This window comes from Halomonas sp. AOP12-B1-6, assembly GCF_052379225.1.
GTDB lineage: Bacteria > Pseudomonadota > Gammaproteobacteria > Pseudomonadales > Halomonadaceae > Vreelandella > Vreelandella casei.
On the sequence record NZ_JBQSYK010000002.1, the window covers coordinates 1 to 57,671 of the forward strand.

Below are 57,671 nucleotides of genomic sequence, written 5' to 3' on the forward strand. Positions count from 1 at the left end.
GTTCAAACGAATTCATTCAAAACGGATTAAAAAGGCAATGCCTTTAAAACCTTATTGCTTGAGTCGCTTGCCTTGATATTGGGTGATTTGTCACCAACATCAGCAAGCGCCCACATGAATTACCTGATCAAATTGTTAAAGAGCGTTTCGCTGTGACTATCGTGTTGTGATAGCGGGCCAACCGTTGAACTGTCTGGCCTCAGCGAGGAAGGCGTATTCTACGCACTTCCGAGCGTTTGTCAATCGGCAATTTCTGGGGCCGATTCGGAAAACATTTTTCGATGACCTGAAAATGCTAACCTGCTGACAAACCGAAGATTTTCACCTTCATCCACCGCTGGTAACGCTAGGCGTCCCCGGCAGCGGATGCGTACTTTACGGACTCGCTACCGGGTTGGCAAGGGCTCTGGTGAAAATAAGTATAAAAACTGACTGACCGGTTTAGCTCTTGGATTTTGCTTTGCGCATAATGGCTAAAACAGGCCCTGATGCCACGTAGGTACCAAACAGCAATAGCAGCATTACTGACGGCTCGACCGAGATCAGCACAAAGGCTAATACGATGGCTAACAGCACCACAAAAGGCACCGGCTTACGTACATCAAACTCTTTAAAGCTGTAATAGCGAATATTGCTTACCATTAATACGCCGGCGGCGGCCACAACGACCAGCATCAGCAGCTTGAAACCAAACGCATCGGCGTCAAAGCTATGGAAGGTCCAGACACTAGCGGCGACTAACGCTGCGGCGGACGGGCTTGGCAAACCGATAAACCATTTTTTATCGACACTACCAATTTGGACATTAAAGCGCGCAAGGCGCAGCGCAGCGCAGGCAACGTAAAGGAAAGCGACCACCCAGCCGGTTTTACCAATGTCTTGCAGAATCCAAGTAAACGCGACCAATGCAGGCGCCATGCCGAACGAGATCATATCTGCCAGGCTATCGTACTCAGCCCCAAATTCGCTCTGCGTATTGGTCATACGTGCAACACGGCCATCCAAACCATCTAGCACCATCGCAATAAAAATCGCCACGGCTGCCGAGGCAAATTCACCATTAATGCCAGCAACCACGGCAAAGAAACCAGCAAACAGTGCCGATGTGGTAAATAGGTTGGGTAGTAGATAGATACCTTTACGGCGAATCTTCTTGCCGTCTTCTACCGCCTCTTCGACCACTTCGGTTTCACGCAGAAAAGCAGCCGCCAGATCTTCATTGCCACCGCCCTCTGAATGTTCGTCAGCGCCAGGCTGTGCCGGGCTGGACTGATCCAGATCTGAACTCTCCTTGCCTAGTCCTGCGGCTGGCTCACTCGAGCCTGGGTGCTGTTGATCGCGAGCGTCCTGTGTCATAGGTTTCATCCATTAAAAGTGAAATCACGGGAACAGTGTTGGCTTTCATTCTACACGGTGAATGGCACTCAGCCAGCCAATTGCAACTAGGCACCGGCAAACAGAAGCGCAAAAGCCGCCCATAAAAAAACGCCGCCCCAGTCAAATCATGGAAGCGGCGTTCTTTGCTTACTTATCGCGCTACTGGCGCTTAGAGCGATAAAACCTTGTCACCGCGGGCGATGCCCGAAACGCCGGTACGCGCAACTTCGAGAATACCCACGGGTGCCATTGCCTGCAGGAACGCATCAAGCTTGCCCGCATCGCCCGTAATCTGCACGGTATACAGGCTGGGCGTAACGTCGACGATCTGCGCGCGAAAAATATCCACTGTACGCTTTACCTCATCGCGTGCTGCTCCCAGCGCTTTCACTTTCACCAGCATCAGCTCACGCTCAATGTGGTTGCCTTCAGTAAGGTCCACCAACTTCACCACATCAATCAGCTTATTAAGATGCTTAGTGATCTGTTCAACCACACGGTCATCGCCTATGGTCGTAACCGTTAAGCGCGAAAGCGAGGGATCTTCCGTCGGCGCTACGTTAAGCGTTTCAATGTTGAAATTACGCTGAGAGAACAGCCCGACCACACGTGACAGCGCACCCGGCTCGTTCTCCATCAGAATCGAGATGATATGACGCATCAGGTACGCTCCGTTTTAGACAGCAGCATGTCGCGCATAGCGCCTAACGGCACCTGCATCGGATAGACGTGCTCAAAAGGGTCGACCTTCACGTCAAGGAACACCAGCTCATGCTTGTCAGCAAACGCACGCTCTAGCGCGGGCTCAAGCTCTGCAATCGTGGTCACCGTAATCGCCGTAAACCCATACGCTTCAATCAGCATATGAAAATCGGGGAGCGATTCCATATAGGAGTGTGCGTGGCGAGATTTGTAGTTCAAATCCTGCCATTGGCGCACCATGCCAAGCGACGCATTATTCAGATTGACGATTTTAACGCCTACACCATACTGCTTACAGGTGGAGAGCTCCTGCATCATCATCTGAAAACTGCCTTCACCGGTCACGCAGACAACGTCGCTTTCCGGAAAATTCTGTTTGACCCCCATCGCGGCAGGAAAACCAAAGCCCATAGTGCCTAACCCACCCGAGGTAATGAGCCGGTTAGGTTTATCAAACTTGTAATACTGGGCTGCAAACATCTGGTGCTGACCAACGTCCGTCGTCACATAAGCCTCGCCTCGCGTAACGCGGCAGAGGGCCTCAACGACTTCCTGCGGCTTAAGTGCCTCGCCGGGCTTTGAAGGCTCATAAAGTTTGCCGACACGATCGGCACGCCAGCCATCAATTTTTTGCCACCAATCGGTGAGCGCCTCTGGGTGAGCAATTTTCTGCCCTTGCACCAGGCTAATCATCTCATTGATAACACTAAGCGCAGGCCCAACGATGGGCACATCGGCACGCACCGTTTTAGAGATAGAGCTTGGATCAACGTCAACGTGAATAATTTTGGCTGTCGGGCAGAACTTTGATGTGCTGTTGGTCACGCGGTCATCAAAACGCGCTCCGATGGCAATGATCAGGTCGGCATGGTGCATGGCCATATTGGACTCATACGAACCGTGCATGCCCAGCCAGCCCAAACACTGCTGATCACTCTGGGGGTACGAACCAATGCCCATCAGCGTCGTAGTAATCGGATAACCCAGTTGCTTAACCAGGTCGGTTAGGCCGTCGCTGGCTTTGCCGGCTACCACACCACCGCCGGTATAAAACACCGGGCGCTTGGCCTTGAGCATTAGCTCCACGGCTTTTTTGATCTGCCCAGCATGGCCACGTGTGACGGGGTTGTACGAGCGCATCTTGACCTTTTTAGGATAGATGTACTCGTAGCGCTCGGTCGGCGCGGTCATATCTTTGGGGATATCAACCACGACAGGACCAGGACGGCCAGTGGCGGCTAAATAAAACGCTTTTTTGAGCACTTCTGGAATTTCAGAAGGATGACGAATCGAGAAGCTATGCTTCACGATAGGCCGCGTTACCCCGACAATATCCGTTTCCTGGAAAGCATCTTCACCAATCAGGTGGCTGGCAACCTGGCCGCACAGCACCACCATGGGAATTGAGTCCATATAGGCGGTGGCAATACCGGTCACGGCGTTGGTCGCCCCAGGGCCTGACGTAACCAGCACGCAGCCGGGCTTACCCGAGGCACGAGCGTAGCCATCGGCGGCGTGAGTGGCCGCTTGTTCATGACGCACTAAAATGTGCTTCACTTTGTCCTGACGGAATAGCGCATCATAAATATGCAGCGCTGCACCGCCGGGGTAACCATAAATGTGCTCGATGCCCTCATCTTGCAAGAAGCGGGCGATCATATCTGCGCCGGAAAGCAGTTCCACTGTATTTCTCCCCTAGAGGTCTCGAGTGCGAGCCGTACCCACATGGGCACGGTGTCGAGTGCGGCGGTATGCCGCTGCCGGCCAATGCCGGCACCTGATGCCAAACCCTGGCATGTGGCCCGGTTAGGGCCTGCACTCTCATCGGAAACGCTGCTTAATGGCAACAAAAATCAGCTGTTCCCTTGCACGGCGGTTTGCCGCGCTGGGGCGTTGGCCAGGCTGAGCGGTTAGCTCGAGCCTGGAAGTCCTTCGGCGGGTAAAGGCTTTTGCCTACCCATCGCGCGGGGATGAGGGGTTGCCCGTTAAGTCCGCGCCCGCAAATCAGGAACCGATAAGATTCCATTAGCACCCTCAGCGTGTCAACCTCCGATCAGGTCAAACGCAACAAACGTCGCCGTAAGCCATTAAAAAAGCCCCGCCAGCCATGCCGAAGGGGCTTTTTGCTTATTCAATTGCGCGCCAGTAGCGGCATTTATGGTTAGACAAACACCAGTTTTCCGTCTTCCGCCGCAATATGAATGGTATCGCCCGGCGTAAACTTACCGGCCAGCAGGTCCTGCGCCAGCGGATTTTCAATACGCCGCTGAATTGCCCGCTTAAGCGGCCGCGCGCCATACACAGGGTCAAAACCCACCACCGCTAGCTGAGCCATAGCATCGTCACTGATCTCAAGCTTCAACTCATGTTCGGCAAGGCGCAGCTTCAAGCGCTCTAACTGAATACCGGCAATGGCCTGAATCTGCTCTTGCCCCAGCGCATGAAATACGACCACTTCGTCGATACGATTGATCAACTCAGGCCGGAAGTGATTACCCACCACCTCCATCACCATGTTCTTCATCAACTCATAGCCACTGTCTTCATCAGAACTATTTTTATCAGAACTTTCTGTATCGGCGCCAGTATCACCGCCCATGCGCTGAATAATGTCCGAACCCATATTGGACGTCATGACGATCACGGTATTGCGAAAATCCACTGTGCGACCCTGACCATCGGTTAAACGACCATCTTCCAACACCTGCAGCAATATATTGAAGACATCGGGATGCGCTTTTTCCACCTCATCTAGCAGCAGCACGGAATAAGGCTTACGACGCACGGCTTCGGTTAAGTAGCCGCCTTCTTCATAGCCCACATAGCCCGGAGGCGCACCGATTAAACGAGCCACGGAGTGCTTCTCCATAAACTCTGACATATCGATACGCACCATCGCGTCTTCGGTATCGAACAAGAAGTTCGCCAGGGACTTACACAGCTCGGTTTTACCCACCCCGGTGGGGCCGAGGAATAAAAACGAACCGTTGGGTCGATTGGGGTCCGAAAGCCCGGCTCTAGAGCGACGCACGGCATTAGCCACAGCCTCTACGGCTTCGTCCTGGCCAATGACACGTTCATGCAGCGCATCTTCCATGCGTAGCAGCTTATCGCGCTCACCTTCGAGCATTTTCGAGACAGGAATACCCGTCCAGCGCGACACGACTTCCGCGATTTCTTCTTCGGTGACATTAGAGCGCAACAGCTGATGGCTTGAGGTATCGGCTTCGCCCTCACTGCTTTCAGCAATTTTTTTCTCAAGCTCAGGGATTTTGCCGTACTGAATTTCCGACATACGGCCAAGATCGCCCTGGCGGCGCGCCTGCTCAAGGTCAAGGCGCACTTGCTCCAGCTCAGCCTTGAACTGGGCGGCACCTTGAATACTAGCCTTTTCCGCCTTCCAGATTTCATCCAGATCAGCGTACTCGCGCTCTAACTCATGAATCTGATTATTGAGGGCTTCGAGGCGCTTTTTAGATGCGTCATCGGTCTCTTTCTTCAGCGCCTCACGCTCCATTTTGAGCTGAATCAGGCGCCGATCAAGACGATCCATTGCTTCTGGCTTGGAGTCCAGCTCCATGCGAATACGCGAGGCGGCCTCATCGATCAAGTCGATAGCTTTATCGGGCAGCTGGCGATCAGTGATATAGCGCGTCGATAGCTTAGCCGCCGCAATGATCGCGGAATCGGTAATATCCACCCCGTGGTGAACTTCGTAGCGCTCTTTTAGGCCACGCAAAATCGCCACGGTATCTTCTTCCGAAGGCTCATCGACCAAGACTTTCTGAAAGCGACGCTCCAGCGCGGCATCTTTTTCAATGTACTTACGGTACTCATCAAGCGTGGTCGCGCCGACGCAGTGCAGCTCACCACGCGCCAGTGCGGGCTTAAGCATATTGCCCGCATCCATCGCGCCTTCCGCTTTGCCAGCGCCGACCATGGTGTGCAGCTCATCGATAAACAGAATGACCCGCCCTTCTTCCTGGGAGAGCTCTTTAAGTACGGACTTCAGACGCTCTTCGAATTCACCACGGAATTTGGCTCCGGCTAACAGTGAGCCCATATCCAGCGACAGCACGCGTTTATCTTTTAAGCCTTCAGGCACTTCGCCGTTGACGATACGCTGCGCCAACCCTTCGACAATGGCGGTTTTACCCACGCCCGGCTCACCGATGAGCACAGGATTGTTTTTAGTGCGCCGCTGTAACACTTGGATAGTGCGGCGAATCTCATCGTCGCGGCCAATGACAGGGTCGAGCTTGCCATCCAGCGCCCGCTGAGTAAGGTCCATCGTGTACTTATTGAGCGCTTCACGCTGGTCTTCCGCATTCGGATCATCGACCGTAGCGCCGCCTCGCAGGCTGTTAATCGCCGTCTCAAGAGTTTTACGATTAATCCCAACGTCTTTGAGCAGCTTAGTAAGGGGCGAATTCATTTCTAGCGCCGCAAGCAACACAAGCTCGCTGGCAATAAACTGGTCGCCGCGCTTTTGCGCTTCGCGATCCGTTAAGTTGAAGAGCTTGATGAAATCGCGCGATGGCTGCACTTCGCCGTCGAACTGTCCTACCTTCGGCAAATTATCCAGCTGCTGCACTAAACCGTCGCGCAGACGCGCACTATTGCCTTCGGCTTTCTCAATCAGCGCTTTAATACCGGTGTCTTTGGTGTCGAGCAGGGCAAGCAGCAAATGCGCAGGGTCTAGCTGATTATGGCCGCGGCCAACGGCAAGCGACTGCGCTTGGGCAATAGCGCTTTGGAGCTTGGCGGTAAATTTATCAAAACGCATGGCGTTCCTCCTGGGGTTGCCGTGCGTTTGGACGCACCGCGTAACCCGTTAACGTGTCGTTAGACGTGCTAATAATTTTTAGCTTGACAAGTTAAATGGCGTCATTTCTGCGCTTTTCAAGAGGTAGATTAACAAACCGCTGACTTATTAAATCTTTAATGAACGCTAGTCGATCCAAATCACACTGGCCATGCGACCTGTTTTGCCGCCATCGCGACGATAAGAGTAAAAACGTGACTCGCAGGCGGTACAGAAATGACCGCCGCTGATGTGGGTAATGCCTAATGCCTCTAACCGAAAACGCGCCAGCCGATATAGGTCGGCCATGTAATGACCCAGCCGATAAGGGCTGTGATCAAAGGCTTCAGCCGTATCAGGATGAACAGCGACAAAAGCGCCGTACACCTCAGGCCCCACTTCAAACTGGGCATTAGAAATAGCGGGGCCTAGCCACACCAAAATATCATCAGGGTCGGTATTCATGGCCGCAATGGTCGCTTCTAAAACGCCCCCGGCTAAACCTCGCCATCCTGCGTGAGCAACTGCTACCTGAGTACCCGCACGATTACAAAACATCACCGGCAAGCAGTCAGCTGTCAATACGACACAGGCGTACTCACTGGTGGTCGTGAGCGCCGCGTCTGCATCGGGCGCTTCAACGCCCGGCACTGCCGGTTGATAACCCTGCTGAACGCGCGCGCCATGGGTTTGATTGAGCCATAGCAGCGGCCGCTCATCGCCTATCTCTTTTTGCAACAGCCGGCGACACAGCGCAACGTGGTCGGGGTTGTCGCCAACGTGAGCGGCAGGATTAAAAGCGGCAAAGTCATCTTGACTAGGCCCTGCCTCACGCGTGGTGACAAAAGCACGTACGTTGGCCGGCGCGGGCCAGTCTGGGATTAGCAGCGTGGGCCGTAAATCAATGGCATCGCTCATCTCATGGTCTCGTTATCTTCACGCAGGTAGTCCAGCAACATTAACAAATCATCGGGAAGATCCACCTGAAACGTTAAGGTTTCGCCACTTACCGGGTGCTTGAAAATTAATTTTCGCGCATGCAATGCCTGACGGGGAAACTCGCGCAGGATTTCCTTCAAAGGCTCAGCTGCCCCAGGCGGCAGCTTGGCGCGACCACCGTACATGGGGTCTCCCACTAGGGGGTAGCGGGCGTGCGCCATGTGAACACGAATTTGGTGAGTACGCCCCGTTTCTAACTTGCAGCGAACATGTGTGTGGGCGCGAAACCGCTCAACCACACGAAAATGCGTGATGGCTGGCTTGCCCGCCGTCGTCACCGCCTGGCGCTTGCGATCTTTCGGATGACGTCCAATCGGCGCATCAATGGTGCTGCCTGAAACCGGCTTGCCAATCACCACTGCATCGTACTGGCGTGACACGCTGCGCGCCTGCATCTGCTCAACCAGCGCCGTTTGCGCAGGCAGCGTCTTGGCCACCATCATCAGTCCCGTGGTGTCTTTGTCCAGGCGGTGTACGATGCCTGCACGGGGCACTTGAGCAATGGCCGGATGATGATAAAGCAGCGCATTGAGCAGCGTGCCGTCAGGATTACCCGCCGCTGGGTGTACCACCATGCCGGCGGCTTTATTAATCACCATCATGGTATCGTCTTCATAGACGACATCTAGGGGGATATTCTGGGCTTCAAAGCGCGTATCTTCTTCAATGGTCGCCTGCAGAGCCAGCACTTCATAGCCATGCAGTTTGGCTTTCGGCTTGAGCTGAGCGCCATCTACCGTTAACTCCCCGCTATTAATCCACGCTTTTAAGCGCTCGCGGGAATAATCGCTGAACAACTCAGCCGCCGCTTGGTCTAAACGCGCACCGGCTAAAGAGGCGGGCACGCGCTGCGTGTCTTCAACTATTCGAGACATGAAAAACCTCTTTAAAACGCAAAAACCCTAGCCTGACGCAAAAATTTAGCTAAAGCATGGCACTATTTTCAACAACGACACCCGGCGAAACGTCGCTAAGCCTGCGTTTTAGGCCGAGGTGTTTTATAGTGGGTGGACTGCGACCTATACTATCACGGCCATCGCCGCTTTTTTGGTGATTGAGGCTTGTTTGCAACGAGGATGATGATGCGCGTTTTTTCAGCTGCCAACCGCTTTGGTGCTCTAGCCCTAAGCCTTACCCTGCTAGCGGGCTGTGCAAGTAATGACACCAGCGATGAAGAGCCAGATGAGTTTGCTGGGGTACAAGAACGCGAGCTGTATGAGCTTGCTCGTACGGCTCTAGACAGTAATCGCTACCCGATTGCGATAGACCGTTTAGAAGCACTGGATACTCGCTATCCGTTTGGTGCGCATGCCGAGCAGGCACAGCTTGAGTTGGTCTATGCCTACTACGAAAACAGCAACTGGGAAGAAGCGCGTGCGGCGGCTAGCCGCTTTATTCGCCTGCACCCCGACCACCCACAAGTAGATTACGCCTACTACCTGCGTGGTCTTTCCGCGTGGCAAGCGGGTCGTTTCAGCTTAGAGCGTCTGCGCTTAATTGATATCTCAAAGCGTGACCTGGGCGCCTCACGGGATGCCTATAATGATTTCCGTGAGTTGATTCAGCGCCACCCGCAAAGTGAATACGCGCCCGATGCTCAGCAGCGTATTGTTTACCTGCGTGAACTAATGGCCCGGCACGAGCTGCACGTCGCAGATTACTACCTACGCCGCGGGGCTTATTTAGCCGCCGTTGAGCGTGGCCGCTGGGTAATCGAAAACTATCCTGAGTCCAGCGCCACTCGCGACGCCCTAGCCACGATGGTAGAAGGCTATCAAGGGCTGGATATGGATGATCGCGCCAGTGAAGTGCTCGCGGTGCTGCGTGAGAACGCGCCAGATCACGAACAGCTGCAGGGTAATCGTTTCGTGCCCAAGCACGTGAAAAAGAACGACTAACGAACCGTAAAGGCTTCGTGAACGACGTCTTTGAATGACGTTTTTCAAAAACGTTTTTCAAAAACTAAAAAACCACGCCTCGGCGTGGTTTTTTGGTTTTCTTACTCAGCAATGCTTAAAAACGCCCGGCCTAATCGCCGGGCTGCCATCCATTCACAATCGGATAGCGGCGGTCGCGGCCAAAGCCTCGTGGCGTGACGCGAACACCAATAGGTGCCTGGCGACGCTTATACTCACAGCGATCGACGAGTTTAACGACTTTATACACATCTTCATGATCGAACCCGGCGGCGATGATCGCCTCCGCGCTCATATCGCCTTCGATGTAGTTGACCAAGATCGCGTCCAGAACATCGTAGTCCGGCAACGAGTCGCTGTCCTGCTGATCGGGCGCCAGCTCTGCGCTAGGCGGGCGCTCAATCACACGCGCCGGAATCGCCGGCGACTGGGTATTGCGCCAGCGAGCCAGACGATACACCCAGGTTTTATACACGTCTTTAATTGCGTTATAGCCACCCACCATATCGCCGTAAAGCGTCGCGTAGCCCACCGCCATTTCGCTCTTGTTACCGGTGGTCAGTACCATCAGGCCTTTCTTATTCGAAAGTGCCATGAGCAGCACGCCACGACAGCGCGACTGCAGGTTTTCTTCCGTCGTGTCCCGTTCGGTACCTGCAAAGCTCTCCGCCAGCGTCCCCATAAACGCCTCGACCATGGGTTCAATCGGCAGAACTTCGTAGTGCACACCTAGCAAGTTGGCCTGCTCGGCAGCGTCCTGTTTGGAGATGTCTGCCGTGTAATGATAAGGCATCATCACCGCCTGCACCCGCTGAGGGCCCAGGGCATCGACCGCAATGGCTAGCGAGAGCGCGGAATCAATGCCGCCGGAAAGCCCCAGCACGACCCCGTCAAAACCACTTTTGTTGACATAATCGCGCAGACCGGTGACCAGCGCGCAGTAAAGGCTTTCTTCCGGTGCCGCTTCAGGATCAATCTCGCCGGGCTGAGGCTCCCATACCGTGGCACTGGTTTGTAAAAACTGAATCGGCATCAAGCCAGCCTGCCAATACGGCGCTAACACCTGCAACTCACCGCTGGCGTTAACGCAGCAAGAGCCGCCATCAAAGACCAGCTCGTCCTGGCCGCCTATGGTATTCACATACACAATCGGGCGCTTAACGTCTTGGGCGTGCTGCTCCAATAAGCGCAGCCGCTCGGCGGGCTTGTCCTGGTGATAAGGCGAGGCATTCAGCGTAATCAGCACTTCAGCACCCGCCTGAGTCGTGGCCTTGACCGGCGCACCATCCCACAGGTCTTCGCAGATCAAGATGCCTAATCGAGCGCCCTTGTGCTCATAGACCAGCGGCTGTGTGCCGGGCGTGAAATAGCGCTGCTCGTCAAACACCTGATAGTTAGGCAGCGCCTGCTTGGCGTACTCAGCTTCCCACTGACCGTTGTAAAGCACCCCAGCCAGGTTATAACACTGCCCTTCGCGTACGCCTGGATAGCCGATAATCACCAGCACATCGCGGGAGATTTTCGACGCCATTAAAGCGCGAGCTTCGCGTAGGCGTGTTTCCATTGAGGGGCGCAGCAGTAAATCTTCCGGCGGATAACCCGACAAAAAAAGCTCCGGAAAGACCACAATATCCGCCCCATGCTCAATTCGCGCTTCGCGCACGGCTTCAATGGCACGCGCGGCGTTGCCGGGAATATCCCCGACCAAAGGATCGAGTTGGGCCATTACCAGCGTTAAGTCTTGCATGGGCATCAAAATCTCTTGAGAATCTTAAGAATAGGGTTGCACCGTCATACGGCATTGTCCCGCAAGGGCCGCCAGCTAGCAAAGGCCGCGCGACACACTCACCACTTCCATCCCTGCTTCGGGAGACACAAAAGGATGAACCTCTTGATCATTCGGCTGATTATCTTCGCCGTTCTATTCTATGTCGGTTTAAAGCTTTACGGCCTCTACCGTCAACGCAAACTCGACCATCAGGTGCAGAGTAACAAAATCAACCGTCATGAAGGTGGCGAAATGGTGCGCTGCCGCTGGTGCGAAGTCCACGTTCCCGAACAAGAAGCGCTACGTGACCAAGAGCAGTGGTTCTGTTCTAGCGCCCATCGCGACCGTTTTCTGCAAGAACAGCAAAATAAAGACGGCTCACCTTAAATCGCGGCCAGCCGCGCGGGCGTAAGCTGATAAGGCGCCGGGTCTACTAGCGGCGTGCGGCCTAACAACTGGTCAACGAGTAAATGGGTTGAGGCCGGTGCTAACACTAAACCATTGCGATAATGCCCGGCATTGACGAACACGTTAGGCCGCTCAGGCAGTGCGCCAATAAAGGGTACGCCGTCAGGGGAGCCCGGGCGTAGCCCTGCCCACTGATTCGCCACCGGGCAGCTTGCCAAGGCGGGCACCATCGCCTCTGCGCTCTGCTTTAATGAGACGAGCGCCGCCTCGTCGGTGGTCTTATCAAAGCCCGCCTCTTCCAGTGTCGAGCCCACTAGCAGCAGGCCGTCTGCGCGCGGAATGATATAGCGACCGTCTTTTAATACCACGCGCTTTACCAAACCTTTAGGTGCCTGATAAGCGATCATCTGCCCTTTCACCGGTCTTACCGGTAGCCGCACCTCTAGCTGCGCTAACAGCTGAGCTGCCCAGGCGCCGCCGCATACCACAATGCGCTCAGCCTTCAATAGCCCCTGGGAAGAGACAACGCCATCTACCTGGCCATTGCTATCACTAAACCCACTGACGTCGCACTGCTCGCGCAGCGTGACATTAGGCATCGCTGCTAGACGGGCTTTCAGCGCTTTAGCTAAGCGTGGGTTGCGCACGCTGCCCAGCGTCGGCATCCACAGCGCGCTGTCGGCTGCCATCGCAACGCCGGGTTCTTTATGGCCGACAAAGTCTTTTCCCACCCTTTCGAGGGGCTTGCCCAGCTCCCGAGCCCAGTTCAGCGCGTCCTCAGCATCGTCCACGTTCAGATACAGCAGCCCTTTTTGGCGATACTCAGGATCGATACCGGTTTCTTCCAACAGTCGCAGTGCTAAAGAGGGGTAAACGCCTTCAGACCAGCGTGACAGCTGCGACACCGCCGTGTCGTAGCGCCATGGATAAAGCGGCGACACAATGCCTCCGCCGGCCCATGAAGCCTCTTTCCCGCACTCGCCGCGCTCAACCAGCGTTACTTGCTGGCCAGCATCGGCTAGTTGCAACGCCGTCATCATACCGATGACGCCGCCACCAATAATTAAGAAATCGCTCACAAAAATGTCCGTTTTGGCTTACATAAAAAATGCTCAGCGACGCCTAGTGTGACCTATGAGCTTAAGAGATTCGCTGCTGGCAACGGACAGTGAGCATAGCGCGGGCGTTAACAGGGTCAAGTGGGGAGTCGGCGATGAGCGAAGACCAGATCAAAATACACACCTCACTTGAAGGTGGATTTACGCTGTTTGAACTTCTCGTCACACTGCTGCTGGTGGGTATTATTAGCGTCTGGGGAGTGCCGCGCTTTCAAGCACTGGGCGAACGATCCGCACAAGCAAGCGAGGTTAATCGACTACAGAGCACGTTTTCTTTAGCACGCAATACCGCGATTAGCCAACGCAGCCATATCACGGTCTGCCCCACGGCTGGCGACCGCAGCGCCTGTAATAACGACTGGGCCGGTGAGCTAATAATTGTGCGCGGGAGTGACACCGATGGCATTCAAGCTCAAGACATTCTGCGCATTATGCCTATTCAGCAGAACACACAAGTGACTTACAGCCGAGGCTGGTCGCGCATACGCTACGACCCGATGGGCTATACCAGCGGCTTCAACGGCAGCTTTACCGTTTGTGCTGGCCACCGCGTCGAAGGCGCTCAGGGTCAAAAGCTGGTGCTCAGCCAGCTAGGGCGACTGAGGGTTGATGAAGCGCCTATCGATTGTTAGCCGCCTCATCATGCAGGGAAAGATTACCCGGCAATACCGTCTAGGTAACGCTCGGCATCCAATGCAGCCATGCAACCACTGCCCGCAGAGGTAATGGCTTGGCGGTAAATGTGATCCATGACATCACCGCAGGCAAATACGCCCGGTATACTGGTGGCAGTGGCATTACCTTCCAACCCGGAATTCACTTTGATATAGCCGCCATTCATCGTTAACTGGCCCGCAAAGATGCCGGTGTTAGGGCTATGACCAATCGCAATGAACAAACCTGGCGCATGAATTTCTTTGCTTGAACCATCTTTGGTGGATTTAACGCGAATACCGGTGACGCCCGAGTTATCGCCCAGCACCTCCTCGACCTCCTGGAACCACTCAAGCGCGATTTTGCCCGCCTCGGCTTTCTCAAACAGCTTGTCTTGCAAGATTTTTTCCGCGCGCAGGGTGTCGCGGCGATGCACCAGCGTCACCTTGGAAGCGATATTGGAAAGGTACAGCGCCTCTTCCACGGCAGTGTTACCGCCACCCACCACAATGACTTCTTGGTTACGATAGAAAAAACCATCGCAGGTAGCGCAGGCAGAAACGCCCTGGCCCATAAACTGCTGCTCAGTGGGCAGCCCCAGATAACGCGCGCTGGCACCGGTCGCCACAATCAGCGCATCACAGGTATAAAGGCCGCTATCGCCTTTCAACGTAAACGGTTTTTCGCCTAAACTGACCTCATTGATATGGTCGAACAGTACTTCCGTATTGAAGCGTTCAGCATGCTGCTGCATGCGTTCCATCAATTCTGGGCCCTGAACACCCTGAGCGTCACCCGGCCAATTATCCACGTCGGTCGTCGTCGTTAGCTGCCCGCCGGCTTGAATACCGGTGATCAATAACGGCTTCAAGTTTGCCCGCGCGGCGTAAACGGCGGCCGTGTAGCCAGCCGGGCCGGATCCAAGAATAATCAAACGCTCATGACGAGTTTCCATGACACCACCTTCTAGAGACTTAACTGATAGCTTTATCGATAGCCGTGTAAACAATAGCTATGCAAACAATTTGGCAGAGAGTCTGCCTGAAATGGCGTCAAGTACAAGCTATTGCAAGGTTTGCCATAGGCTATTAGGCGAATAAACCTTGAAAGCAACTGTGCAAACACCCATGTATTATTACTATGGTAAGCCATACTATAAAGAAAGACCGTGACCGTCACGTTGAGCTAAACGCTCAGCAACAAGAGGAGAATGGCATGAGCAAGATACCTGATACGCTAAGTACCTTAGAGGTTGGCAGCACCACGTATCACTACTACAGCCTCCCCCAAGCGGCCGGGGTGCTCGGCAACATCGATCGGCTGCCCAAAACGCTCAAGATTCTACTCGAAAACCAGCTGCGCTTCGCCGATGACGAGAGCGTAGCCGAAGAAGACATGCAGGCCTTGGTCGACTGGCAGGCCGAAGGCAAATCTAGCCGCGAAATAGGTTATCGCCCCGCGCGCGTATTAATGCAGGACTTTACCGGCGTGCCCGGCGTAGTGGATTTAGCTTCCATGCGCGCCGCCGTAGAAAGCCTTAACGAAGACCCTGCGAAGATCAATCCGCTGACCCCTGTCGATCTGGTCATCGATCACTCAGTGATGGTCGATAATTTCGGCAACGCTGGCGCATTTCAAGAAAACGTCGATATTGAAATGCAGCGCAACCGCGAGCGCTATGAGTTTTTGCGCTGGGGCCAGCAGGCCTTTGACAACTTCCGCGTTGTGCCGCCCGGCACCGGCATTTGCCACCAGGTGAACCTGGAGTACTTGGGCAAAACCGTATGGACCAAAGAAGAGGACGGCAAGTCCTTCGCTTACCCTGACACGCTGGTGGGCACTGACTCACACACCACGATGATTAACGGCCTGGGCGTGCTTGGCTGGGGCGTGGGCGGCATTGAAGCCGAAGCAGCCATGCTCGGCCAGCCGGTGTCGATGCTGATTCCCGAAGTGATTGGCTTTAAGTTGACCGGCAAGATGCGCGAAGGCATTACCGCCACCGATTTGGTGCTGACGGTCACTGAGATGCTGCGCAAAAAAGGCGTAGTGGGTAAATTTGTTGAGTTCTACGGCGACGGTTTGAAAGACCTGCCGCTGGCCGATCGTGCCACTATCGCCAATATGGCGCCTGAATACGGCGCTACCTGCGGGTTCTTCCCGGTCGATGATGAAACGCTGAACTATTTGCGCCTAACCGGACGCGAAGATGGCCAGGTTGCGCTTGTCGAAGCTTACAGCAAAGCCCAGGGCCTATGGCGCGAGCCCAACGATGAGCCGATATTCACCGATGCCCTGCAGTTAGATATGACAGAGGTAGTCGCTAGCCTTGCCGGCCCCAAACGCCCTCAGGATCGCGTGGCGCTACAAGATATGGCGTCGGCCTTTGGTAAGTTCATGCAGGAAGATACGAAGGCAAGCGCTACAGAGAAGGGCAAGTTCTCTTCTGAAGGTGGCCAAACCGCCGTGGGCGTAGAGCGCAGCTTCAAAGATGACACCAGCCAAGCCGTTAAGCTGAATGATCGCGACTTCAGCCTTGACCCTGGCGCGGTGGTCATTGCAGCCATTACGTCGTGCACGAACACTTCAAACCCCAGCGTTATGATGGCGGCGGGGTTGCTGGCACGTAAGGCTCGCGAAAAAGGATTAACCACCCAGCCATGGGTGAAGACCTCACTGGCACCGGGTTCTAAAGTAGTCACCGACTACCTAGCCGCCGCGGGCTTAAATGAGGACTTGGACGCCCTAGGCTTTAACCTGGTCGGCTACGGATGCACGACCTGTATCGGCAACTCAGGCCCTCTTGCCGATGAGATTGAGCAGGCGATTAACACCGGCGACCTTGCTGTCGCATCGGTGCTTTCCGGCAACCGTAACTTCGAAGGCCGCGTTCATCCGCTGGTAAAAACCAACTGGCTTGCATCGCCCCCCCTGGTTGTTGCCTATGCACTGGCCGGTAACGTGCAGCGCGACCTTACCAAGGAACCGCTTGGCCAAGATAGCAACGGTGAGCCCGTCTATCTCAAAGACATTTGGCCGACTCAGGCTGAGATTGCCACTGCCGTCGAGAAGGTCAACACCGATATGTTCCGTAAAGAATACGGTGCGGTGTTTGAGGGCGATGATGTCTGGAAAGCGATCAGCGTTTCGAAAAGCAAGGTCTATCAGTGGCCTGAATCCACCTACATCCAGCACCCGCCGTTCTTTGAAGGCATGGGCCGTGAGCCGGATGCCATCGAAGACGTACACAGCGCCCGCGTGCTAGCGATGCTGGGTGACTCGGTGACCACCGACCACATTTCCCCTGCCGGTGCCATTAAACCCGACAGCCCTGCAGGCCGCTACTTGCAAGAAAACGGCGTCAAGCCTGTCGACTTCAACTCTTACGGCTCACGCCGTGGCAACCATGAAGTCATGATGCGCGGTACTTTCGCTAACGTGCGTATCAAAAACGAGATGCTTGATGGCGTCGTCGGTGGTGAGACTCGCCATGTGCCCAGTGGCGAACAGATGGCTATTTACGATGCGGCCATGAAGTACAAAGAGGAAGGTAAACCGCTAGTCGTTATTGCCGGTAAAGAGTACGGCACCGGCTCCTCGCGAGACTGGGCTGCCAAGGGTACGCGCCTGCTGGGCGTGCGCGCCGTGATTGCCGAATCCTTCGAGCGTATTCACCGCTCCAACCTAATCGGCATGGGCGTTGTACCGCTGCAGTTTGCGGAAGGTGAAAGCCGCCAAACGCTAAAATTGACCGGCGACGAAGAGATTTCGATTGCGGGTTTAAGCGATCTCACGCCGGGCGGCACGGTGAAGGTAGTCATCAAAACTGCCGATGGGGAACGCACCGTTGATGCCAAGTGCCGAATTGATACGGTAAACGAGCTGGCTTACTACCGCCACGGTGGTATCCTTCACTACGTGCTGCGCAAGATGATCGGCGCAGCCTAAAGGTAAAACCTACCAATGCTTGCATGCCCCCACCTCGGTGGGGGCTTTTTTTTGCCTTAAACCTGCGTTTAGAAAGCGCGGCGACGGTAAGTACGGTAATCCGGCGACCAGGACGCTTTGTCAATTAGCTCACGCAGCGTAGTTCCACTGGTTTGCAACGCCACGCCGTTTTGCTGGGCCTGCGCAGCCACCTCAAAAGCAATTGACTTACTGATCTCACGAATGCGCGACAGCGGCGGTAACAGCGCACCCTTGCCATCTTTCACCAGCGGCGCTTCGCGAGCCAGTGCCCGCGAAGCGCTCATCAGCATTTCATCCGTGATGCGAGTGGCACTCGCAGCAATAACGCCCAGCCCAATACCTGGGAAGATATAGGCATTGTTGCACTGAGCAATGGCATAGGTACGGCCGTTATAAACAACCGGCGCAAAAGGACTGCCGGTAGCGACTAGCGCCTGCCCATCAGTCCAGCGGATGACATCTTCCGGTACGGCTTCAGCCTGCGAGGTGGGGTTCGAAAGCGGCATGATCACCGGGTGCTCGCAGCCCGCGTGCATCGTGCGCACAACCTGTTCGGTAAAAATACCGCGTTGGCCGCAAACGCCAATCAATACGGTTGGTTTGATCTGCGCAATGGTCTCTTCCAGGCCTTGGCCATTCCAATGCGCCACTAACGTAGCGTCATGGGCTAAACGGCGCTGAAAATCTCGCTGCCATGCTTGGTCGTTGGTCATCAGGCCATCGCGATCAACAATATAAATACGCGCCCGCGCTTCGCTTTCGGTCAAGCCTTCGGCTTCCATCGCGACAACGACCTGCTCAGCAATACCGCAACCCGCTGAACCACCGCCTACAAACACCACTCGCTGCTGAGCAATGGTTTCTTCACGGGCTTGGCAGGCGGCCATTAAGGTGCCGACCACAACCGAAGCAGTGCCTTGAACGTCATCATTGAAACAGCACAGCTCATCGCGATAGCGCTCTAAAAGCGGCACCGCATTGGCCTGAGCAAAGTCTTCAAACTGTAACAACACATTAGGCCAACGGCGCTTCACGGCGGCAATAAACTCTGCCATAAACGCCTCATATTCTTCTTGCCCTACCCGCTCGTGGCGCCACCCCATGTACATAGGGTCATCCAACAGTGCTTTGTTGTTGGTGCCCACATCAATCATGATCGGCAGTGTATAGGCGGGACTGATGCCACCACAGGCGGTATACAGCGCCAGTTTACCAATCGGGATGCCCATTCCACCGATTCCCTGGTCGCCCAGGCCTAGAATCCGCTCGCCGTCCGTGACCACGATCACTTTAACGTTATCCTTGGTCGCGCTGCGCAGGATGTCATCCATATGTTCGCGATCAGGGTAGCTAATAAACAGGCCGCGGTGATTACGATAAATATTAGAGAATTCCTGACAAGCCTGCCCCACCGTCGGGGTATAGATAATCGGTAGCATCTCTTCAAGGTGCTGGGAAACCAGGCGGAAATAGAGCGTCTCGTTATCGTCTTGAATGGCGCGCAGATGAATGTGCTTCTCAAGATCACTATGGCACTGCTGGTACTGGCGATAGACGCGCGCTAACTGATCATCAATGGTTTCTACTCTCTGAGGTAGCAAACCAATCAGGTTAAACGCCAAGCGCTCCTGTTGAGTAAACGCACTGCCTTTGTTCAATAGCGGCATTTCGAGCAAAGAAGGACCGGCGTAAGGAAGGTACAAGGGGCGTTTACTCTGGGTAGTCATAAGCACTCTCTTTTAATGTCTATCACTGCTGCAATGCAGCAACATCGGGCGTTTGCGGCGTTTGGGCTTAATGTAACATGCTCCTGAGACAAAGGTAGAAGAGACCCGTATTAAGCGTAAAAAAATGCCCCGACCAACGGCCGAGGCATCGAAACAATGACACGTTAAAGCAGAACGTGATTAGCAGCTTTTGGCCGCGGCTTGGCGCCCTTCTATACCTGCAAAAAAGAACGGACGCAGCTTAACGCCCACCATATTCCCCGCAAATGCCGCCACCAGCCACACCCAGCCGTGTAGGCTGCCCGAGGCAATACCGCTGAAGTACGCGCCAATATTGCAGCCATACGCCAAGCGCGCGCCATAGCCCAACATGAGGCCGCCGATAATCGCTGCTAATACGGACCTCAACGGAATTTTGAAATTAGGCGCAAAGCGACCAGCCAAGCTTGAGGCCGCCAGCGCGCCAAGCATAATACCGACGTTCATTACCGTGGTAATGTCGTTCCATACACTGGTTTCCAAGGCCGCTGCATTGCCAGGCGCCTGCCAATATCCCCACTGACTAACATCACCGCCTACCAGCCCATAGGCCTTGGCACCCCACAGCGCGAACGCAGAGGTAATGCCCCAAGGGCGGCCTGCCAGTGCCAGGGTGGCAAAATTTAACAGCGCCAGTGCCACCGCACCCGCTACCAGCGGCCACGGGCCTGTTAACCAACGCGAATAGCCATACTTATTCACGACAGGCGCCTGCTCAAGCTGTCCATGGCGACGTTTCTCCATCACCCAGGTAAAGGCAGCGATAGCCGCAAATAGCACCAGGCTAACCGCTATTCCGCCGCTTACTCCGGCAACGTTAACCAGCGACACTGGCTGAAAGGCGGGTAAGCTCTGCCACCAAGCAAAATGCGCCGAGCCAATCACCGAACCAACAATAAAGAAAACCAGGGTGATCAGCATGCGCGCATTACCGCCGCCCGCTGTAAACAGCGTGCCAGAGGCACAGCCGCCGCCCAACTGCATGCCAACGCCGAAAATAAATGCTCCAACCAGTACCGAAATACCAATCGGCGAGACAAACCCAGTCACCGGTGTACCAAACAACGTGCCCGCGCCAAGAGCCGGGAAAAACAGCACCACGGCAATCGCCAGCATCACCATCTGCGCGCGCAGGCCACGCCCTCGTCGCTCGGTAATAAACACACGCCATGCGGACGTAAAGCCAAACGCCGCATGGTAAAGCACCATCCCCAGCAGGCCGCCGACAATCATCAGCAGCCCGGTATTGGCTTCAAACACCATCCCCACCAGCAACGCGCCTAAAACAATCGCCGCCGTGGCGATCAGCGGCACACGATAGCTCTGAGGCGCAGCAACCGTCGTAGTTGACATACATTCACCTTTAGCAGCACCAAAAGCGCCTGTTAAGAAACAGGCGCTTTTGATAGACATGGACAATAGTTATAAGCCTAACGATAGCTGTAGAGCGCGGGAAATTCTTTATTTAGCAGTTCTTATAGCTTTATGGAATATGGCAACTAAGACATAGCAGCTGGCCAAGGTGGGCGCCGCCGCGCAGAGGATCCGGTGTCAGGCCGATGCAGACCAAGGCAGGAGCACTCATATCTTGTAGGTGGCCGCTGCCACCGTAGATGCGTAGAGAACGAATAATGATAGAAGACTTACCGCCAAGAAAATTAGCAACTGCTTTCCTTGGCAAGTAATGAGTGCGTCGGGCAGCATCAATGCTGCATTATTAGTCAAACTCAGAATAGATATTTAGTGACGTTTTCTGTCCCTTTTTGCATCTTTTTTACGTTGAAGTGTATTGAGTCCGTTACCAGCACTATCGATAAGTACTATAAACGTAGTTACTATAGCAAACACTGCGGATAGACGACTGATCGTCTCTAATACCTCCCATAATGCGCCTGTTAAAATCCTGTCGAACCCAAGGTGCCCGAAGTGCCCAAGTACGAGTGACCCACCGCTTGCAAAACAAATTATAAAGGCCCATATCCGAACCTTGTTGATTAATTTTATCGTCTTATTCATCTTGCCCTCCTCCGATGTCCAACCAGGCATCGTTGAGCGTGCTAATGATGCCGTTTAGATCCAGCGCTTCTACGCCGTTGGCAGAGGCTTTGGGGCCAAGTAGGTAATACGCCCACCGGGAATAGCCTGAGACTCTCCTGCATGATGAGGCTGTTTAAGATCAGGCTGTGGCAGATCCGGTTCTCCTAAACTCATTGGTTATATCCTGATGATAAAGATCAGAATCTCAAAGCACGTCGACCTTTCCTTCTTCATAAGCTGCATTCGGCAAATGTTCTTTAAAAAATTGAATGCGCTCATCCAATTCCTCTGGAAGACAATAAATAAGATGTGTACGCGGCCTATAACTTGAATTCCGCTTGAAGGGTTTCCATTGATAGGTCAACGAAATAATGCTTCTTTTCCGCCACACCTTTATTTGCTCTGTCTTTGTCCAATCAATCTCTTCATATTGGCTTCCTCGCGCCATTTCCTGATAGCCTTTCGATGATCCCATCATCCAGGCTGCTAGCCCCATAGCTAGCGGGCCAAGGCTGGTAATGATTAGAGAAGGATCCATAAGGATAAGCACCACTACAATCGGCATTAAGATAATGGCCGACCACTTTAGAAATGGCTTTACGGTATCCATTTGTGGCTTCCAGGAACACACTTCAGCGTTTTTTTCTGTAAAGCGGTAAACAAGGATAGTAGTCTGGTGGGTCATACTCATGGGAATCAATATTGCCATGAGTAGCCCGCCGAGTCCGAATAGAGCAGCCGACAAAATCGATTCATTCCCTGACATCAATAAGAATAAAATAAAAATAGAAGAAACAAGCACTAAAACTGCTAACAAAATATTTGCTACAAAAGTATTATAGTTTCGCGCGCGGATTTGCCAACTCATGACTGCTGTCTCGTCCGCATGTTTCCACGGCATCTGCGAAATATAGCTTTTCTTAGGCTGAATAAACCACATATATATATCCTTAATCTTCTAGGGTCATGGGAACCGTGAGTTCAAAACGGGTAGGCGCACTAACCCCACGACTTTCCTCACTATTGGGTTCGATTTCTTTCTTGCCAGAAGCAGCATCGGTTTTATAGAAGGTGTAGCTTGAGCGACCTTCATTTGACGATAGTAACGTTTCAGAATAATCCACTGTGAGGGTAAAGGGAGCATGCTTAGCTTGCTCGCCTACCGGTATCCAGGCCTGCCATATACGCATATCGTTTGATTTATATTCGGCGTCAGCAGGTAACACAACTCCTCGGCCGTCTTGTTGCAAGGGGCCTTGCTCAAAGCTGTCGCCGGGTGCCCAGAAGCCTCCTCTCGCATTTTCGGATATCTTCACAGCTTCACTGGACAAGAAAGCGGGAAAGGCAATTTGCACCCAAAACCCTTGGTGTGCATAGTTGATTTTTACTCCAAGATGGGTGCTATGAGATGATCCCATATCAATAGCTCTCTCGGGGGTCAACTTTACAGAAGGCTGTAGCAGGATTTCCATCAACGTCCGCCACTCATCTTTATAGCCTTCATCAGTATCTTCCCACTTGGTCTCTCCCTTACCCCATGTGCTGGTATATAGCCATCCACGCACCCCTTGCCGGTTGTAGCGGGTGGCGAAGTGTGAGGCAATTAAGTGAATTACCCCTGCAGCAAAAAGAACTCCAGAAACCCATGGCCCTAATATCCACGCAAAGGCAAACCATCGACCTAAAGTAGCTCCGCCAAACTGTGCAACGGCTGTAATCGTCATTGCAAAACCGGCAGCTCTCTTGACATCAAGTGCAGCATGCTCGGCACCACTGGTTGCTTCTCTCAGATCTTTGTTTGTTTGCCACATATCCAGCCCAGCAGCAATCGCCCCAATAACCGACAAGCCCGCCATACGAGTGGCTAACTTGGTGGCGATACGTGATGCCGCATTTCTACTATTACTTTTCCATTCGCCTATAGAGGCATCCGTAAGTCGGATCATATTACCATTAAGCCGGAAGGACTTTTTCGCTGCGCGGTTCCAAAACGGCATGACCCATAAGCTCATGACCGCTACGGTAGTAGCCCCCGTGGTCGCCGCCAGTTTGCGCATATCCTCGTCATCAACGCCTTCTTTTTGGGCGGTATGTGCAGCATCTATAAAGTTGTAAAGATTTAACCCTGCGATTAACAGTGCCAAGCCGCCGCCCAGTTCTTCAACGCGATTTGTCACGTGACGGCGAACGGCACTGGCCCCGTCCATCAATTTTAGCTGGTGCTGATAACGAAGCTCGTGATAGCCCGCGCTGGTAAGGTTATTGGCCCGCATTTGATTACCTGATGCGCTCTGATCCAGCGAACCGTCGGAGGCGGTAACACGCTTGGGTTCATTGAAGGCATGCTCGTAGCGTTGCTCTTCAAGTCGTTCCAATTCCCTGGTGCTTGCCGCGCGTTCCTGAGCGCTATTGCCGGCGTTTTGGCCACGCAATTCTTCGGTCTGAATTTCTCCCGAGATTCGCCATGCTTGTTCCCGCCATTCACGATGTTTGGCCTCATATTCGAGGTCGATGACAATTTCCGTTGAGGCAACATCGGGATGTACGAGCGCCACCATTGAAGGATGCATCAGCGCCCTGGTGGCTTTCGCCATCGACGCCTGGCTCTTGGCGCTTAACGAAGGGAGAAATTGATAGCCAATGGTTTCCCATAGCTTTGTGGATGAGCCGCCCACCTCTTTGCGAAGCGTCTCGAAAGCCTCTCTGACATGCGGCGCCAGAGCCTGATAAATGGGATGACTCTGCACCTCCTCAAGCTTTAGAACGCCGATAGCAGCGTTGACTTGCGTCACCGCGCTTGTCGCCGTTACACCACTGTCTGCGGGCTCTCCATCTTCGGTACCTTGTTCAATGAAATGTTGCGCAATGGTCTCGAGGGCATCGGATAAGGCGGGGTCAAAGTTACTCATCGCAAAACCAATCAGCGAGTCGCGTGCTTGGTAGGTGCTATCCAGCCATGCTCGACCTGTCTGCGTAGCGCCAAGTGCTTCCATGGCCATACAGCCGCATTCATGAATGGCCTTGTTTTGCTCGGCATCACAGGTATCAAAACAGAGATCCTGGGCGGATGTTGGCAGCCGCTCTAACCAGATAATCAAGTCCGCGATACTGTTTTCCACATGAGCTTGCAGACGCTCAAGCTGTGGGCCTTTTTCAGTCAAGAAGGCAATCGCGTCATCCAGTCGGACATCAAGGCGGGGCAGCTCTTTTCCGCGCCACTCTTCGTATTGCGGGCTATTGCGGCCAGGAGGGTTCGACATGCCGAGCTCAATCAGCTCTTCGCGACGCTGACTGATACGCTGTTGCCTCTGAAGCAGGGTATGATCTGAACCATTAGTTACATTTTTTAAGGCATCGAACAGCTCACCGGTTTTGACGGTCAACTCGCGATAACGCTCCGGGTCTTGGCGGACGTCATTACTGATCAGGTCATCAATATCGATCAGACACAGCGCTTTAACGACTTGTGCCGTCTCGAGCTTGTGTCCATATTCGTCCAGGAAAACTTCTAGTTCCATTTCGCGCCCAACCAAGGCCATGGTCAGGTCGTTAACGATTCCTAAATCATCATCAAGGGCTACAAAGATCGCTTCATCGTGTTTTTCAACGTCGGCGAGTACGCTGTCTTGCGTAATTTCAGGTTTTACGGCGAGTAGATGATAAATGCTCTCCTCTTCGTCTCCGCCTTCACTACCCTCCGTCTCTTCTCTTTCGACCGTCGCTACCGTCGTGCTGGTAAAGTTGTCAACGGCGCCATTGGGTGCAATATCCGCTACGTACTCGGCGAGCTGTGTTAAAGGGCCTGCGTGGGCAGACAATGACGCTTCATCTCCAGTGCCATTCATCACTGCCATTAGATCCACCGAGCGCATAATGCTTTGCCGCGCGTCCGCGTTTTCAAGCATGTGCTCGTGAATACGTTCAGTCCACTGCACCGAGGAGTAGGCCATTGCGATGGGTGTGCACGTCGAGTAGGTAAGGTGCGGTTCACCATTGAACGTCGCACCTTCCACGCGATACTCGTCGATTCGCTGTTCGCCCTCTTCGTCTACCCACACATAGAGCCAGCCATCACGCAGCTGTCTCAGCGTATAGCCTCGGGTTTCAATGGAAGGGTAACCAGGCCCTTGCCACTGCTCTGCAATAGGATGAGGCGCGGGCGCACCCGCCTGATCAGGCGCTTCATCAATGGCATAGCGCACAGGAAAAAGGGTGACATCAAGCATTAAAGGACAAACACCACCGCCAATGTGGGTTTCATCAAAGGCGGCATCACGTGCCTGGGACTGAGCATCCGGATTATCCATAAGAGTTCTCGTCTTTTAATAGTGATGCTTGGGCGATGTCATCTGGCGTAGTCATTAGGCATAGTCTCTTGAGTTCGACTCCACGCGTCTAATGCATAAAGTTGCTCTTGCCTTGAAAGCGGTTTTTTCTCGGCCGTTTGCACCACCCAACGAGCATATAAACCGTCGCTAGCGGTCATAAAGTGCTCGCCCCAGCGCAGGCTCAGGCTAGCCCAAATAGCAAGCTGGCGTTCCGTATTGGCACCCCACGCGATGGCATCATCTAAGCGCTCTTCAAGCCATATACCGCGCCCCTCAACAGGAAGCCGCTGCCATGCTTCGGCCATGTGCTCGCTAAAGTAATCCGTTAGGCGCTCCTTGAGCTGCCAGCGGTCTACTGCATCAAGAGCCGCTAACTGAGCGCTACCCATCGGCGGAAAAGAATTTGCCGGTTCCGCCGTTGTTGATGCTTGACTGAGATGAGAGCGGAATATTTGCCACGCCAACGGTCGAGGTTCTGCCCAGTTAGGCGCCCAATCGGCCACCCACCACGTGTCGATGGGCCCCATCATCTCTGCCGGTAGAGCACTTCCGTAGCTGACCAGCCAATGCCTGGTGACAAGTGGGTCAGCAAAACGCAGTAGCTGCTCTTGCTCCCCTTCCCCCTTAAAAGTCACAAACTGTCCAAGATGCTTACTCAACTCGCTGGTGCTTGCCTGGCTGCTCAGTAACGAAAGCGAACGATACAATTTGCTGTCGTCGTTAGCGCAAGCTTCATCTGCTAAACGACTGCTTTTAAGGCGCACCAGTATTGGTCCCTGCTCGGCTAACGATGACCAACGGGTCATCAGGTAGAGGGGCTCGATACCCTCAATGTCATCGCGGCCATACAAGCGTTTGAGGGCATTGGGATAACGCACGCCATCCAATAATGCATGCGTTATTGCCTGGGGGCGATCCATCTAGCGTTTTCCCTGACTCGAATCTTCACAAATCTCACAACGTGCAGGCGCTTTGAGCAAGGTTTTAAGCTGAGCTGGGCGATTAATGGGCGCAACCGATCGGTGGCTCTCGGCCACAGCATCCATCGGCAGCTGCGGCCCCTGCGCAGCCTGCCCGCTCCCCGAACCAGGGCTTCCCCCCGAGTTGATCTTGACCTGCGGGCCGACGATGGTGACGCCACTGGGGTCGATTTTGAGAAAGCTGCCGCCCGCTTTTAGAGTGATTTCAGCACCGGCTTCAATCACAACTTTCATGCCTGCCTTGTGATGGACTTCCTGCCCAGCTTCCAGCAAATGTGATTGGCCAACTTTCTCGTGGCGAGTGCCGTCGATCATCAGGTGGTCGTTACCGTCTACCTTCGTGTGGCGGTTGTTATGCACCGTGTGATGATCGTCATTGTCGATCTCGCTGATGCGGTCGTTGTGCACCTTAAGGTGGCTGTCGTTTTGAATTTCTTCGGTGCGGTCGTTAAGCGTTAGAAGCTCCAGATCCTTTTGGGCGTGGAGCCAGATCTGCTCTTCGCCCGCTTCGTCTTCAAAGCGCAGTTCGTTGAAGCCTTCGGCTTTGTGGCTCTGGGTACGGATGACCGTGCGGGTTTTGTGCTCTGGCAGCGGGTAAGGCGCGGTATTCACCGCGTGGTAGGTGCGCCCGGTGACCAGCGGCTGATCGGGGTCGCCTTCCAGGAAAGAAACAATCACTTCGTGGCCAATACGCGGGATGGCGATACTACCGTAGCCGCCGCCCGCCCAGCCTTGGGCAACGCGCACCCAGCAGCTCGCCGTGTCGTTGGGTTCCGCGTAGCGGTCCCATGGGAACTGCACCTTAACCCGGCCATGCTCGTCGCAGTGAATCTCTTCGCCTTCGGGGCCGACCACGAAGGCTACTTGAGGGCCATCCACGCGGGGCTTGGGATTGGGAGTGGCCCGCCAGGGAGCGTCGCCTGGCGTCAACGTGACGTAGTTAAAGTAGCGGGTCATACCTCCTGATTCGCTGCTGCTGATGCTGTCTTCTTCCAGCGCCTGAGGCTGCTCGCCGTGGTGAATAACGCTGATTGCCTGCCAATCACGGTTGAGGCTGTCAGTATCGTGATCAGTGAGTGTAAAGCGCAGGCCGGGGGCAAGCTCGGGTAGATCACTTTCGGCACTGGCGGTAATGGCCTCACGGCGCAGCTGCTCCAGGCGAATGCGGGTAAAAGGTTCACCGGAGGCGTCCTGTTTATAGCGGCCGGGGTAATCAAAATGTTCGTAGTCAGACTGCTGACCGTGAGCTTCAATATCGCGCCCTAAGTGCTCGTGTAGATGGGCATAAGCTGGATTCTTGAAGCTGTAGTCTTTCAGCGTGGCGGAGGCCGCAGCGACGCGAGCCTTTTGACTCAGCTTACGTACATGGCGGCTGGGAGCCGTGCCCCCCGCCCGGCTGTGATAAGTGCGTTCGCCGAGGCTCGTGAGTACTTGCGGATCGTCGGCAAAGATCAGCCGGTGAGCGCCGCCATCGGTGTCTTCAAATTCATGGAAGTAGAATAGGCCTTCTTCGGCGGCGAGGCGCTCGATAAAGGCGAGATCCGTCTCGCGGTATTGAACGCAGTACTCGCGCTCAGGAAGGGTGCGATTAACCGCAAAGGCCACATCGGTGATACCGCGCTCATCGCACAGAGTATTGATGATAGTGAGCGGGTCGGCCTTCTGGAAAATTCGCGAGTTCTGGCGTAGCGAAAGCCGCCAAAGGGCGGGGCGCAGTACTAGCGAATAAAAGGTGCGCCGGTGGCCGCGATCACCTCGGCCAAATTCAGCGATGATGCCGTGCACGCGGCGCAGCGGTTCGCCATCCTGCCAAATAGTCAGGGTGGCTTCGCGGTCCAGAAGATCAGCGGCGTCTAGGCTGCCATCGCGGCTAGCCAGATTCAGCGCCAGTTCAAAGGGTTGGGAAAGCGCTTCGCGGTGGGTGAAGTCGATCACCGCCACCTCGTCCACACCGGGGAGTGTTAACGTAAATTGCAGTCCTGTGCTTGTCATCTCAACTTCCCTCTCCTGAACCAGACCCGATGACCACGCCACCACAGTCCACGCCGTGGCCCGTTAACGCAGCGGGTTTGCCGTCGATTAAAATAGTGCCCGAGCCCTGTGCAATGGCGCGCGGATGCGTGGAGTGGCTGGGCTTGTCGTGTGGCGCGAGCGGGTCGCCTACGCGAGCGACGGGCTTACCGTCCATTAGCACCGTGCCGCTACCGGCGGTTACCGGCGTAGCAGGAAAACCGTCGTGGCCGGTTCCCATATCGCCCACTAATACAAATTGCTGGCCCATTGCGGGTGCTCCTTATTACATGACTGCTTATTCGTGCGGCTTACTCATCCCGCTTATTCGTCCCACTTTGCGGGCGCTTCGTAGCTGGCGACCTCAAAGGCATCAACGTATTGGCGAGTAAAGCCGGCGGCTTCCAGGCTATCGATGGCCGAGTGGCACACCAGCGGCAGGCGTGTCTGCAGCGGTACACCGCTGAGGCTGCGGCGCACGGCCATGAGTAAGCGGGTGCCATGGCCGCTGCCTTTCCACTCTTGGCTGATGTAGAAAAAGCGCAGCTGCCAGGCAGCCTCATCGTCAGGGCGACAGGCCAGCACCATGCCTAGCGGCGGCCCGTCACCATGGCGTAGTGCCAGCAGTCGGCCCTGCCAATGCGCGACCTTACCTTCGTCGCGCTGTAGCCAAAGGCCTCGGTGAACGGTAAATTCCAGCGCCCGACGCAGCGTTTCCAGCACGCTTTTATCTTTTAGCACCCACGGTGAGTGCCCTTTGGCATCCGCGTGGTAGACCGCTTCGATAAAACTGTCGATGTCTTCACTGCGCGCCTCCTCTAGCGGGCGGGCGCGCTTCACGCTGCTCTGACGCTTATGGCGCGTCGTAGGCTGAGACGTGCCGGCGCTAAACAGTTGCTTAAGTTTGGTCAGCATTGCTGCCTCGCTCGGCGTAGAGCGCCGCTGGCAACTGGAAGCCCGCCGCTAGGGGGCGCGTAAAGGGGTTGGCCGAGCCGTTAGCAAACAGGCGATAACGCATCGAGCCGCCATCGACGTTGAAGCGCAGTTCCAGCTCCCGCTCGCTGACACTGGTGATATCAGCTTGCTCTAACAGCCGGAACCAAGCCCAGGCGCCGTCTTGAGTCACGCTGCGTGGAGAGCGGTTGATTTCACTAGGCACCATGGTGACGCGGCTTTCATTGCCACCGCGTAAAGTATTGGGCCAAATCATCGAAACACGCTGACTGGCGCTGTGGGCGTATTCGATCAGCTGGCCGTCCACGCTGATTACACTGCGCCGCTTGTCTGGACTTAAGCTCACCGGCTCTAGGGCGAACTCCACATCCAGCGCGCCGTCGCGGCTAAAGTAGGCGCGCCGAATTTGCTCGGCCTGTTGAACGGCGGTGTGCAGGCTATCGCGCAGTAGCGAATTACCGTCAGCATCAACTAAGTACTCGGGCGCGCCCTCAATAAAGGGCTTTAAGCTTTCTTCATAGAAGGCATCTAAGGTGCCGCTGGGGGCAAAGAAGTCTTCAAAGTCGCTAAGCGCTACTTCACTGGTGGCGCCGGGGGCAAGCGGGTAGCGGCCGGCTAGGCGCTCTTGATAAGGCGCGACCACTTCATCCAGCCAAAGGTGTTCTAAATGACGCGTGGCACTCACCATCATTAGCTGCCAGCTCTGATCAGCCAAATCATGCAGCATTCGGCCTACCGGCTGCGGCGTGTTTTCGGCAATGCGCTGTAAATTGTAAATGGGGTCGTTACCGCGCAGCGAAAGCCGATCACGCACATTCATAAAGGCTGCACGCTCTGCATCGCTCGACTCTTCAATTTCCTGCAAGTAGTTGCGCAGCTCAGTGACCGCTACCTTAATTTCCTCAAGCGACGAGGGATTGTCATTACGCGCCTGGCTGAGCTGGTTAATCGGCGTAAAGGGCTGCTCAATAGCCAGCGCTAGCTGGTATCGCTGAGATTCGCGCAGCGCTGCGCGGGCCTGTTCGTCATCCTCGGGCAGCTCAGGATAGAGGCTGGTATTACGTTCAACGGCGTTCAACAACCTGTCTAATGGGCGCTGTGAGCCCACCAGCGCATCCGCCACCACGATGGCCTGATGAATGTCCGGCAAAGGCACCAGCTGCGTATTGCGCAAGGCATCGCGCCAGCTAACGTGATAGTCACTCACGTAGTATTCGCGCAGCGCCGTTTGCAGCTGCTGTTTATCGGCTTCGCTAAAGTTGATGTTATCGCGCTGGCCCAACACCCACACGTCGATTAGCGCAAGCTCTGTGGCTCGATCAAGCTCTTGTAGAAAGTAGTTCTCGAAGCCGTCGCGGGTCACCAAGTGAGGCAGCTGCACGTACTCAGCCTGGTCATTGCGCGCCATAAATACCGTATTGAACAGCGTGCCGACGCTACGACGCAGGTCAAGCGGTTCACCTTGGCGGCTACCGGCGACTTTCAAGGACGTATACACCCGCTCATCAATCGGCTGACGAGAAAGCTCTTGCTGTGCAGCGTCGATGCTGCCTTGAAGCGGTGCCATGGCCTGCTGGGCGCGCTGCTGACCGTCAGCAATATGCCCCTTTAGATCGCTATGTATCAACGCGTAGTCAAGGTGTGTCAACAGGCGCTCTTGGACATCGCCCTGCTGAGGAAAGTAACCCTGCCAGCGCTGCGCCATAAAGCGCTCTACCCGCTCAGGCTGGCGGCCACTGGCGTCTGACATCATGCGCAGCACGCGCAGTAGCGCTAATTTCGCGTTACTGCCTTCCTCGGAGCGATTCATGTCGTCTACGATGCCGATCATTAATGCCGGCAGGAACTGATTTTCCAGCATCGCCAGATAGGCACGTTCAACCTGGGCGCCAATGATATGCCCTTGATAAAGCCCCATATCGGCGAGATAAGGCGTGTGCGTACGGTATTCGGAGAAGGTTTCCAGCGCATAGCGCAGCCTGTCCAGCGGTTCTAAAAACTCATAGCCGCTGGGATCGTCGCTTTGGAAAGCCTCAGGCTGAGTGGCTAAAAACGTTGCCGCCCGCTCTTCTACTGCGGCGAGAGAGACACTGTTCTTTTGATAGAAATGCGCCCAGCCACCGACCAGCCCAACGCCCATAATCAAGCAAGCAGCTAGGCTGACATTGCGCGCCCGACGTCGACGCTGAGTCACACGGGCGTTATCGCCTGCTAAGCCTGCCTCGGGATAAATAACTTTATCAAACAGCTCTTCGGTGAAATAAAGCGCGCTGCGGGTGGCCCTGTGCGCAGGCTGCACGGTATCGCCCATGCCGTAGCGGCGCGCGGCGGCATCAACAAACGGGTCTTCCGGCACGCCCTGCTGATAAACCGAGGTAAAATAAGTGCCGCGCACCATCGCCGCCGTTGAGAAGCGATCGCTCGACAGCGCCTCGGCCAGAAAGCCGAACAGCACATCGCGCAGCCCCGCTAACTGACGTACAAACCGGAATACTGACTCACGCTCATCGCGGTCGCGGCACTCGGAAAGCATGGTTGGCATATGCTGGTTCAAGCGTGCCAGCATGGCATCATAATCAGCTTCGAACTCAGACTCCCATTTTCCGGGCGTGTCCATCGAAGCCGCTGAAAAGGTAAAGCCAAGCGGCGCACGGCGGGCTGCGCGGGAATAGTGGCGGAAAAAGTCGTCAAAGCCGTGCAGCAAGTCCATTTTGCTAAACGTGACGTAAACCGGTAGCCGGGTGCCGTGACGCTCCATTAATTCACGTAAGCGGCTTCGCAACAGCGCGGCATAGGCTTTGCGCACCGCCACTTGGGCGTGGCTTAAACGGGCTAGATCCAGCACCAGTACAACGCCATCTAACGGCCGCTGGGCACGATTGCGCTCAAGCCAATCGACAAAATGATCCCACAGCCTGCGCTGTAGCTCTTGAGGCTCACCGCCCTCCATAGCGCCTTGCGTTAGCAGCTCACCATCAGGGTCAATCAGCACCGCTTTATCGCCAATCCACCAGTCAAAGCCAAGCTGGCCCTGCTTACTACTCTGCCCGGATGCTTTCATCACGTGGGTCAGCGCAAAGGTTTGGCCGGAGCGATTGATCAGGCTGGTTTTGCCCGCATTTTCGACCCCCATCACCAGGTACCAAGGCAGGCGATAACGGCTGTTATGGCCACCGCCTAGGCTCGACGTAATCTCAGTCAACACGCTGTCGAGCGACGCTTCTTGTCGCTCCACCTGCGACATAATCGGATCTTGCTGGCGAGCGTCTTCGTGCTCACGCTCTTCATCCAGGGTGCGCAGCCGGCGCGCTAAGCGGACACCCCAGATCACAGCAATAAGAGTGACGACGGCCAGCGTTGCCAACAGGCGGTTAGTTAACGGAGCAAGCGGCATGACGTCGCGTATTTCCCAACCCGGCCCCAGCCACCAAATAGCGACCAGCAATACGATGAGCAGCACCGCCCACAGCAGTGTTGAGATCCGCAATAGCCCTTTCGCTTTATTACCATGCGCATTGGCACGGTTTTTCGCTGTTTGTGCCCGCGACAAGCCAGGCACCCAGCGGCTCAGCTTTGATGTTAATGTTGACCACATTAGCCTTTATCCCTCGTCCCTGTTACTGATGAATATTGTTTAGTGCGTTTCTTTAACCGCCGCGTGAAGACGCGACACAAGCGATGGTTCCCACTGCTCCATCGCAAGTTCGGTGATGGTTTGATGCAATGTGCGGTAGTGCTGCTGCGCAAGGCTTTCCAGGCCGGTTTCATGCAAAAGGTCCGCACTCGCTAAACGCCAGTAGGCGCTTTCACGAGGCGACCGGGCGGCGCTAAGGCCTTGATCAAGCACTTTTAATGCCGCTCCCATATCGCCACTTTCCATTTCCTCGCGAGCCTCTTCTAAACCCGCCTGCCAAGTATCATTACCGCCACTGCTGGCCCCGCCGCTACCCGGCATTCCGCTGCTATGCAGCCAGCGCTGTGTCTCATCATCGACGAACGCCGCACCGTTATTAAAGGTCAGCGCCTCAATGCCAGGCAGGCGTTGCACAAAGCGCTGCGCTTCATCACGGATCGCCTCAGCGCAGCGCGGATGCCCCAGCTGTTTGGCAATCCCAGCGCTCAGCCGATGGCCTTCTAGCCAATAGGGGCTGACCGCTAGGCTATTTTCAATGCGCTGCCATAAGTCGCTGTCGCCGCCGCGCGCAAAGGCTTCTCGGTAGCCGGCAATGCGGTCGGCGGAAACGGGCGCAAGCTCTGTTCGCCCGCCCTCTTTAGCCGAAGGAAGCGCCTGTATGGCACTCCACACGGCGTAGCGGCGAAGGCGGTAAGCAAGCGGTTCACCCGAGGCCTGCTCGGTCAAAAAGTCCGCCATCTTGAGCAGCGCCTGACGATTCGAGCGCTCGTTACCCGCTTCTAAGCGCAGCTCCGGCACTTTCGCGGGTGCCTCAGCCGTCGGTGCCGCTTGCTGCCCTGCTTGGCTGCTCGCGGTCTCGCTTCGCTCACTCGGTGGCGTAGCGCTATTGGCTGAAGGCGGTGTCTGCGTAGGACGCTGCGCAGTGAGCTGGCGACTTAACTCATTCAGCGCTTGCCCGGGTAGCGAGTATTGCTCTACGCGTGCCTGCAGCTCCGTTAGCGCTGTATTGCAAGCCTCGAACTCATCGTCCGCATTATGAAAGTCCAGCCCGGCGGCGAGCTTTACGCTGCGCTGGCTAAACTGCTGAAACAACCGCGGGCGCAGCTTGGCGCCCCGCGGGCCATTAAAGGGATAGGCATGCGCCCACCAGGGCTGCTCCAGAGCACGCGTTAACAGGCGCAGTGACAGCGCAAAGCGCACGCCATTGCCATCGTGCTGTAGGCAGTGCAGCAAATGGCCTAGCACTTTTAGGTCTTTGCCGCGCTCGCTCAGCATGCGAATCGCCAGCGTTTCAGCGCTTTCCCACGCGACACTTGCATGTTGCAGCGAGCCGACTTTCATCATTTCAGCATCAAGGGCTAGGTAGTCGCTGGTTTCCTCAAGCGACTCCCCCACAGGCTGCCCGTCTGCATTGTTAGCCAGCGGGGCCAACAGGGGGTCAAGATGAGCGACGGCGGTAATACGCATAGTTAGCTCCCTTACCAGCGGCACGCTTCGCGCATGGGCTGAATGGCTTGGCGCAAGCCCGTGATGTCAAAACGCAAACCATTCAACACGGCAACATCGCTCGTCAGCGTGACCTCATCGGCGTTAAGCAACTGTCGCAACGTCTCAATCGCGGGCAGCCCACGGCCGCCGTTAAGTACATGGCCATCGTCGCGTGCGCGCCACTGCTGCTGAATACTGCCCGTATTAGTCGAAAGCTGAAGATCAACTCGAGCCTCGTTGACCGGTTCAGGCATGTGCAGTTGGAAGCGAGTGATCGCGTTCTCACAGGCCATCACCATCACCGGGCGCGGCGGCGTGGTTCCCAGCGCAGGTACGCTCATCAACACATCGTCGCCGGCTTGTTCCACCATCAGCCCTAGCGCCTGTGTATCTCGCTCGGACTCTTGGCGCTCAATGGCGTACCACAGGTCGGATAGCTTTGAATCGTTTGTCGCCGTCAACGTTGGTTTAAACACGTTGTCGTAGCAGCTAAGCCGATCTAAACGCGAGGGTTCTTCCGCGCAGGCCTGCGCGTTATCCAACACGCTCTCTAGCCCTGCTTGGTGCGCGTCGGCGTACAGCCCTGGGCTACTGCCAGCGCCTATAATGAGCAGCGCTCTGCATGACCATTGGCGCGTCAGTAAGGTCATTTTCATTTGGTATCCAGTTCTAGCAGTTGGCACTTGTGCGCCAGCGTTCGCTTAGGTAAGCCAAGGCTTTCAGCGGTTTGTGCTCGGTTGCCGCCAAAGTGCAGCAACCGCTGACGAATAATGTCGGACTCGACGTCCCGCAGCGCCTGGCGCAAGTCGTCAATACTGTCCGGCAACGCATACGCACCCCCACTGGTCGGTAAAGTCGTATGTACGGGCGCGTCATTATCAAGCTCTCCTGGCAGCACATAGGCATCAATATCGGTGCCTTGCGCGGTCATAGCGCAGGCGTAGTCGATGAGGTTTTTTAACTCGCGCACGTTGCCAGGGTAATCGCGACCGTGCAGTAAGCGCAGCGCCGCGGGGGTGATGCCCATTTCGACACGCTCTTCACGCTGGCAGAAATCGGTGATAAACGATTGCGCCAACTGAGCGATATCATCGCGCCGTTCGGCAAGCGGGGGCAGGGGCAACGGGAACTGGCCGAGCCGGTAGTAAAGGTCGGCGCGAAACTGCTGCGCGCGGATATGCTCGCGTAGCGGCTGATGGGTTGCAGACACTATGCGTAGATCGGCGCAGCGTTCTTCGCTCGCCCCCAAAGGGCGATACCGGCCGCTTTCCAGCACGCGCAGCAGCTTGGCCTGCAGCGCCAGCGGCATATCACCCACTTCATCCAGAAACAGCGTGCCGCCATCGGCTTGGCTAATCAGCCCTTCCTGGGCCTGGTCCGCGCCTGAAAACGCTCCTTTGGAATGACCGAACAGCTCAGACTCCAGCAGCGCTTCGGGAATGGCAGCGCAGTTAATCGCCATAAACGGGCCTTTCGAGCGCGCCGAAAGCTGGTGCAGGGCACGCGCCACCCGATCTTTACCCGTCCCGGTTTCGCCTTGCAGCAAAACGGCCAGATTAGTTTCTGCTGCTCTCACCACTTGGCGGCGCAGCGTGTGCATAGCCACCGACTGCCCCAGCAGGTCTTCTGCTAGCTGGTCTGCCAACGTCTGGCGCCGGGCACCGTCGTTAAGTTTGGCGAGCGAATCACGCAGGGCGCGCGTACGATGCCGCTCGCCCTGCTCTCTCGAGAGCCGAGCCCACAGCCTGCATAGCAATGCTTCAAAAGCGGCCATGCCGGGCTCATCATTAAGCGCGGTGAGAGCGTCCCGCTCGCCGACCATCAGCAGCACACCCAGCCACTCTTGATCACCGTCCATTGCCCGTAGTGGCCGCACTTGGAGGCATTTATTCGCCGCTAAGCGCGCCACTTGCGTTTGAAACGCGCGGTGGTCCAAGCGCGTGCGTGCGTCCCCCACGCTGAGCGTTAGCGCTTTACCGCTACGAATAACGTGGGCGTAGGGATGGCTAAAATCACTGCAATCGAACTGCGCTGCATCGCCGTCACGCCCCAGCCAGCGGCCGCTGCCCTCTACATAGAGGCACTCTGCGCCATCCAGGCCCAGACCATCACGCACCAGCGTTGCTGCGCGCGCGCGCAACGCCTCTGCGTTAGCACTCTCTACTAGGGTTAATGCAACCGGCATTGCGGCTAGCAGCGTCATGAAGTTACGCAACCTCCGCGGTAAAGGTGCCCAGTTCAGCATCGACACCCAGCGCAACGCGGGTCACCTGTTCGCGACGTGCCATGCGTTCGAGCAAGGCGCGCGACAACGGCGGAAGCAGCTCACCGTCAATCACCGACTCCAGCATGCGCGCACCGTTTTCACTGCGGGTGGCACGCTGGCAAATCGCATCCACCAGGGTGTCATCCAGCGCTACATCCGCATGCCGATGGCGTTCACGAATACGCGTTGCCAGCGTGTGCAGCTTGGCTTTGGCGATATTGCGCAGCGTATCGCCGTCTAGCGGCAGATAAGGCACCACTTCCATACGGGCGAGCAGTGCGGGCTTGAAGAACTCAGCCAGCACGGGATAAAGCGCCGCATCAAGCTGAGCAGCGTTGTCGCCGTGGCGGACAATGGCCTCATAGCCAAGGTTCGAGGTCATGAAAAAGAGCACGTTTTTACAGTCGATTAAGCGCCCTTCTCCGTCGGCCAGCTCACCTTTATCGAATGCTTGATAGAAAAGGTTCAACACATCGGGGTGCGCTTTTTCAACTTCGTCCAGCAGCACCACCGAGTAAGGCCGCTGGCGGATCGCCTCGGTCAATAGGCCGCCCTCGCCAAAGCCCACATAGCCAGGCGGTGAGCCAATTAGCCGAGAAACGGTATGCTTCTCTTGGTATTCGGACATATTGATAGTGGTCAGAAACTGGCGCCCGCCATACAGCTGATCGGCAATCTGCACCACGGTTTCAGTCTTACCGACCCCGCTGGGGCCCACCAATAAAAAGGCGCCCAAGGGCCGCCCTGGCCGACGTAGATCCGCACGGGCAGTCAGCAGATGCCGGTGAATGCGCTCTACCGCGCTGCTTTGGCCCTGGATTAACTCCCCTAGATAAGTAGGCAGCTCGGTAAGCCGCGTTAGCTCATCACTGGTCATGCGCTCTACCGGGACACCTGTCCAGTCGCCGATCACCTGGGCAATCTGTGCTTCTTCAACGCTAGGATTAACCAGCGCAAAGGTTTCTTGCAGCTGCGTCAGTTGCTGTTCACGCTCGGCCAGCGCCTGATGAATGCCTTCAGGCAGTTGATCCAGCGCATCGCTATTGGTGGCGTCTAGCAACTGGCGATGCATCGCAACAATCGCATCAACACACTCACGCTGCGCCTGCCAAGCGGCTTCCAGGCTTGCTAGCTCCTGCTCAAGCTTGACTAGGCGCTCCGTTAATACGTGGTGGTTTTCACTATCAGGCTCGCGCCCCAACAGTCGTTCACGCTCGAGCTGGTCGCGCTCACGCAATGCGGCGGTGTGCTCGCTTTGTAGATGGCTAAGCCTGCGCGGCGGCGTGTCTAGCGCCTGCGCTAATCGCGTGCAGGCGGTATCCAGCACGTCGATCGCTTTGTCCGGCAGCTGCCGCCCAGCCAAGTAGCGTGCCGACAGTGCCGCGGCGGCGCGCAAACCGCTGTCGCCAATCAGCACCCCATGGGCACGCTCGTAAACATCACGCAGGCCGCGCAGAATCACCAGCGCCTGCTCCACGCTCGGCTCAGAGAGCGCTATAGGCTGGAAGCGCCTTGAAAGCGCGGGGTCTTTTTCAAAGTACTTTTTGTATTCACGCCACGTGGTCGCGGCAATGGTGCGCAGCTCGCCGCGCGCCAGTGCAGGCTTGAGTAAGTTGGCCGCATCACCGCCGCCTTCCTGATTACCGGCACCAATCAGCGTGTGCGCTTCATCAATAAACAGCAGCGTAGGGCGCGGTGCGTTTTTCACCTCATCAATCACTGCTTTCAGGCGCTTTTCAAACTCGCCTTTAACGGCAGCGCCTGCCTGCAGGGCGCCTAAATCAAGGGTCAGTAGCTCAACATCTTTTAGCGCTGCAGGAACTTGCCCTGCCACTATGCGTGCTGCCAACCCCTCCACAACGGCGCTTTTACCCACCCCGGCATCGCCGATCACAATCGGATTGTTCTTGCGCCGACGCCCCAAAATATCGAGCATCTGGTCGATTTCCGGGTCGCGCCCCAGCACGGGGTCGAGCTCGCCTTGGCGTGCCTGTTCGGTTAAAGAGGTGGCAAACCGCGCCAGCGCACTATCGTTTCCAGGCTTCTCGCTTCCAGGCCCCAATCTTTCAGACCCCATGCCAGACTGACGCCCTGCGTTTGAGGATGGGTCACTGGGAGCCTCCGCCGATTCAGCGGCAAGGTGCTCTAAATGGCGGCGCAGCGTTTCGCGATTGATATCCGCCAGCAGGCGCACCGAACCCGCGCCAAGATAGCGCTCAGCGTTATGCAGTAAAGCCGTTAGCACGGCGCCACTGCGTAATGCACGGTGCTGATATTCGGTAGCGGCGAGCAGCCAGGCGTCTTGTAATAGCTCCACCAGCAGCGGTGAAAAGCTGGGCGTGATGATCTCCAGATCGCGTGGCGGGCGCGTTTCTTCGGCAAGCGTTGCACGCAGCGCCGCAGTATCGATCTCGAAATGCTCGCACAAACAGCGTACATCGCACAGCGGCTGGTCCAGCAGCGCTTGCAGCAAATGCGCGGCAGCAACTTCTGGCGCCTGTTGCTGTGCGCACAGCACTGCGGCTTGTTCGAGTCCTTGGCGGGTGATCGGGTTCAGGCGATCAATAAGCGCCGGTAGCTCTACCCTGAGCATGGTATCTCCTAACGATAGATTTGGTTAAGAAGCAAGGTGATCTGCTCAGCCTGCTGGTCAAGTGACCATGACAGGCCCATATACACCGCCACCATGGCAAGCCCAAATAGCCCAAAGATGCCCCAGATAGGAAAGCCCGTTCGCCGCCCTTGGCGAGCGTTAACAACGTTACGCAATGGCTGCGTAAGCGCCTCTTCAGAGGGCTGATCCAGAGTAGAAAGCTGCTCACCTAGCGCACGAACGATTTGTTCGTACTCATCACGGCCGTGGGTCATCACTCGATAGCGACCTTCAAAACCCAGGCATAGGCATAGGTAAATAAACGCCAGCATGTCGCGGTAACGCTTGGGCTCTTGCTGCAATCGCGCCAGGATAGAAAAGACTTTTTCGCCACCCCAGGTTTCGTTATGAAAGCGCGTTAGCAAGGAGTGTTCCGCCCACTTACTTTGCCGCCCCCAGGACATTCCCATTACCGCTTCATCGATGAAGGAGCACAGCACGTAGCGGTAAGCGAGCAGCGTTGCCCGGTCGTAGCCTTGTTCGGTCAGCTCGATTTCAATCGCGGCAATTTCGTCGACGACCTGGCGATAAAGCCGCTCGACATCGCCTGCGCTATCGAGCTGGCGCACACGTACCACCATGCCCAGCAGGCTGCTCGCGGCGTCTACCAGCGGATTTAAATTGTGGCCGCGCAGGCGAAACCAGTAGTCCTCATCGGCATCCAGCTGCTCGGCGTGGCTGTGGATTAGATGCTCTAGGCCACGCTCATTGATCAGGTCTTCATGGCGCGCTTTGCTGCGCTCAGCGCGTGGGCGCGCCAAATTGCGCTCGTCGGTCGTGAGATGTTGCATGGCTTAACTCCTGATGGCCCAGAACTGCATTTCCAGGCCGGGGAACTCCCCTGCGACGTGGAAGGCAAACCCGCTGGCACCGTTGAGCATTCCCCAGGCTTCGCTCTGACGGTCCAATTGGAAGTAGCTATAACCGGCGTGATAAGGCAGCTCGCGAGGAGCAACCGGCAACGGTTCAAGCGGCACACCGGGCAGTTGAAGGCTGATAAGGTCGCGAATACGCTCGACGCTGGCCACTTTGGTTTGCTGTAAGAAAAGCTTACGCAGCCGCTCGTTGGGCATATCTGCCCGCACCGCCAGAATAAACTCCGCCGACTCGATCAGGCTGACATCGGAAAGCGGCGCCACCAGCAAGCCAAAACGGCGCGTTTGTAGCTGAATCGCCACCGCACGTGGCTCAAGCACGGTTGAAAGCGCCTGGCGCATCATCTTCATCAGCGGCCGGAACGCGCGATCAGGGTGATCGTGGTCATAGGCGGGGCACTCTGGCGGCAGCCGCGACTCATCGGTAAAGGTCACTAGCTCACAGGCCACTTCGTGCATGGTGTCGTAAAGCCGCTCAGGATGGAGCTGCCCTAGCCGTGCCAGATGCTGAAAACGCGGCTGAGCACGGTTAAGCAGTTGAAGCAGCATGAAGTCGGTCACATCGGCCACGCCGGCCTGGTGGGGTGTCGAGAGGCGCTGGGCAATATTGCGCGCCCGTTCGCGCATTAGCCCGGCCATTTCACCCACGAAACGCTGAAGCCCAGAAGCCGCCTGCACGTTAAGCAGCGTGGGCAGGAACTGCTCATCCAACACGAGGCTGCCATCCGGGCGACGCTCAACAATACGCGCAACCGCCAAACAGGCGTAGCCGCTGCGATCATCGCGTTCTAAAAGCAGCCGAGGGGAGACGCGTGCAACGTCTAGATCTGCCGAGTCGCCATCGCGGGAATGTAGGTCGCGCACGCTGCGTGACAAGAGACGATAGCGGGCCGGCAAATCATCGCCCGGCCAGCGCACTTCGCCCACGCCATCGGTTGCCAGCGGCAGACCTAAATAGACCACTTGGTTGGTAATGCTCGCATCGCTGATTTCTAGCGGGCTAGGCTCCATATCATCAGCGGGCAGATGAAAAGCAACGCCATCAGGCATAACGCCACTAGCGCGACTGATCGCTATCCGCCCAAAGCTTAAAAACTCGCTGTTCAGCTCCAGCGATAGGAAGCCATATAAATAGTGGCTAACCCCTTTTAGACGCGTATCGATTAAGCCTTCTAGGCTGCGCTGCTGCTGCTGGAAATGCTGGGGCTTGATGAATAAGCCTTCGCTCCACACCACACGATTTCGGCTGGCCATTATTCCTCCTTCCTTAGCTCGACTTCATTGGCACGGAGGTGAACCAGCAGGTGGTAATGCTCGCCACTAGCCTTTACCTTAACGACCTTTTTCCACTCGGCTTCGTTGGGCGTTGCATAAAACGCAATCAGCCCGATGTAACGCGTGTCTTCATCGACTTCAAACGGTTCGTAAAACTTCCACTGCCCGGGCAGTAAAGTGAAGTCGTCATGGGTCAGGTAATTCGTGCCTAGCGCTTCCTCTAAGTCACGGCTTAACTGACCCAAGTCGGCAGCCATTAGCATGGAATCGTCTTTTAGCTGCAGCACCTGAAAGCGCAGCGGCGTTCCTTCACCTTCCACATTGGGATTGACGTTCGGCTCGGCAATCATGCTCAGATCGACCGTGGTGGGCCGATCTTCGGGATAGCCAACGGGGATTGAAGGATCACGCATAACCTGCCACGTTTTCACACCCGCCTCACGGGTTGAAGCACAGCCGGCCAACAGCAGCATGAGGCCAGCCAACCAAACAAGCCGCAGCATCTTCGACATGCTCATGCTTGAGGCGATCATGCCTCCTCCCGCTGCTGGCGACGCACCGACTGGTCATACGCCTGCTCAAAAACTTCCCAAAACAGCTTTTGAAAACCTTGCTGGCGCCCTGAGTTGAGCTCGCGGTAATAGTGGTGATACATCTCCCACGCCCAGCCGCCTTCGTCTTCAATACGATTGCCCGCACCGCGGTAGGCATGAAAACGCTTTAACAGCGCTTCAGGTGAAAACGCATCAAGAATAGTGCCGAGCGCATGGCCAATGGCCTCCTCCACAGCGGCTTGATGCTGGCCTTGATGACGCAAGCACTCGGCGACGGCCTCAGGGGCGGACAGATGCACAGGGCTACGCTGGGCCGAAAACAGGGTTTCAGCGGTCTCTTCGTAGGACTGTCCCAGCCGCAGAGGATTATCTTCAATCGGCTGTAAACGACGGTCGCGCAGCGGATATTTACTATTATCCTGGGCCTGCTGCAGTATCCGCAGGCCATCGATAGTGGCTCGCAGCGTTTGGCCTGCTTCTTCTAGAAACGCCTGCTGTTCTTCGCTGTCACGAAAACTTAGATCCAAACCTAAGCCTTTAAGCAGCGGATCTGCGCCAACATGGCCAAGCGCCTGTGTTGTGGGTGCTTGCCAGCGATCTTCCAATTGCTCACCAACCGAGCGCTCTAAGTCGTTTAGCTGCCGCTCATCCATGCCACTGCTCCTCTGCGTCGTTGTGCTAGTTGTGCTAAAAGACGGTTTATTAAATGCCTGTTCTTGATAAGACGGCTCTTGATAGCCCGAACCTTGATAGCCTGATCCTTGATAGGTCTGACGCTGTGAAAACGCCACACTCTCCAACGGCTCAATGACGTCTGAAGCGGCGTCATCACGGTCTAAGGCCACCATCGGGTCATGCTGAATAGAGCCTGGCAGGGCACCACCCAACGCCTCGATGGGGTCACCCTTTTCAGCCTCATGGCTAAACGTTTCGCCGGCGCCCGCTGGCCATAGCGTGGCATCAGCCGTCACGTCGTCATGCTCTTCGTCGATGAGCCGAGAAAGCGAATGGACACCGGGCTGCCAAGCGTGCCGATCGCCTAGGTGCACCTTTAAGCAGTACTCACCGACGAGCAATTCATCGCCATCGCGCAACGCCACTTTTCGGTTGCGCCCCACCGGCAGCGTGGTGCGGTTGATATAGGTGTGGCCGCTGAGATCGACCAAGCAATACTTGCCGTCAATCTTGATGATTTCGGCATGGCTGGGCCTAATTTGCCCACCGTGATCCTGGAGCAGCCAGTCGTCATGAGGGCTGCTACCCAGCGTGCCGCCGTCCTGTTTAAAAACAAAGCTGCTGACTGAGCGGCCTTCAAGCTGCTCGCTGTTAGTTACCACTAACGTTATGGCTTCAAGCTGATTAGCGTGCATGGCTTAACTCGTCATCTGAATGCGTACACAGCGGCGCGCTGTGCTGTCGTCGCTTTCTGGGTCAACAAACGTGGTCCACCCAAGCTGGCATGAGCCGGTGTCGCCTAAACGCATCGGCTTGACCTCACTCTCCAATAATTCAAGTTCAAGGTCGTAGGCCAGCGGCTCGCGCAGTACAAAGCTCACTAGGGTTCGTAGCGGTTTGTGTTCTTCACCGTCGGGCAGAAAATCTCTGAAACGCGCTAAGCTCAGCCCGCGCAAACAAAGTGCAAACTTGCCTTTAACATCGGCGACACGCTCCCCGGTGACCATATCTTCTCCTAGGGTCATTCCTGCCATGCCGGTGCGGCTTCGCTGGTCCGCTGGAATTTCTACCCAGCGCATCACCCACTCGTCTATCTCGACACTGGCTAAATCAAAGCAGTGGCCCACAATGCCGCACACCACATCCGGCGAGCGCGAGCGCCCCGCTAACAGGCCTGCGTAGGCGAGCATTTTGCTCCAGTTGATTGGCGTTTCGCCGCGCAGGTCGCTGTCGGCAAGCCCAACCAACGCAAAAATGGCGGCGGAAAAACCATCGGCAGCGTCATCTTGATAGCGCACGTAATGGCGATATTTACGCCAATTACGGTGGGCGAGCGTCAGCAGCCGATGGTTGAAGAAGTCTAGAAAATCGCCTGCGGCACCTTCCTGGTGGGCGGCGCTATGCGCCAACGTTTCCAAGTAGTAACCGGGTAGCGGGGACTGCGAACCCTGCAACCCGAGAAAACTGACTTCCATCTCATACTGGCCTGCCTGGCTTTCTCGCAGGGCGAGCACGTCACTGCTGGGAAAGCCTAGCGACGCCGATGCGCTGTAGCGCACTCGTTGAAAAGAGGGCACGCTACCGCTATACCGCTGCTCTAAGTCATCGCCATGATGCCGGTGCAGAAGCTCGACGAGTTGATAAAACTCGTAGCGTCGCGCCCCCTGAATCACGGGGGCAAGCGCTACATTAGGGGCTGCTGCCCCGCCTGTAAGGTCCATGTGTAGCGCTCTTGGTTATGGCGATTAATGACATGCAACTCGTGAAAAGAGTTGATGCTTGCGTAAAGCGAAAAGAAGCGCGCCAGCACGCTACCAAACAAATAGAGGCCGCCTTCGTCACCAAAGGCCTCCTGATCAAGCGTCATCACCGAACGCAAGCCACGCACGGGCAGCCCTTTACGCAGCCGGTCAACCGACTGGGTGTCGATATCGATAATCCCGGCTAAGCGTTTTTGCGCCACCCGCTCAGCCTGGCGGTCCACCAGCGCACGAAAGTCATACGCCCGTAGTACCGAGCACAACGCATCACGCTCAAGCAGCGAGAGATAGTTAAGCGACAGGTTGGAAATCAGTATCCACAGCAGCCCATCGTCAAGCGCAGGGCGCAGCACCGGCGTTGGCCGGGTGATATTGCGAAACGCAGCGTAAGCAGGGCTCTCTTCGGTCGGCACGCACAGGTCGCCAATAGTCAGCTGCTCGGGCAGCTCACGGTTACTGCAGGTCAACTGTAAAGAAATCGTTTCGCGACGCCCCACGCGGGCCCGCTCATCACCGCGCACAAACGCAATGTCATGATCAAAGCCATCGCTGCGCAGGCTGTCGCGCACGCGAACGCGGTAATACAGCGCTTCACGCCCCCGGTCTTGCTCTATTTGGTGTTGAAAGCTTTCAAACGGGACGTAGTTTCTTGGATTTCCCTGGGCATCCGCATGCTCGCCCGCCAACCCGCCCTGCACCTGATCAACGCTGAATACCTCGTAGTGAGAAGGCGATCGGCTGCTAGGTCGAATACGGTATTCGCTGCGTTCACCGCTTAAATCGATGGGCTCAGCATCATGCTCAAAGAGATTGATCGCCGGCGTGCAGTACAGCGCCAAGTGCTCATCTTGCACCCGCGCATCGGTCGGCAATATCCGTGAAAACACACAGCGCAACGTCACGCTGCGCGCCGTTTCCACAGGCAAATACTGGTTTAAATTCAGCACATCGAAAAAATGGAACGCCTCAGGAAAGCAGAGGTACTCCTGCAGTATGCGGTAACCTTGATGAACGTTCTGCGGGTACGGCAGCAGTGCCTGATCGCGCTCAAACCCAACGGCTTTTAAAGCGCTAGCGGGTAATGTCTGTACCTTACCGTCGATCTCTAGCTCAAGGCGGGCCAGGTAATGGCTCATCCATAGGTACAGCGTACGAGCGGTATAGCCATCGCCGCCCAAATGCAGGCGCAGAGCGTTAATTCCCATGGCATTCATCGGCTGATCGCTGCGTACGTCCATGGTCAGCTCAACGATAGACGACTCGCGCGTATGGCGAGCATCTACACCGGCATGCGCTAACGGATAAAGCACCACGTCATGGCAGGTACGAAACTGACACGCCGTACCGTCTACCGGCTCGCTAGCAAGTTCAGTGCCGCGCGGCACTTGCTGCTGCTGGCTTAGCGCGTGCCACGTCGGCGTGAACTGCACCACGGTCATGCTGGGTACGGGACGAAGGTAGTTCGGCCACAGCATGCTTATTAAGGAGTGAGTGAGTTCCGGGAACTCATCATCCACCTTCTCGCGCATTCGCCCCGTGAGGAAAGCGAACCCCTCTAACAAACGCTCTACGTCAGGGTCCGTGCTACGCTCAGAAAGAAAGCGGCTCAGGCCGGGGTTTGCATCTGCAAACTCCCGCCCCTGGCGCTTCAAGAAGTTGAGTTCATCTCGATAGTAGCGGTTAAGCATGCGTGCCTCTTGGGTCTATCAGTTAAGGCACTGATAACGCTTGTTGTTGAGCAACAAATCGATAGTGGCATGGGTGTTATCTCTGCCCAGCGCAACCGTTGCATGCACCTGAAAACGTAGCTGCAGCGGGTCACCGTGATTGGGCAACGACTCAACGTCCACGCGTTTGACTCGCGGCTCAAAGCGTTCAATACACTGGCGGATGGCTTGCTGAATATTGAGTTCTAGATCCAAAACGCCGATCGTGGCGTCGTTGAAATCAAGCAGCCCCAGCTCAGGAGCGCACGCACTGTTGCCTGGGTGGCTATTGAGCAAATCAACCAGGTGGCGCTTGACCGACGCCACCACCGCCATTAGCTCGTCGCCTTCGTCCCGCAGCACGGGCTGGTGAGGCGCCGCAAGGCGTTCGAATAAGCGGCTCCCCAACGACTCTCTTCCCTGCGACTCATTTATCAACGACTTGCTTCTCAACGACCCACTTCTCAGCAATCCACCGCTGTCAGCTGCCATGACGACATTCCTTTATTCTTTGTCGAGGCGTCCAACAAGTGAGAGTTCGAAGTTAGCACCCATGTATTTAAAGTGCGGACGCACGGACATGGAGACTTGGTACCAGCCTGGCTCACCCTCAACATCAGAAACCTGAATAGAGGCAGCACGTAGCGGGCGGCGGCTACGCACATCTGCAGGCGGATTTTCCTGATCAGCCACGTACTGACGTATCCAAGCATTCAGCTCACGCTCAAGATCCTGACGTTCCTTCCAGGAGCCGACCTGCTCACGCTGAAGCACTTTTACGTAGTGTGCCAAGCGATTGATGATGAACATGTAAGGAAGCTGTGTGCCCAGCTTAAAATTGGTCTCTGCCGCTTTTCCCTCAGGGGTATTGGGGAAGACCTTGGGCTTTTGAACGGAGTTGGCTGAAAAGAACGCAGCGTTATCGCTACCCTTACGCATGGTTAGTGAAATGAAGCCTTCTTCGGCCATTTCAAACTCGCGTCGGTCGGTGATTAACACCTCGGTCGGAATTTTTGCCTGAAGCTGGCCCAGCGCTTCGTAGGTGTGCACGGGCAAATTCTCAACCGACCCGCCGCTTTGTGGCCCAATGATATTGGGGCACCAGCGATACTTGGCAAAACTATCGGTTAGCCGCTCGGCTAAAAGGTAAGCAGTATTGCCCCACAGATAGTCTTCGTGGCCTTCACTCACATTTTCACGGTAGTTAAAGGTCTTGATGGGGTTTTCTACCGGATCATAAGGCGTCCGTAGCAAAAAGCGTGGTGCGGTTAAGCCCAGGTAGCGGGCGTCTTCTGACTCACGCAGGCTGCGCCAGCGAGCATATTTCGGCCCTTCAAAAATCGCTTTGAAGTCTTTGATATTCGGCAGCTCCTCAAAGCTATCGATACCAAAAAACGAAGGGGCAACAGATGACATAAACGGCGCGTGTGCCATGGCGCCCACGGCTGACGCATACTGCAGTAGCTTCATATCCGGCGTGGAAGGTGAAAAGTCATAATGGCCAATGATGCCGGCAACGGGCTCACCGCCGAACTGGCCGTAGCCAGCGTTATAAACGTGCTGATATAAGCCGCTCTGGCTGATTTCAGAGGCGAATTCAAAGTCTTCTAGCAGTTCTTCTTTGGTCGCATGCAGCACATCAAGCTTAATATTCTCACGAAAATCGGTGCGATCAACCAGCAGCTTCAAGCCGCGCCACGCTGACTCTAGTTGCTGAAAGCTGGTTTCGTGTAATACTTCATCAACTTGATGACTAATTTTGCGATCAAGCTCAACAATCATGTTATCAACAAGTGATTTATTGACCTTGGGGGCCGCCTCGCCGCCATTCAGCAGCTCAGCGATAAACGCCGCCACGCCTTTCTTGGCAACATCGTACCCTTCATCGGCAGGCGCCATGCGCGTTTGCGCCATTACCTGATCAAGTAGCGATACCTCTGCTTCTGTCTCTACCGATGCTGCTGTGCCCTGCTGCTTTGCTGACTTACTCATCACGGTGCCTCGAATACGCTATATCGCATTGAAAAAACGCTGCTAATACCTAAGATTTATTTATCCTTATCGGCATCCAGCAAGTGCAGCTCGTTTAACAGCTGCTGGCGCGCTTCGTCGTTTTCCAGCAGCTTCTGCAGCCGATCACGAAAAGCAGGCACGTTCCCCAGCGGCCCTTTCAAGGCAACCAGCGCTTCGCGCAATTCAACGAGCTTGCGTAATTCAGGCACCTGCTTTGCGACTGCGTCAGGCGAAAAATCTTCGAGTGATTTGAAATCAAGATTGACAGCGATATCGTTCGCTTCATCACCTTCATCGAGCCGGTTAGGCACCGCGGTTTGTAAACTCAGCCCCGCCTCACGCATGACCGATTGGAAGTTGCTTTTATCAACAGAGACGGCCTGGCGCTCTTCAATAGGGGTTTCTTCCTCCCCGCCTTTAAAATCACCCACCACCATTAGCTTGAGCGGCAGTTCCGTTTCGGACTGCTGGTCACCGGTAGCTGGCACATACTTGATATTGATGCGCTCTTTCGGCGCAACGGTTCCTTGCTTAGCCATGGAATTTAGCCCTGGAGAGAAATGTATCAATGTAACTGTTAATAGTTCTCAATCTAGGGACGGTAACTAATTGCTTGGACATGCACCAATCACGGCTTCTCTACCTATAACACCCCAGCTGCCTAAGAACCGTTAAGCACTCAGTCATCAAAATAGGATTTACGCCACGTTAGCGACACATTTTAAGAAGTTAGGCTGCAAATTATCAAAATAGTAATTAACATTCATTTGCTAATCATAATTTGTAAGATATCTCTTACAAACTCTGCCGGCAATCTCTTAAGGTTATTGACTGAAATCACGCACAAATGAGGCGGCTAAAATGAATAGCGCCTTAATGATTAAGCTGATCAGAGATTGAATAAAAGAAAATATGCACCACGTTTTGAATATCTACGTTACTCAATGAAACCAAAAGCACTCATAAATTACTATAAAAAATAGTCTAAAATTATAACCAAAGATGAATGAGCAATTCGTTGCCAAGCAAGCAAAGAGTTGCTTAAAATAGGCAATATTTTGCCTAATAATAATTAACAATTAATATAATTATAAATAAACTATTGAAATTATTGATTAAATTATAAACGGCATGACCCTTGCTTTATATATTGAGTCAGCGTGACATTTCTTTCTATATCTCAGTCAAGGAGCAGACCATGCCAACACCATGTTATATCAGCATTGAGGGCCAAACTCAGGGCAACATTACCGCTGGTGCCTTTACACCGGACTCTGTCGGCAACATTTATGTTGAAGGCCACGAAGACGAGATGCTGGTTCAAGAGTTCAAGCATGTGGTTACCGTACCGACTGACCCGCAGTCTGGTCAGCCTTCCGGCCAGCGCGCTCATAAACCTTTTATCTTTACCGTTGCTCTCAACAAATCAGTACCGTTGATGTACAACGCTCTTGCGTCTGGGGAAATGCTGCCTAACGTAGCTCTCAACTGGTACCGCACGTCTGTTGAAGGTAAGCAGGAACACTTCTTCACCACAACATTGACCGATGCCACGATCGTTGACATCAACCTGCGCATGCCACATGCCCAGGACATCAACAAATCTGAATTTACTCAGTTGATGGATGTGTCATTGGCTTACCGCAAAATCGATTGGGAACACACCGTTGCCGGCACCTCCGGTTCTGACGACTGGCGCGCTCCGATTGAAGGCTAAGCAGAACCGTTAAAACGAACCTGCAAAGCCGCGTGTCAAAGCACAGTGCATGTTGTAAAAAAGCCCCTTCCATTTGGAGAATATAGTAATTTCTATGTAATTCTCTGAATACCGGGCTGCACATCCCATGAATATCATATTCATGGGATGTTTTTTTACGCAGCGTGTAAAAAATAAAAAGCTACCTTGGCTGTTGTTGCCATCTTGGTTTGCTAACCAAGATTGTGCCTGCGTGCTATACCGCCCCGTACCTCTGTCGGAGGAAGACAAGATCTAGTCTAAAGCACAGCTGTTTCCTTACTGATGCTAAACAAAGGGTTCACACTTCTATCTTCTTACTTCAGCTTTCGGCCAGTATCGAACAGCAGGGCATTAACGCAGAGTGGAAAAATATTGTGTAGGCGATTTGCCTAGCGCTTTCTTGAACATCGTGATGAATGCATTCACAGAGTCATACCCCAGAGTGCCGGCCACACTTTGCACAGAGGCGCCCTCTGCCAGATGGCTCAGTGCGATCATCAGATGCAACTGCTGACGCCAGCGTCCGAAGCTCAGTCCGGTAGTGCTTTGCACTAGTCTCGCCAGCGATCGCTCGCTGGTTGCAAGCCGGGCGGCCCACTGGCGAAGCGTTGTACGGTCGCCGGGGTCTGCAAAGAGCGTATCTGCAATTTGTCTGATTTTCGGGTGGTCTGATATTGGCAGGTGCAGCTCTTTAACCGGCGCGTCAGAAAGCTGTTCGAGAAGCACCGCAACCAGCCGCGCTGTTTTGCCCTCGGAAAGGTAAGTAAGCTCCTGTTCAGCAAGATGCAGGATCAGCTCCCGGACAAGGGGCATGATGGCAACCGTACAACATGCTTCAGGCATAACTGCCGCGTCAGGCTCAACAAATAGGAAACAGGTGCGGGCGTTTTGGGTAACTCGGCAACTGTGAGGGGTGCCGCCGGGTATCCATACCGCATGCTGGGGAGGAACGAGCCACAGTGCGTTCTGTACCTCACAGCTCACCGCACCGCGCAAGGATAAGATCAGCTGGCCTTTACGGTGATCATGCGGGCTAATACCTGAATGATTCAGTTCGGGCGCGACCTTGAGGGCAATCGCTGCCTGAGCAAACACATCTGAATCGAAATCTTCCGGCGATGAAACGCCTTTTTTGAAATTTGGCATAATTTAGTTATCAGGTGTCATAATCTCTATATTATATGAGCGTTCTATTCTCTACAGTTCTTCTTTTTTATGAGAAGAGTTAGCGAATATGTTAGACACAAAAAACAAATGGCATGCCGTTGCACTCGTAGTGGGCATTCTGTTTATTGCCGCCAACCTGCGGGTTCCGTTTACCGGCATAGCGCCGGTTCTACCGCTAATCCAGAATGATTTTGGACTGAGCAACTCCGCTCTGGGCCTGCTTACTTCACTGCCTTTGCTTGCATTTGCTGCCTTTTCCCCGCTGAGTGCATCTGTAGCCCACAAGTTCGGAATCGAGCGCACCCTGTTTGGCGCACTAGTAGTCATTTCGCTGGGTATTCTGCTGCGTTCCGCAGGAAGCGCCTGGGCGTTGTACGCCGGTACGATACTGATAGGCACGGGGATCGCCCTAGGCAACGTTTTACTGCCTGGCCTGATTAAGCGTGACTTCTCAAAGAACATGGCCTCCATGACCGGCGCTTACGCCATTACGATGGGAGCATCGGGCGCGGTGGGGTCAGCCGTGATCATTCCCCTGACGCAGGCGTGGGGGTGGCCTATTGCTCTGAGCTTGTTAGTTGCAGTTCCGCTGTTTGCGCTGGTTTTGTGGCTGCCTCAGCTGAAAAAACACGACCCGGTGAACCTGTCCGGTCCAAAAAAATCAGCAACCGTGGCCGTCTGGAAATCGCCTCTGGCATGGCAGGTCACACTGTTCATGGGCCTGAATGCGATGCCTTTTTATGTCGCTGTAGGCTGGCTGCCTACTATTCTGATAGACCATGGCATATCGGCCACACAAGCAGGATCGGTGCACGGAACGCTTCAACTCGCTACGGCAATTCCGGGCTTGATATTAGCAGCCACGCTTCGCCGCCTGAAAGACCAGAAGCTAGCGGCCGTAACGACCAGTCTGCTGGTTGCCATATCCCTGATCGGACTTATTTATGCGCCAAACCTAGCCATGTTATGGGCCGCGCTTTTGGGCTTTGGCTCTGGCGCTAGCATGATGCTCGGCCTGACGTTCATCGGGCTGCGCACAAAAAATGCTGGCGACACGGCGGCGCTGTCAGGAATGGCGCAGTGTGTGGGTTACCTGATGGCAGCAGCTGGCCCCCTGCTGCTCGGTCAACTGCACGACTGGACCGGCGGCTGGACAGCGCCGTTGTTAACAACCGCAGCAATCGCCATTGCCGGCGCATTCACCGGCATGATGGCCGGGCGAAATGTCCAACTTGAACCTGGTTCATCGTCGAACTGAATCGGCACTTTAGATTGCCGAATTACCATCGCGGACAAGCTCGGTGATCCAATCAGCAAATGCGCTCACGGCTGGCGAGAGAAAACGCTGATGTGGATAGAGCAAGTTGACCGGCACGGAGGCGGGCTGCCAGTCCGCCAGAACTTCAATCAGCCGGCCTTCTTCCAGATGATCTGATACCACTTCCTCAGCAAGCTGTGCCAGCCCTAACCCTTCAAGACACATTTTTATGTAGAGTCCTGTCTCATTGGCGGCCGCAGCGCCGCTGACCGAAACTGACATTTTTTCAGTGCCACTGGCAAAGCTCATTTCACCCGCTCGCCTGGCGTGTCCTGAAAAATAGTGGACGGCTTGGTGCTGTGCCAAGTCTTCTGGAGTCTGCGGAATACCCTTCTCTGTGAGATAGGCCGGAGAAGCACACGTCACCCAGCGAAATCGGCCGAGCGATCGCGCGACGAGCGTTGAGTCATTGAGTTCCCCAGTCCGAATAACGCAATCTACGCCCTCCTGAACGAGATCGACCTGCCGATCGTTGACGCCTATCATCAGATAGATATCTGGATACCGCCTGTAAAAGGCTTTCAGATTGGGCATGACGACAAAATGTGCAATGCCGCCAGGCATATCAACCCGCAAACGTCCCTGCGGCCGTTTAACCGAATCGCTCAGGCTAGACTCTGTCTGCTCAATCAGTTTCAGTATTTCGCGACATTGTGCCAAATACTGTGCACCCTCAGTCGTCAGACTGACCCGCCGCGTTGTTCTGTTCAGCAAGCGCACCTGTAAATATTTTTCAAGACTTTTAATCGTGCTACTCACCGTCGAGGCCGGTAAGGACAGCGTTTCCGCCGCGTGAATAAAGCTCCCTGCCTCAGCTACACGGACAAAAATCTGCATTGCCTGAATACGATCCATATTCTTTTTCCATGAGCCACAGCAGAGGCCATCATTGTTCGTGATTTCTGGATAATGAAAACAGTTTAGCCGTCTTTTTCAGAGGAGTCATTTTGCGTATCTTTTCTTCATGGAATTTCAAAAAGGTGAAATGCAGATGACTGATTATATTCGAAATATAGTACAGGCCCATGACTCGCTAACGGCCCGGACGCTTATCCGTGGCGCTACTGTTCTTAGTATGGACGATGATATAGGCAATTTAGTCAGCGCCGATATCCTTATCGAAGGCAGCACCATCATAGCCATTGATGAAGATATTGAGGCCAGTGACGCCGTCATTATCGATGCAGCAGGCATGATTGCCATACCGGGCATGGTTGATTCTCATCGTCACTCTTGGGAGGGGCAGCTACGCCGACTTAATCCGAATGCTACATGTCTGGAAGACTACAGCAATGCCACGCACTTCTCTTTTGCCAAATACTATCGCCCTGCCGATAATTATATCGGCAACCTGCTAACGGCCTTAGGCTGTATTGACGCGGGTATCACCACTGTCATAGACAATTCCCATAATAGCCGTACGGCTGAGCATTCCGATGCTGCCGTTGAAGCCCTGTTTGATACGGGCATTCGCGCCATACATGCCTCGGGTGCGCCCGTTGCCGGAGAGTGGGACGAAGCGCACTGGCCAGGTAACTGGCAACGCTTGCAGGAAAAGTATTTTAAGAATAACCCTGACAGCCTTGTTTCTCTTGGGGTCATGGCTCAGTTGGAGCCAGAGTTGTGGGCCGAGGCTCGTCGATTAGGGCTACCAATTGTGACTGAGTTCTTTGGCTCTTTGATGGCGTCTGAACTTGAATCACTGCATCAGCAAGGCCTTCTGGGCCCAGATAATATCTTTAATCACTGCACGTCATTGCCTGATGAAGGTTGGAAAATTTTGCGTGAAGCGGGTGTGCGGGTCAACGTATGTCCGCGCTCAGATGCGCACTACGGCATAGAAGATGGCATGTTCGCTATGCCGGCTGCGCAGCGTCATGGCATCAATCCTGGGCTAAGTGTCGACAATGAAACGTCTTACAGCACTGACATGTTTATGGAAATGCGCGTGGCATTTTACCTGCAGCGGGTCATGGGCATGCATCAGCAGCATACTTGTGGCTTTAAAGAGGCGCTAACAACACTCCCGGCCGCACAGCTTCTTAAATCGGCGACCGTCGATGGTGCGTATTGTGCTGGATTGCAGGACAAAATTGGTAGCCTGACACCAGGTAAGCAGGCCGACATTGTTCTTATCAATGCTGAGGACATCAACCTTTACCCATCAGGCAATGCATTCGGCACGGTGGTACATGCAGCAGAACGTAGCAATATTGATACGGTTATGATTGGCGGACGTATCGTCAAGCGCGATGGCAAGGTAGTGGGAGTGGACAGCGAGCGACTCCGTGCCGCAGTCGACGAGTCCCGTGAGCATCTTTTCGCAGCCTCAGGCTATCAGCCTGACATTTTTGCTGAGACGTTTTTGCCGCTTGAATCGGCTCAGTAAGGAGAAGCGAGATGAACTCAGTATATTATCTGCTGGCCATCTTCGCCGGGCTAGGCATTACCCTGCAGACCACGTTGAACGGTCAGTTGGCTAAAGGCATCGGAGGAGACTCTGTGGCTGCGGCTTTGTTTTCTTTTACTGCCGGCGCGGTGTGCCTGGGTCTCTTTTCACTCATGCGAGGCGGGATAGTCACCTCGCTAGTCGCTATTCCTGCCCAGCCTTGGTGGAGCCTGATAGGCGGCGTGCTAGGGGCCAGTGCACTGCTTAGTTACGTGGTGCTTGCACCCAAAATTGGTCTGTCAGCCCTACTCGGGCTGGCTATCGCAGGGCAAATTACTTCATCGCTTTTTATCGATCATTTTGGATTAATGGGTGCCGATGAACGGCCTGTTTCCCTCATCAAGCTGTGCGGGTCGATAGTGATGCTAGTAGGACTGGCCATCGCCCTGTTCGGTGACAGATTATCAGCGCTTTTCCCCAACTGATTGCTGCGAACGGCCTAATCTGATTTTTTACGCTGCATTCCACTGGCTTTAGCCAGTATGCCAGTTCGGAAATTACGTTTTGGTCTTGTTGCCCACTGCCAGCTATTTGTTTCTTGGTGCATATTAGCCTCTCTAATTAGATGGCCAAATTCACTATGCCACTCCATATCCAGCATAAAATAGCCCCCTAAGAAGGAGGCTATTATCTAGATTATATATCTTTAGGGCTATACGACCGGCTGGAAAGGGCTTTTTTCACCAGATGCTAAAGCAGCTAGAAAGCCATAAGGCCCAGCGTCTAAACAAATCGCCCCAAACCTACAGCGGCACGCAAACGGTCCATGGTCTGCGTGGCTTCTTCGCGGGCGCGCTCGGCGCCTTTTTGCAGCACTGCCTCAATATGCGCAGGGTCTGCCATTAGCTCGTTATAGCGCTCACGTGGGGCGCTCAACTGAGCGTTCAAGTAATCAAACACCTGATTTTTTGCATCGCCCCAGCCAATACCTGCCGCGTACTGATCACGCAGGCTAGCGGACTCTGCTGACGTGGCGAACGCTGAGTAAATTTGGAATAGCGTGCAGCTATCGGGGTCTTTTGGCTCACCCGGCTCTAGCGAATTGGTCTTAATCTTACGCACCAGCTTTTGCAGCTTTTTCTCAGCGACAAACAGCGGAATCGTATTATCGTAGCTTTTGGACATTTTACGGCCATCTAAGCCATTCAGCAGCGGCACCTTATCATCGACGACGGCGTCAGGCAGGGCAAAGTGCTGGCCTTTATAAAGGTGATTAAAGCGCCCCGCGATATCACGCGCCATTTCGATATGCTGAATTTGGTCACGCCCGACCGGCACCTTGTTGGCGTTGAACATTAGAATATCCGCGGCCATCAGCACGGGATAACCAAACAGCCCCATAGTGATGCCTTTATCAGCATCTTGATTTTCCGCTTCTTCATTTTCTGCTACCGCTGCTTTATAAGCATGGGCACGGTTCATCAGGCCCTTGGCGCATACGCAGGAAAGCATCCACATCAGCTCGGGGATTTCGTGAATGTCCGACTGACGATAGAAAATGGCATTGTCAGTATCTAACCCCAGCGCCAGCCAGGTCGCGGCAATCTCCAACCGTGACTCCTGAACACGCTTCGGGTCTGGGCACTTGATCAACGCATGGTAATCAGCCAGAAAGTAAAACGATTGAACGTTGGGGTCTTGGCTTGCCTCAATGGCAGGCTTGATCGCCCCAATGTAGTTGCCTAAATGGGGCGTGCCGGTGGTAGTAATACCGGTAAGAACGCGGGTTTTAGCAGACTGACTCATGATTTCTGGCTCGTCGTTGAACGTACATGGCAATATGATACGTGCATCGACATCGCGATGCGACAACTGCGGTTAGTCTCTAAATTCAGGCATTTACTCAAGAAATAAAAAGTAAGGATGGCTCACCACCACCGGCCCTTCTTGATTTGCATATAGCGCGCCAAACGCAACGAGGCTCTTTCTACCATCAACGATTAACGGCAAATAGAAACACACGGCCGTTTCGGTTGCGCATTGGTCATTAACCTGCCCGAGATGAGCAATATCATCCCACGCCATTTCTTCAATCGCGCTGCGTGAGTACGTTTTCGCCCCCCAATCTAGCGCATCCATATCTTGTATGAACGCTGCCTCTAGCGCTTTCGAGTAAGCGGACTCAGCGTTCATCGTGGCCTGCACCACTGCCCGGTAGTTACCCGCTAAGCGCTCGTCAATCAATGCGCCCTGCATGCCCGACATACCTAACATCAGCGCAGCGGAGAGTAGCGCCATAACAATCACCAACGCCGCGCCCCGCTGCTGTCTCATGAGCGAGCCTCCAAAAAGGCCGCCACCTTGTCACGC

The 57,671-nt window shown here is 54.9% G+C and carries 45 protein-coding genes (1 of these 45 running past the window's edge); 8 read left to right on the forward strand and 37 right to left on the reverse strand.

What is annotated here, in order from left to right:
- Positions 1–441: 441 nt before the first annotated feature.
- The 6 genes from pssA to rluD all read right to left on the reverse strand — a co-directional run bounded on the left by pssA (position 442) and on the right by rluD (position 8,757).
- A complete protein-coding gene (gene pssA / locus ACT3TR_RS05305; RefSeq protein WP_412767933.1) occupies positions 442–1,356 on the reverse strand; it encodes a CDP-diacylglycerol--serine O-phosphatidyltransferase in 915 nt (304 codons plus the stop codon).
- 190 nt (positions 1,357–1,546) lie between these two features.
- Positions 1,547–2,038 (reverse strand): acetolactate synthase small subunit, encoded by a 492-nt coding sequence (ilvN, locus tag ACT3TR_RS05310; RefSeq protein ID WP_096277993.1) that lies wholly within the window; start codon positions 2,036–2,038, stop codon positions 1,547–1,549.
- Complete coding sequence (locus ACT3TR_RS05315; protein WP_192536293.1) at positions 2,038–3,762, reverse strand: acetolactate synthase 3 large subunit; 1,725 nt, start codon at positions 3,760–3,762, stop codon at positions 2,038–2,040. The genes ilvN and ACT3TR_RS05315 overlap by 1 nt, the downstream gene beginning before the upstream one ends.
- A 478-nt stretch (positions 3,763–4,240) precedes the next feature.
- A complete protein-coding gene (gene clpB / locus ACT3TR_RS05320; RefSeq protein ID WP_444625055.1) occupies positions 4,241–6,865 on the reverse strand; it encodes an ATP-dependent chaperone ClpB in 2,625 nt (874 codons plus the stop codon).
- 165 nt (positions 6,866–7,030) lie between these two features.
- Positions 7,031–7,801, reverse strand: coding sequence for a peptidoglycan editing factor PgeF (pgeF, locus tag ACT3TR_RS05325; RefSeq protein ID WP_192536291.1), 771 nt, complete (start codon positions 7,799–7,801; stop codon positions 7,031–7,033).
- On the reverse strand, positions 7,798–8,757 hold the full coding sequence (gene rluD / locus ACT3TR_RS05330; protein ID WP_441686762.1) for a 23S rRNA pseudouridine(1911/1915/1917) synthase RluD: 960 nt from the start codon (positions 8,755–8,757) through the stop codon (positions 7,798–7,800). The genes pgeF and rluD overlap by 4 nt, the downstream gene beginning before the upstream one ends.
- Before the next feature lie 207 nt (positions 8,758–8,964).
- Here rluD and ACT3TR_RS05335 point away from each other — a divergent pair, with 207 nt between their 5' ends.
- Positions 8,965–9,780 carry an outer membrane protein assembly factor BamD gene (locus tag ACT3TR_RS05335; RefSeq protein WP_444625054.1) on the forward strand — a complete coding sequence of 272 codons (816 nt, stop codon included), beginning with the start codon at positions 8,965–8,967 and terminating at the stop codon, positions 9,778–9,780.
- 130 nt (positions 9,781–9,910) lie between these two features.
- On the opposite strand, the gene ACT3TR_RS05340 is transcribed toward ACT3TR_RS05335, so the two are convergent.
- Positions 9,911–11,545 carry an NAD+ synthase gene (locus tag ACT3TR_RS05340; RefSeq protein WP_444625066.1) on the reverse strand — a complete coding sequence of 545 codons (1,635 nt, stop codon included), beginning with the start codon at positions 11,543–11,545 and terminating at the stop codon, positions 9,911–9,913.
- Between the two features lie 135 nt (positions 11,546–11,680).
- Here ACT3TR_RS05340 and ACT3TR_RS05345 point away from each other — a divergent pair, with 135 nt between their 5' ends.
- Positions 11,681–11,953 carry a PP0621 family protein gene (locus ACT3TR_RS05345; RefSeq protein WP_444625053.1) on the forward strand — a complete coding sequence of 91 codons (273 nt, stop codon included), beginning with the start codon at positions 11,681–11,683 and terminating at the stop codon, positions 11,951–11,953.
- Here the strand turns inward: ACT3TR_RS05345 and thiO are convergent.
- The gene (gene thiO / locus ACT3TR_RS05350) at positions 11,950–13,053 is read right to left on the reverse strand and encodes a glycine oxidase ThiO (RefSeq protein ID WP_444625052.1); all 1,104 of its coding nucleotides are present in this window, start codon (positions 13,051–13,053) and stop codon (positions 11,950–11,952) included. The two genes, ACT3TR_RS05345 and thiO, sit on opposite strands and share 4 nt — an antisense overlap.
- 134 nt (positions 13,054–13,187) lie before the next feature.
- Between thiO and ACT3TR_RS05355 the strand changes: the two genes are divergently transcribed.
- Complete coding sequence (locus ACT3TR_RS05355) at positions 13,188–13,724, forward strand: GspH/FimT family pseudopilin (RefSeq protein WP_444625051.1); 537 nt, start codon at positions 13,188–13,190, stop codon at positions 13,722–13,724.
- A gap of 23 nt (positions 13,725–13,747) precedes the next feature.
- Here ACT3TR_RS05355 and trxB read toward each other — a convergent pair whose 3' ends face one another.
- Complete coding sequence (gene trxB / locus ACT3TR_RS05360) at positions 13,748–14,701, reverse strand: thioredoxin-disulfide reductase (RefSeq protein ID WP_441686576.1); 954 nt, start codon at positions 14,699–14,701, stop codon at positions 13,748–13,750.
- Between the two features lie 260 nt (positions 14,702–14,961).
- On the opposite strand from trxB, the gene acnA reads away from it, so the two are divergent.
- On the forward strand, positions 14,962–17,694 hold the full coding sequence (gene acnA / locus ACT3TR_RS05365; RefSeq protein WP_444625050.1) for an aconitate hydratase AcnA: 2,733 nt from the start codon (positions 14,962–14,964) through the stop codon (positions 17,692–17,694).
- Between the two features lie 68 nt (positions 17,695–17,762).
- Here the strand turns inward: acnA and ACT3TR_RS05370 are convergent, their stop codons facing one another.
- From ACT3TR_RS05370 to tssB, 23 genes are all read right to left on the reverse strand, one after another.
- Positions 17,763–19,442, reverse strand: coding sequence for an NAD-dependent malic enzyme (locus tag ACT3TR_RS05370; RefSeq protein ID WP_444625049.1), 1,680 nt, complete (start codon positions 19,440–19,442; stop codon positions 17,763–17,765).
- A 180-nt stretch (positions 19,443–19,622) separates the two neighbouring features.
- The gene (locus ACT3TR_RS05375; protein WP_096277968.1) at positions 19,623–20,834 is read right to left on the reverse strand and encodes a YeeE/YedE family protein; all 1,212 of its coding nucleotides are present in this window, start codon (positions 20,832–20,834) and stop codon (positions 19,623–19,625) included.
- A 732-nt stretch (positions 20,835–21,566) separates the two neighbouring features.
- The gene (locus ACT3TR_RS05380) at positions 21,567–21,692 is read right to left on the reverse strand and encodes a hypothetical protein (protein ID WP_444625048.1); all 126 of its coding nucleotides are present in this window, start codon (positions 21,690–21,692) and stop codon (positions 21,567–21,569) included.
- Positions 21,693–21,723: 31 nt separating this feature from the next.
- A complete protein-coding gene (locus ACT3TR_RS05385; RefSeq protein WP_444625047.1) occupies positions 21,724–22,458 on the reverse strand; it encodes a hypothetical protein in 735 nt (244 codons plus the stop codon).
- A 10-nt stretch (positions 22,459–22,468) separates the two neighbouring features.
- Complete coding sequence (locus ACT3TR_RS05390; RefSeq protein ID WP_444625046.1) at positions 22,469–25,825, reverse strand: T6SS effector BTH_I2691 family protein; 3,357 nt, start codon at positions 25,823–25,825, stop codon at positions 22,469–22,471.
- Between the two features lie 38 nt (positions 25,826–25,863).
- Positions 25,864–26,766 carry a DUF4123 domain-containing protein gene (locus tag ACT3TR_RS05395; RefSeq protein WP_444625045.1) on the reverse strand — a complete coding sequence of 301 codons (903 nt, stop codon included), beginning with the start codon at positions 26,764–26,766 and terminating at the stop codon, positions 25,864–25,866.
- Positions 26,767–28,818 (reverse strand): type VI secretion system Vgr family protein, encoded by a 2,052-nt coding sequence (locus ACT3TR_RS05400; protein ID WP_444625044.1) that lies wholly within the window; start codon positions 28,816–28,818, stop codon positions 26,767–26,769. It abuts the gene before it with no gap.
- A 1-nt stretch (position 28,819) separates the two neighbouring features.
- The gene (locus ACT3TR_RS05405) at positions 28,820–29,107 is read right to left on the reverse strand and encodes a type VI secretion system PAAR protein (RefSeq protein ID WP_444625043.1); all 288 of its coding nucleotides are present in this window, start codon (positions 29,105–29,107) and stop codon (positions 28,820–28,822) included.
- Between the two features lie 53 nt (positions 29,108–29,160).
- On the reverse strand, positions 29,161–29,751 hold the full coding sequence (locus ACT3TR_RS05410; RefSeq protein ID WP_235040353.1) for a GNAT family N-acetyltransferase: 591 nt from the start codon (positions 29,749–29,751) through the stop codon (positions 29,161–29,163).
- Complete coding sequence (tssM, locus tag ACT3TR_RS05415) at positions 29,735–33,385, reverse strand: type VI secretion system membrane subunit TssM (protein ID WP_444625042.1); 3,651 nt, start codon at positions 33,383–33,385, stop codon at positions 29,735–29,737. The genes ACT3TR_RS05410 and tssM overlap by 17 nt, the downstream gene beginning before the upstream one ends.
- A gap of 39 nt (positions 33,386–33,424) precedes the next feature.
- Complete coding sequence (gene tssA / locus ACT3TR_RS05420) at positions 33,425–34,891, reverse strand: type VI secretion system protein TssA (protein ID WP_441686825.1); 1,467 nt, start codon at positions 34,889–34,891, stop codon at positions 33,425–33,427.
- Positions 34,892–34,902: 11 nt separating this feature from the next.
- Positions 34,903–35,568 (reverse strand): type VI secretion system-associated protein VasI, encoded by a 666-nt coding sequence (vasI, locus tag ACT3TR_RS05425; protein WP_444625041.1) that lies wholly within the window; start codon positions 35,566–35,568, stop codon positions 34,903–34,905.
- Complete coding sequence (locus ACT3TR_RS05430; protein WP_444625040.1) at positions 35,565–37,115, reverse strand: sigma-54 interaction domain-containing protein; 1,551 nt, start codon at positions 37,113–37,115, stop codon at positions 35,565–35,567. Before ACT3TR_RS05430 ends, vasI begins: the two co-directional genes overlap by 4 nt.
- 4 nt (positions 37,116–37,119) lie before the next feature.
- Positions 37,120–39,771, reverse strand: coding sequence for a type VI secretion system ATPase TssH (gene tssH, locus ACT3TR_RS05435; RefSeq protein ID WP_444625039.1), 2,652 nt, complete (start codon positions 39,769–39,771; stop codon positions 37,120–37,122).
- An 8-nt stretch (positions 39,772–39,779) separates the two neighbouring features.
- On the reverse strand, positions 39,780–40,622 hold the full coding sequence (icmH, locus tag ACT3TR_RS05440; RefSeq protein WP_441686018.1) for a type IVB secretion system protein IcmH/DotU: 843 nt from the start codon (positions 40,620–40,622) through the stop codon (positions 39,780–39,782).
- 3 nt (positions 40,623–40,625) lie between these two features.
- Positions 40,626–41,960: a type VI secretion system baseplate subunit TssK gene (gene tssK, locus ACT3TR_RS05445; protein WP_096277937.1), complete on the reverse strand. Its 1,335-nt coding sequence runs from the start codon at positions 41,958–41,960 to the stop codon at positions 40,626–40,628.
- Positions 41,960–42,514 (reverse strand): type VI secretion system lipoprotein TssJ, encoded by a 555-nt coding sequence (tssJ, locus tag ACT3TR_RS05450; RefSeq protein WP_225734152.1) that lies wholly within the window; start codon positions 42,512–42,514, stop codon positions 41,960–41,962. The genes tssK and tssJ overlap by 1 nt, the downstream gene beginning before the upstream one ends.
- On the reverse strand, positions 42,511–43,905 hold the full coding sequence (tagH, locus tag ACT3TR_RS05455) for a type VI secretion system-associated FHA domain protein TagH (RefSeq protein WP_444625038.1): 1,395 nt from the start codon (positions 43,903–43,905) through the stop codon (positions 42,511–42,513). Before tagH ends, tssJ begins: the two co-directional genes overlap by 4 nt.
- 3 nt (positions 43,906–43,908) lie before the next feature.
- Positions 43,909–44,931 carry a type VI secretion system baseplate subunit TssG gene (gene tssG, locus ACT3TR_RS05460; RefSeq protein ID WP_096282274.1) on the reverse strand — a complete coding sequence of 341 codons (1,023 nt, stop codon included), beginning with the start codon at positions 44,929–44,931 and terminating at the stop codon, positions 43,909–43,911.
- Complete coding sequence (gene tssF / locus ACT3TR_RS05465; RefSeq protein ID WP_096277933.1) at positions 44,895–46,658, reverse strand: type VI secretion system baseplate subunit TssF; 1,764 nt, start codon at positions 46,656–46,658, stop codon at positions 44,895–44,897. Before tssF ends, tssG begins: the two co-directional genes overlap by 37 nt.
- Before the next feature lie 18 nt (positions 46,659–46,676).
- Positions 46,677–47,168, reverse strand: coding sequence for a type VI secretion system baseplate subunit TssE (gene tssE / locus ACT3TR_RS05470; protein ID WP_096277931.1), 492 nt, complete (start codon positions 47,166–47,168; stop codon positions 46,677–46,679).
- A gap of 12 nt (positions 47,169–47,180) precedes the next feature.
- The gene (gene tssC / locus ACT3TR_RS05475; protein WP_096277929.1) at positions 47,181–48,668 is read right to left on the reverse strand and encodes a type VI secretion system contractile sheath large subunit; all 1,488 of its coding nucleotides are present in this window, start codon (positions 48,666–48,668) and stop codon (positions 47,181–47,183) included.
- Between the two features lie 56 nt (positions 48,669–48,724).
- Positions 48,725–49,228, reverse strand: coding sequence for a type VI secretion system contractile sheath small subunit (tssB, locus tag ACT3TR_RS05480; RefSeq protein ID WP_096277926.1), 504 nt, complete (start codon positions 49,226–49,228; stop codon positions 48,725–48,727).
- Positions 49,229–49,887: 659 nt separating this feature from the next.
- Between tssB and ACT3TR_RS05485 the strand changes: the two genes are divergently transcribed.
- Entirely contained in the window at positions 49,888–50,406 is a 519-nt protein-coding gene (locus ACT3TR_RS05485) for an Hcp family type VI secretion system effector (protein ID WP_096277924.1), read from the forward strand.
- Positions 50,407–50,778: 372 nt separating this feature from the next.
- On the opposite strand, the gene ACT3TR_RS05490 is transcribed toward ACT3TR_RS05485, so the two are convergent.
- Positions 50,779–51,573, reverse strand: coding sequence for an AraC family transcriptional regulator (locus ACT3TR_RS05490; protein WP_444625037.1), 795 nt, complete (start codon positions 51,571–51,573; stop codon positions 50,779–50,781).
- An 88-nt stretch (positions 51,574–51,661) separates the two neighbouring features.
- Between ACT3TR_RS05490 and ACT3TR_RS05495 the strand changes: the two genes are divergently transcribed.
- Positions 51,662–52,852 carry an MFS transporter gene (locus tag ACT3TR_RS05495; protein WP_444625036.1) on the forward strand — a complete coding sequence of 397 codons (1,191 nt, stop codon included), beginning with the start codon at positions 51,662–51,664 and terminating at the stop codon, positions 52,850–52,852.
- A 9-nt stretch (positions 52,853–52,861) separates the two neighbouring features.
- Here the strand turns inward: ACT3TR_RS05495 and ACT3TR_RS05500 are convergent, their stop codons facing one another.
- Entirely contained in the window at positions 52,862–53,767 is a 906-nt protein-coding gene (locus tag ACT3TR_RS05500) for a LysR family transcriptional regulator (RefSeq protein ID WP_096277918.1), read from the reverse strand.
- Positions 53,768–53,903: 136 nt separating this feature from the next.
- Here ACT3TR_RS05500 and ACT3TR_RS05505 point away from each other — a divergent pair, with 136 nt between their 5' ends.
- Positions 53,904–55,301, forward strand: coding sequence for an amidohydrolase family protein (locus tag ACT3TR_RS05505; protein WP_096282273.1), 1,398 nt, complete (start codon positions 53,904–53,906; stop codon positions 55,299–55,301).
- An 11-nt stretch (positions 55,302–55,312) separates the two neighbouring features.
- Complete coding sequence (locus ACT3TR_RS05510) at positions 55,313–55,786, forward strand: DMT family transporter (protein ID WP_096277916.1); 474 nt, start codon at positions 55,313–55,315, stop codon at positions 55,784–55,786.
- A gap of 298 nt (positions 55,787–56,084) precedes the next feature.
- Here the strand turns inward: ACT3TR_RS05510 and ACT3TR_RS05515 are convergent, their stop codons facing one another.
- The 3 genes from ACT3TR_RS05515 to ACT3TR_RS05525 form a co-directional block, all read right to left on the reverse strand.
- Positions 56,085–57,107, reverse strand: a complete 1,023-nt coding sequence (locus ACT3TR_RS05515; protein ID WP_096277914.1) for a tryptophan--tRNA ligase — start codon at positions 57,105–57,107, stop codon at positions 56,085–56,087.
- Between the two features lie 93 nt (positions 57,108–57,200).
- Positions 57,201–57,635: a pilus assembly PilX family protein gene (locus ACT3TR_RS05520; RefSeq protein ID WP_444625035.1), complete on the reverse strand. Its 435-nt coding sequence runs from the start codon at positions 57,633–57,635 to the stop codon at positions 57,201–57,203.
- Positions 57,632–57,671, reverse strand: partial view of a PilW family protein gene (locus ACT3TR_RS05525; protein WP_444625034.1) — the 3' portion only. Its footprint extends 446 nt past the window's final position; only the last 40 of its 486 coding nucleotides appear in the window; its start codon lies off the right edge, out of view; the stop codon is at positions 57,632–57,634. Before ACT3TR_RS05525 ends, ACT3TR_RS05520 begins: the two co-directional genes overlap by 4 nt.

What these genes read in the sequence shown, in the direction of transcription:
- pssA (WP_412767933.1), bottom strand. Translation starts at nt 1,356, where the DNA reads ATGACACAGGACGCTCGCGATCAACAGCACCCAGGCTCGAGTGAGCCA.
- ACT3TR_RS05370 (WP_444625049.1), bottom strand. Translation starts at nt 19,442, where the DNA reads ATGACTACCCAGAGTAAACGCCCCTTGTACCTTCCTTACGCCGGTCCT.
- ACT3TR_RS05390 (WP_444625046.1), bottom strand. Translation starts at nt 25,825, where the DNA reads ATGGATAATCCGGATGCTCAGTCCCAGGCACGTGATGCCGCCTTTGAT.
- ACT3TR_RS05385 (WP_444625047.1), bottom strand. Translation starts at nt 22,458, where the DNA reads ATGTGGTTTATTCAGCCTAAGAAAAGCTATATTTCGCAGATGCCGTGG.
- tssJ (WP_225734152.1), bottom strand. Translation starts at nt 42,514, where the DNA reads ATGATCGCCTCAAGCATGAGCATGTCGAAGATGCTGCGGCTTGTTTGG.
- ACT3TR_RS05340 (WP_444625066.1), bottom strand. Translation starts at nt 11,545, where the DNA reads ATGCAAGACTTAACGCTGGTAATGGCCCAACTCGATCCTTTGGTCGGG.
- tssA (WP_441686825.1), bottom strand. Translation starts at nt 34,891, where the DNA reads ATGCGTATTACCGCCGTCGCTCATCTTGACCCCCTGTTGGCCCCGCTG.
- clpB (WP_444625055.1), bottom strand. Translation starts at nt 6,865, where the DNA reads ATGCGTTTTGATAAATTTACCGCCAAGCTCCAAAGCGCTATTGCCCAA.
- ACT3TR_RS05490 (WP_444625037.1), bottom strand. Translation starts at nt 51,573, where the DNA reads ATGCCAAATTTCAAAAAAGGCGTTTCATCGCCGGAAGATTTCGATTCA.
- ACT3TR_RS05495 (WP_444625036.1), top strand. Translation starts at nt 51,662, where the DNA reads ATGTTAGACACAAAAAACAAATGGCATGCCGTTGCACTCGTAGTGGGC.
- ACT3TR_RS05345 (WP_444625053.1), top strand. Translation starts at nt 11,681, where the DNA reads ATGAACCTCTTGATCATTCGGCTGATTATCTTCGCCGTTCTATTCTAT.
- pgeF (WP_192536291.1), bottom strand. Translation starts at nt 7,801, where the DNA reads ATGAGCGATGCCATTGATTTACGGCCCACGCTGCTAATCCCAGACTGG.
- ilvN (WP_096277993.1), bottom strand. Translation starts at nt 2,038, where the DNA reads ATGCGTCATATCATCTCGATTCTGATGGAGAACGAGCCGGGTGCGCTG.
- ACT3TR_RS05395 (WP_444625045.1), bottom strand. Translation starts at nt 26,766, where the DNA reads ATGGATCGCCCCCAGGCAATAACGCATGCATTATTGGATGGCGTGCGT.
- tssB (WP_096277926.1), bottom strand. Translation starts at nt 49,228, where the DNA reads ATGGCTAAGCAAGGAACCGTTGCGCCGAAAGAGCGCATCAATATCAAG.
- ACT3TR_RS05485 (WP_096277924.1), top strand. Translation starts at nt 49,888, where the DNA reads ATGCCAACACCATGTTATATCAGCATTGAGGGCCAAACTCAGGGCAAC.
- acnA (WP_444625050.1), top strand. Translation starts at nt 14,962, where the DNA reads ATGAGCAAGATACCTGATACGCTAAGTACCTTAGAGGTTGGCAGCACC.
- ACT3TR_RS05515 (WP_096277914.1), bottom strand. Translation starts at nt 57,107, where the DNA reads ATGAGTCAGTCTGCTAAAACCCGCGTTCTTACCGGTATTACTACCACC.
- ACT3TR_RS05335 (WP_444625054.1), top strand. Translation starts at nt 8,965, where the DNA reads ATGCGCGTTTTTTCAGCTGCCAACCGCTTTGGTGCTCTAGCCCTAAGC.
- ACT3TR_RS05510 (WP_096277916.1), top strand. Translation starts at nt 55,313, where the DNA reads ATGAACTCAGTATATTATCTGCTGGCCATCTTCGCCGGGCTAGGCATT.
- ACT3TR_RS05500 (WP_096277918.1), bottom strand. Translation starts at nt 53,767, where the DNA reads ATGGATCGTATTCAGGCAATGCAGATTTTTGTCCGTGTAGCTGAGGCA.
- ACT3TR_RS05505 (WP_096282273.1), top strand. Translation starts at nt 53,904, where the DNA reads ATGACTGATTATATTCGAAATATAGTACAGGCCCATGACTCGCTAACG.
- ACT3TR_RS05380 (WP_444625048.1), bottom strand. Translation starts at nt 21,692, where the DNA reads ATGAGTTTAGGAGAACCGGATCTGCCACAGCCTGATCTTAAACAGCCT.
- ACT3TR_RS05405 (WP_444625043.1), bottom strand. Translation starts at nt 29,107, where the DNA reads ATGGGCCAGCAATTTGTATTAGTGGGCGATATGGGAACCGGCCACGAC.
- tssH (WP_444625039.1), bottom strand. Translation starts at nt 39,771, where the DNA reads ATGCTCAGGGTAGAGCTACCGGCGCTTATTGATCGCCTGAACCCGATC.
- trxB (WP_441686576.1), bottom strand. Translation starts at nt 14,701, where the DNA reads ATGGAAACTCGTCATGAGCGTTTGATTATTCTTGGATCCGGCCCGGCT.
- vasI (WP_444625041.1), bottom strand. Translation starts at nt 35,568, where the DNA reads ATGAAAATGACCTTACTGACGCGCCAATGGTCATGCAGAGCGCTGCTC.
- rluD (WP_441686762.1), bottom strand. Translation starts at nt 8,757, where the DNA reads ATGTCTCGAATAGTTGAAGACACGCAGCGCGTGCCCGCCTCTTTAGCC.
- tssE (WP_096277931.1), bottom strand. Translation starts at nt 47,168, where the DNA reads ATGGCAGCTGACAGCGGTGGATTGCTGAGAAGTGGGTCGTTGAGAAGC.
- icmH (WP_441686018.1), bottom strand. Translation starts at nt 40,622, where the DNA reads ATGCAACATCTCACGACCGACGAGCGCAATTTGGCGCGCCCACGCGCT.
- ACT3TR_RS05520 (WP_444625035.1), bottom strand. Translation starts at nt 57,635, where the DNA reads ATGAGACAGCAGCGGGGCGCGGCGTTGGTGATTGTTATGGCGCTACTC.
- tssK (WP_096277937.1), bottom strand. Translation starts at nt 41,960, where the DNA reads ATGGCCAGCCGAAATCGTGTGGTGTGGAGCGAAGGCTTATTCATCAAG.
- tssF (WP_096277933.1), bottom strand. Translation starts at nt 46,658, where the DNA reads ATGCTTAACCGCTACTATCGAGATGAACTCAACTTCTTGAAGCGCCAG.
- tssM (WP_444625042.1), bottom strand. Translation starts at nt 33,385, where the DNA reads ATGTGGTCAACATTAACATCAAAGCTGAGCCGCTGGGTGCCTGGCTTG.
- tagH (WP_444625038.1), bottom strand. Translation starts at nt 43,905, where the DNA reads ATGCACGCTAATCAGCTTGAAGCCATAACGTTAGTGGTAACTAACAGC.
- ACT3TR_RS05400 (WP_444625044.1), bottom strand. Translation starts at nt 28,818, where the DNA reads ATGACAAGCACAGGACTGCAATTTACGTTAACACTCCCCGGTGTGGAC.
- tssC (WP_096277929.1), bottom strand. Translation starts at nt 48,668, where the DNA reads ATGAGTAAGTCAGCAAAGCAGCAGGGCACAGCAGCATCGGTAGAGACA.
- ACT3TR_RS05375 (WP_096277968.1), bottom strand. Translation starts at nt 20,834, where the DNA reads ATGTCAACTACGACGGTTGCTGCGCCTCAGAGCTATCGTGTGCCGCTG.
- ACT3TR_RS05430 (WP_444625040.1), bottom strand. Translation starts at nt 37,115, where the DNA reads ATGACGCTGCTAGCCGCAATGCCGGTTGCATTAACCCTAGTAGAGAGT.
- ACT3TR_RS05355 (WP_444625051.1), top strand. Translation starts at nt 13,188, where the DNA reads ATGAGCGAAGACCAGATCAAAATACACACCTCACTTGAAGGTGGATTT.
- ACT3TR_RS05410 (WP_235040353.1), bottom strand. Translation starts at nt 29,751, where the DNA reads ATGCTGACCAAACTTAAGCAACTGTTTAGCGCCGGCACGTCTCAGCCT.
- tssG (WP_096282274.1), bottom strand. Translation starts at nt 44,931, where the DNA reads ATGGACCTTACAGGCGGGGCAGCAGCCCCTAATGTAGCGCTTGCCCCC.